This is a genomic window from Citrobacter sp. BIDMC107, from assembly GCF_001037575.1.
GTDB classification, from domain to species: domain Bacteria; phylum Pseudomonadota; class Gammaproteobacteria; order Enterobacterales; family Enterobacteriaceae; genus Citrobacter; species Citrobacter freundii.
In genome coordinates this window covers 2519785-2577455 of the sequence record NZ_KQ089848.1, presented here as the reverse complement: position 1 = coordinate 2577455, position 57671 = coordinate 2519785, and the positions used below count along the sequence as shown (strand labels likewise).

Annotated in this window: 57 protein-coding genes and 1 other annotated feature (2 of these 58 only partly in view); of the genes, 22 read left to right on the top strand and 35 right to left on the bottom strand. The window is 52.3% G+C overall.

What is annotated here, in order from left to right; translation table 11 throughout:
- The 6 genes from SK39_RS11955 to SK39_RS11930 form a co-directional block, all read right to left on the bottom strand.
- Positions 1-790, bottom strand: partial view of a PTS system mannose/fructose/sorbose family transporter subunit IID gene (locus SK39_RS11955; RefSeq protein WP_005121522.1) — the 5' portion only. Its footprint begins 71 nt before the window's first position; the window shows 790 of its 861 coding nt (coding positions 1-790); its start codon is at positions 788-790; the stop codon falls past the left edge of the window.
- Complete coding sequence (locus tag SK39_RS11950; RefSeq protein WP_003023960.1) at positions 787-1536, bottom strand: PTS mannose/fructose/sorbose/N-acetylgalactosamine transporter subunit IIC; 750 nt, start codon at positions 1534-1536, stop codon at positions 787-789. Before SK39_RS11950 ends, SK39_RS11955 begins: the two co-directional genes overlap by 4 nt.
- A gap of 25 nt (positions 1537-1561) precedes the next feature.
- A complete protein-coding gene (locus SK39_RS11945) occupies positions 1562-2047 on the bottom strand; it encodes a PTS sugar transporter subunit IIB (protein ID WP_003023959.1) in 486 nt (161 codons plus the stop codon).
- 12 nt (positions 2048-2059) lie between these two features.
- The gene (locus tag SK39_RS11940; RefSeq protein ID WP_003840671.1) at positions 2060-2485 is read right to left on the bottom strand and encodes a PTS sugar transporter subunit IIA; all 426 of its coding nucleotides are present in this window, start codon (positions 2483-2485) and stop codon (positions 2060-2062) included.
- A 120-nt stretch (positions 2486-2605) separates the two neighbouring features.
- Positions 2606-5404 (bottom strand): transcriptional regulator DagR, encoded by a 2799-nt coding sequence (dagR, locus tag SK39_RS11935; RefSeq protein WP_048217040.1) that lies wholly within the window; start codon positions 5402-5404, stop codon positions 2606-2608.
- Positions 5405-5494: 90 nt separating this feature from the next.
- Positions 5495-5911, bottom strand: a complete 417-nt coding sequence (locus SK39_RS11930) for a GNAT family N-acetyltransferase (protein WP_003023951.1) — start codon at positions 5909-5911, stop codon at positions 5495-5497.
- Between the two features lie 130 nt (positions 5912-6041).
- Between SK39_RS11930 and SK39_RS11925 the strand changes: the two genes are divergently transcribed.
- Positions 6042-6335, top strand: a complete 294-nt coding sequence (locus SK39_RS11925) for a YicS family protein (RefSeq protein ID WP_003840665.1) — start codon at positions 6042-6044, stop codon at positions 6333-6335.
- Positions 6336-6429: 94 nt separating this feature from the next.
- Positions 6430-7812 carry a glycoside hydrolase family 1 protein gene (locus SK39_RS11920; RefSeq protein ID WP_032937139.1) on the top strand — a complete coding sequence of 461 codons (1383 nt, stop codon included), beginning with the start codon at positions 6430-6432 and terminating at the stop codon, positions 7810-7812.
- 49 nt (positions 7813-7861) lie between these two features.
- On the opposite strand, the gene nepI is transcribed toward SK39_RS11920, so the two are convergent.
- On the bottom strand, positions 7862-9052 hold the full coding sequence (nepI, locus tag SK39_RS11915) for a purine ribonucleoside efflux pump NepI (RefSeq protein WP_032937137.1): 1191 nt from the start codon (positions 9050-9052) through the stop codon (positions 7862-7864).
- A 214-nt stretch (positions 9053-9266) separates the two neighbouring features.
- Between nepI and SK39_RS11910 the strand changes: the two genes are divergently transcribed.
- Positions 9267-9626, top strand: coding sequence for a type II toxin-antitoxin system RelE/ParE family toxin (locus SK39_RS11910; protein ID WP_032937135.1), 360 nt, complete (start codon positions 9267-9269; stop codon positions 9624-9626).
- Positions 9610-9933, top strand: coding sequence for a helix-turn-helix domain-containing protein (locus SK39_RS11905; protein ID WP_003023937.1), 324 nt, complete (start codon positions 9610-9612; stop codon positions 9931-9933). The genes SK39_RS11910 and SK39_RS11905 overlap by 17 nt, the downstream gene beginning before the upstream one ends.
- 66 nt (positions 9934-9999) lie before the next feature.
- Here the strand turns inward: SK39_RS11905 and SK39_RS11900 are convergent, their stop codons facing one another.
- From SK39_RS11900 to rbsK, 8 genes are all read right to left on the bottom strand, one after another.
- Positions 10000-10452, bottom strand: coding sequence for a DUF1198 family protein (locus SK39_RS11900; protein ID WP_003023933.1), 453 nt, complete (start codon positions 10450-10452; stop codon positions 10000-10002).
- Positions 10453-10577: 125 nt separating this feature from the next.
- Positions 10578-11969: a hexose-6-phosphate:phosphate antiporter gene (gene uhpT / locus SK39_RS11895; RefSeq protein WP_003023929.1), complete on the bottom strand. Its 1392-nt coding sequence runs from the start codon at positions 11967-11969 to the stop codon at positions 10578-10580.
- A gap of 142 nt (positions 11970-12111) precedes the next feature.
- Entirely contained in the window at positions 12112-13440 is a 1329-nt protein-coding gene (gene uhpC, locus SK39_RS11890) for an MFS transporter (protein WP_003023927.1), read from the bottom strand.
- A 9-nt stretch (positions 13441-13449) separates the two neighbouring features.
- Positions 13450-14952, bottom strand: a complete 1503-nt coding sequence (gene uhpB, locus SK39_RS11885) for a signal transduction histidine-protein kinase/phosphatase UhpB (RefSeq protein WP_048217039.1) — start codon at positions 14950-14952, stop codon at positions 13450-13452.
- Positions 14949-15542, bottom strand: a complete 594-nt coding sequence (gene uhpA / locus SK39_RS11880) for a response regulator transcription factor UhpA (RefSeq protein ID WP_003023923.1) — start codon at positions 15540-15542, stop codon at positions 14949-14951. The genes uhpB and uhpA overlap by 4 nt, the downstream gene beginning before the upstream one ends.
- Before the next feature lie 153 nt (positions 15543-15695).
- The gene (locus tag SK39_RS11875) at positions 15696-16709 is read right to left on the bottom strand and encodes an aldose 1-epimerase family protein (protein ID WP_048217038.1); all 1014 of its coding nucleotides are present in this window, start codon (positions 16707-16709) and stop codon (positions 15696-15698) included.
- 11 nt (positions 16710-16720) lie between these two features.
- Positions 16721-18037, bottom strand: a complete 1317-nt coding sequence (gene fucP, locus SK39_RS11870) for an L-fucose:H+ symporter permease (RefSeq protein WP_003023919.1) — start codon at positions 18035-18037, stop codon at positions 16721-16723.
- 27 nt (positions 18038-18064) lie between these two features.
- The gene (gene rbsK / locus SK39_RS11865; protein WP_003844463.1) at positions 18065-18985 is read right to left on the bottom strand and encodes a ribokinase; all 921 of its coding nucleotides are present in this window, start codon (positions 18983-18985) and stop codon (positions 18065-18067) included.
- Positions 18986-19309: 324 nt separating this feature from the next.
- Here rbsK and SK39_RS11860 point away from each other — a divergent pair, with 324 nt between their 5' ends.
- Positions 19310-20095 carry a DeoR family transcriptional regulator gene (locus SK39_RS11860; RefSeq protein WP_003023916.1) on the top strand — a complete coding sequence of 262 codons (786 nt, stop codon included), beginning with the start codon at positions 19310-19312 and terminating at the stop codon, positions 20093-20095.
- Between the two features lies 1 nt (position 20096).
- On the opposite strand, the gene ilvN is transcribed toward SK39_RS11860, so the two are convergent.
- From ilvN to ivbL, 3 genes are all read right to left on the bottom strand, one after another.
- Positions 20097-20387, bottom strand: coding sequence for an acetolactate synthase small subunit (gene ilvN / locus SK39_RS11855; RefSeq protein ID WP_003023914.1), 291 nt, complete (start codon positions 20385-20387; stop codon positions 20097-20099).
- Positions 20388-20390: 3 nt separating this feature from the next.
- Entirely contained in the window at positions 20391-22079 is a 1689-nt protein-coding gene (ilvB, locus tag SK39_RS11850; protein ID WP_032937132.1) for an acetolactate synthase large subunit, read from the bottom strand.
- Positions 22080-22186: 107 nt separating this feature from the next.
- Positions 22187-22285 carry an ilvB operon leader peptide IvbL gene (gene ivbL, locus SK39_RS25835; protein ID WP_003827118.1) on the bottom strand — a complete coding sequence of 33 codons (99 nt, stop codon included), beginning with the start codon at positions 22283-22285 and terminating at the stop codon, positions 22187-22189.
- Positions 22286-22807: 522 nt separating this feature from the next.
- Here ivbL and tisB point away from each other — a divergent pair.
- From tisB to emrD, 3 genes are all read left to right on the top strand, one after another.
- Positions 22808-22897 carry a type I toxin-antitoxin system toxin TisB gene (gene tisB, locus SK39_RS11845; protein WP_003840643.1) on the top strand — a complete coding sequence of 30 codons (90 nt, stop codon included), beginning with the start codon at positions 22808-22810 and terminating at the stop codon, positions 22895-22897.
- A gap of 123 nt (positions 22898-23020) precedes the next feature.
- Positions 23021-23854 (top strand): DMT family transporter, encoded by an 834-nt coding sequence (locus tag SK39_RS11840; protein WP_003840641.1) that lies wholly within the window; start codon positions 23021-23023, stop codon positions 23852-23854.
- 193 nt (positions 23855-24047) lie between these two features.
- Entirely contained in the window at positions 24048-25232 is a 1185-nt protein-coding gene (emrD, locus tag SK39_RS11835; RefSeq protein ID WP_044714253.1) for a multidrug efflux MFS transporter EmrD, read from the top strand.
- Here emrD and SK39_RS11830 read toward each other — a convergent pair.
- Complete coding sequence (locus SK39_RS11830; RefSeq protein WP_048217413.1) at positions 25159-26241, bottom strand: cellulase family glycosylhydrolase; 1083 nt, start codon at positions 26239-26241, stop codon at positions 25159-25161. The genes emrD and SK39_RS11830 overlap by 74 nt on opposite strands.
- Before the next feature lie 78 nt (positions 26242-26319).
- Complete coding sequence (gene dsdC, locus SK39_RS11825) at positions 26320-27246, bottom strand: DNA-binding transcriptional regulator DsdC (protein ID WP_003840637.1); 927 nt, start codon at positions 27244-27246, stop codon at positions 26320-26322.
- Between the two features lie 229 nt (positions 27247-27475).
- Between dsdC and dsdX the strand changes: the two genes are divergently transcribed.
- Together dsdX and dsdA are read left to right on the top strand one after the other, a co-directional pair.
- Positions 27476-28813: a D-serine transporter DsdX gene (gene dsdX, locus SK39_RS11820; RefSeq protein WP_048217037.1), complete on the top strand. Its 1338-nt coding sequence runs from the start codon at positions 27476-27478 to the stop codon at positions 28811-28813.
- A gap of 17 nt (positions 28814-28830) precedes the next feature.
- Positions 28831-30153, top strand: a complete 1323-nt coding sequence (gene dsdA / locus SK39_RS11815; protein ID WP_048217036.1) for a D-serine ammonia-lyase — start codon at positions 28831-28833, stop codon at positions 30151-30153.
- A 2-nt stretch (positions 30154-30155) separates the two neighbouring features.
- On the opposite strand, the gene SK39_RS11810 is transcribed toward dsdA, so the two are convergent.
- The 5 genes from SK39_RS11810 to SK39_RS11790 form a co-directional block, all read right to left on the bottom strand.
- Positions 30156-31268, bottom strand: coding sequence for an anaerobic sulfatase maturase (locus SK39_RS11810; RefSeq protein ID WP_165351549.1), 1113 nt, complete (start codon positions 31266-31268; stop codon positions 30156-30158).
- Complete coding sequence (locus SK39_RS11805) at positions 31265-31627, bottom strand: DUF202 domain-containing protein (RefSeq protein WP_003840628.1); 363 nt, start codon at positions 31625-31627, stop codon at positions 31265-31267. The genes SK39_RS11810 and SK39_RS11805 overlap by 4 nt, the downstream gene beginning before the upstream one ends.
- The gene (locus SK39_RS11800) at positions 31617-31964 is read right to left on the bottom strand and encodes a YidH family protein (RefSeq protein WP_003840625.1); all 348 of its coding nucleotides are present in this window, start codon (positions 31962-31964) and stop codon (positions 31617-31619) included. The genes SK39_RS11805 and SK39_RS11800 overlap by 11 nt, the downstream gene beginning before the upstream one ends.
- Before the next feature lie 98 nt (positions 31965-32062).
- The gene (locus SK39_RS11795; RefSeq protein WP_048217034.1) at positions 32063-33556 is read right to left on the bottom strand and encodes a sulfatase-like hydrolase/transferase; all 1494 of its coding nucleotides are present in this window, start codon (positions 33554-33556) and stop codon (positions 32063-32065) included.
- Positions 33553-35268, bottom strand: coding sequence for a solute:sodium symporter family transporter (locus SK39_RS11790; RefSeq protein ID WP_032937290.1), 1716 nt, complete (start codon positions 35266-35268; stop codon positions 33553-33555). The genes SK39_RS11795 and SK39_RS11790 overlap by 4 nt, the downstream gene beginning before the upstream one ends.
- Positions 35269-35436: 168 nt before the next feature.
- Here SK39_RS11790 and SK39_RS11785 point away from each other — a divergent pair, with 168 nt between their 5' ends.
- On the top strand, positions 35437-36300 hold the full coding sequence (locus SK39_RS11785) for an AraC family transcriptional regulator (RefSeq protein ID WP_048217033.1): 864 nt from the start codon (positions 35437-35439) through the stop codon (positions 36298-36300).
- Positions 36301-36388: 88 nt separating this feature from the next.
- Here the strand turns inward: SK39_RS11785 and SK39_RS11780 are convergent, their stop codons facing one another.
- Positions 36389-37804 (bottom strand): aryl-sulfate sulfotransferase, encoded by a 1416-nt coding sequence (locus SK39_RS11780; protein ID WP_003844444.1) that lies wholly within the window; start codon positions 37802-37804, stop codon positions 36389-36391.
- A gap of 460 nt (positions 37805-38264) precedes the next feature.
- Between SK39_RS11780 and SK39_RS11775 the strand changes: the two genes are divergently transcribed.
- The 3 genes from SK39_RS11775 to SK39_RS11765 are packed head-to-tail and all read left to right on the top strand — an operon-like array spanning position 38265 to position 41441.
- A complete protein-coding gene (locus SK39_RS11775; RefSeq protein WP_003844442.1) occupies positions 38265-39590 on the top strand; it encodes a PTS sugar transporter subunit IIC in 1326 nt (441 codons plus the stop codon).
- A gap of 27 nt (positions 39591-39617) precedes the next feature.
- A complete protein-coding gene (locus SK39_RS11770) occupies positions 39618-39947 on the top strand; it encodes a PTS sugar transporter subunit IIB (protein ID WP_003844441.1) in 330 nt (109 codons plus the stop codon).
- A 9-nt stretch (positions 39948-39956) separates the two neighbouring features.
- On the top strand, positions 39957-41441 hold the full coding sequence (locus SK39_RS11765) for a sulfatase (RefSeq protein WP_003844439.1): 1485 nt from the start codon (positions 39957-39959) through the stop codon (positions 41439-41441).
- On the opposite strand, the gene SK39_RS11760 is transcribed toward SK39_RS11765, so the two are convergent.
- The 3 genes from SK39_RS11760 to ibpA form a co-directional block, all read right to left on the bottom strand.
- Positions 41438-43099: a putative transporter gene (locus SK39_RS11760; protein WP_003840611.1), complete on the bottom strand. Its 1662-nt coding sequence runs from the start codon at positions 43097-43099 to the stop codon at positions 41438-41440. The two genes, SK39_RS11765 and SK39_RS11760, sit on opposite strands and share 4 nt — an antisense overlap.
- A 124-nt stretch (positions 43100-43223) precedes the next feature.
- Positions 43224-43652 (bottom strand): small heat shock chaperone IbpB, encoded by a 429-nt coding sequence (gene ibpB, locus SK39_RS11755; RefSeq protein ID WP_048217032.1) that lies wholly within the window; start codon positions 43650-43652, stop codon positions 43224-43226.
- Between the two features lie 92 nt (positions 43653-43744).
- The gene (gene ibpA, locus SK39_RS11750; RefSeq protein ID WP_003023882.1) at positions 43745-44158 is read right to left on the bottom strand and encodes a small heat shock chaperone IbpA; all 414 of its coding nucleotides are present in this window, start codon (positions 44156-44158) and stop codon (positions 43745-43747) included.
- Positions 44152-44224 (bottom strand) — a sequence feature (ROSE (Repression Of Heat Shock gene Expression) occurs in the 5'-region of heat shock genes and acts as an RNA thermometer to modulate expression.). It overlaps the preceding gene by 7 nt.
- Before the next feature lie 238 nt (positions 44225-44462).
- On the opposite strand from ibpA, the gene SK39_RS11745 reads away from it, so the two are divergent.
- Positions 44463-44795, top strand: a complete 333-nt coding sequence (locus SK39_RS11745; RefSeq protein WP_003840607.1) for a YceK/YidQ family lipoprotein — start codon at positions 44463-44465, stop codon at positions 44793-44795.
- Position 44796: 1 nt separating this feature from the next.
- Here SK39_RS11745 and SK39_RS11740 read toward each other — a convergent pair whose 3' ends face one another.
- Entirely contained in the window at positions 44797-46023 is a 1227-nt protein-coding gene (locus SK39_RS11740) for a YidR family protein (protein WP_048217031.1), read from the bottom strand.
- A gap of 99 nt (positions 46024-46122) precedes the next feature.
- Between SK39_RS11740 and cbrA the strand changes: the two genes are divergently transcribed.
- Positions 46123-47175: a colicin M resistance lipid reductase CbrA gene (gene cbrA / locus SK39_RS11735; protein ID WP_048217030.1), complete on the top strand. Its 1053-nt coding sequence runs from the start codon at positions 46123-46125 to the stop codon at positions 47173-47175.
- 70 nt (positions 47176-47245) lie between these two features.
- On the opposite strand, the gene yidA is transcribed toward cbrA, so the two are convergent.
- The 5 genes from yidA to dnaA form a co-directional block, all read right to left on the bottom strand.
- Positions 47246-48058, bottom strand: coding sequence for a sugar-phosphatase (gene yidA / locus SK39_RS11730; RefSeq protein WP_003840602.1), 813 nt, complete (start codon positions 48056-48058; stop codon positions 47246-47248).
- 206 nt (positions 48059-48264) lie between these two features.
- Entirely contained in the window at positions 48265-50679 is a 2415-nt protein-coding gene (gene gyrB / locus SK39_RS11725) for a DNA topoisomerase (ATP-hydrolyzing) subunit B (RefSeq protein WP_003844435.1), read from the bottom strand.
- A 28-nt stretch (positions 50680-50707) separates the two neighbouring features.
- On the bottom strand, positions 50708-51781 hold the full coding sequence (gene recF / locus SK39_RS11720; protein WP_048217029.1) for a DNA replication/repair protein RecF: 1074 nt from the start codon (positions 51779-51781) through the stop codon (positions 50708-50710).
- Positions 51782-51919: 138 nt separating this feature from the next.
- The gene (dnaN, locus tag SK39_RS11715; protein ID WP_003023863.1) at positions 51920-53020 is read right to left on the bottom strand and encodes a DNA polymerase III subunit beta; all 1101 of its coding nucleotides are present in this window, start codon (positions 53018-53020) and stop codon (positions 51920-51922) included.
- Positions 53021-53024: 4 nt separating this feature from the next.
- Positions 53025-54428: a chromosomal replication initiator protein DnaA gene (gene dnaA, locus SK39_RS11710; RefSeq protein WP_003023861.1), complete on the bottom strand. Its 1404-nt coding sequence runs from the start codon at positions 54426-54428 to the stop codon at positions 53025-53027.
- A gap of 222 nt (positions 54429-54650) precedes the next feature.
- On the opposite strand from dnaA, the gene SK39_RS27850 reads away from it, so the two are divergent.
- From SK39_RS27850 to mnmE, 6 genes are all read left to right on the top strand, one after another.
- Positions 54651-54806 (top strand): hypothetical protein, encoded by a 156-nt coding sequence (locus SK39_RS27850; RefSeq protein ID WP_418219453.1) that lies wholly within the window; start codon positions 54651-54653, stop codon positions 54804-54806.
- A 228-nt stretch (positions 54807-55034) separates the two neighbouring features.
- Positions 55035-55175 (top strand): 50S ribosomal protein L34, encoded by a 141-nt coding sequence (gene rpmH, locus SK39_RS11705; RefSeq protein WP_003023858.1) that lies wholly within the window; start codon positions 55035-55037, stop codon positions 55173-55175.
- Positions 55176-55192: 17 nt separating this feature from the next.
- Complete coding sequence (gene rnpA / locus SK39_RS11700) at positions 55193-55552, top strand: ribonuclease P protein component (protein WP_003844432.1); 360 nt, start codon at positions 55193-55195, stop codon at positions 55550-55552.
- Positions 55516-55773, top strand: a complete 258-nt coding sequence (gene yidD / locus SK39_RS25820) for a membrane protein insertion efficiency factor YidD (RefSeq protein WP_003023846.1) — start codon at positions 55516-55518, stop codon at positions 55771-55773. The genes rnpA and yidD overlap by 37 nt, the downstream gene beginning before the upstream one ends.
- 2 nt (positions 55774-55775) lie before the next feature.
- Entirely contained in the window at positions 55776-57422 is a 1647-nt protein-coding gene (gene yidC, locus SK39_RS11695) for a membrane protein insertase YidC (protein WP_003023844.1), read from the top strand.
- Between the two features lie 105 nt (positions 57423-57527).
- Positions 57528-57671, top strand: partial view of a tRNA uridine-5-carboxymethylaminomethyl(34) synthesis GTPase MnmE gene (gene mnmE / locus SK39_RS11690; RefSeq protein WP_003844431.1) — the 5' portion only. It continues 1221 nt past the right edge of the window; 144 of the gene's 1365 nt are visible here — the first part of the coding sequence; its start codon is at positions 57528-57530; its stop codon lies beyond the right edge, outside the window.

Sequence of the window (57671 nt, the reverse complement as noted above, 5' to 3'; positions counted from 1 at the left end):
GCCCTTTCTTCACCAGATAGAAATAAATGGCGAACACCGCCGCCAGCGGCAACAGACCGGGGGCAATAGAGTCGAGGATTTGCTGAACCACCACTTCAGAGCCTTTCAGGGCGCTGAGTTTTAACGGCGTGGTGATCTTGACGTAGCTCGCAGAAAGCGCGCCCATCATGATCAGGCCCAGCACGTTCGCGCCGTAGATCAGTTCCTTAATTCGCCCTCCCTGCAGCAGACCGATAATCGAGTCACGTCCCAGCGTATAGCCTTTGTGCACCATACCGTAGCTGATTGCCAACGTAATGGCCGGGTAGAGGATTAACGGTACAATTCCGCCCATCGCGCTGCCATTTGCCGCGAATGGGATAAAAATAGCAATTAACAGCGGCATAACGGCGGCCCAGATGATCGAGTCCCCCATCCCGGCCAGCGGTCCCATTAGCCCGGTTTTAATCCCGGTAATTGAAGCATCGCTGATCGGCTCGCCGCGGGTTTTCTGTTCCTCCATCGCAATGGAGATCCCCTGAATCACCGCCCCGAACGTCTGCTCTGAGTTGAAGAAGTTCAGATGGCGTTTCAGCGCTTCTACCTGTTCCTCTTTTTGCGGGTAGAGCTTTTTGATGATCGGCGTCATCGAGGCGCAGAAAATCAGGCTCTGCAAACGCTCATAGGAGCTGGAAACTTCTGCACCCAGCCAGTAGATAAACCAGGCTTTGGTGATATCGGCTTTGGTCAGCGTGCCGCTTTCACGCGCCCGCTCCACCAGTTCATGTTGCATTACGTCGCTGCTCATCATGCTGCTCCTTCATTTTTCGCCAGACCTTTAATCAGGAAAGCCACGCAGGTACCAAAGATTGCCATCGCCATGATGTCTACCTTCAGGTACAGCACCGCAAAGAAACCGCCGATAAACCACGGCAGAAGGCTCTTTTTACCGATCACCATAATGGTAATGGCGAAGCCCAACGCTGGCAGAATGCCGCCCATAATTTCAAAGGAGTGCGTCAGCCAGTGCGGCATCAGCTTGAGGAAGCTTTCCACCACGTCCTGACCAAAATAGTTGGCGGCGAAAACCACCGGGAAACGCAGTACAAGGCCAAGCAACGCCGGGTAGAGGAATGCACAGCGCATAATGCCCGCCATATTGGCCGTTTCCGCATGCTTGTCGGCCATATGCACCCACGCTGCGTTTAACGTGCGGCGCAACTGGTCGAGGAACACGCCGATGACGCCAAACGGGATCGCCAGCGCGATAGCCAGGTTCGGGTCCATTCCGGCCTTCACAGCGATAGGAATTGAAATACAGGCGGCCAGCGCAGGATCCGACGGGACGTTACCGCCTGGCGTAGAGGTCACGCCGAGATAAACCAGCTGCATACCGGCACCGATGATCATCGCCGTTTCCATGTTGCCTAACAGCAAGCCAACGAATACGGCAATCACTACCGGTTGCAGCAGCATAGCGGAGAAGGTGTAGCCAAGGCGTAATCGGGCAAACCAGTAATACAACCCCATCAGGCTTGCAAAGACTAAAGTATCCATAGTTAAGTACCCTGTTATCAAAGAATTAGAATTTTTTCAGGATATCGTCCAGCGACTGAGGCTTATCTTCCGGGATAGTCTGGAAGAACACCTGAATCCCACGATTTTTCAGGTCGCTCAGAATGCCGACGTCTTTTTCATCCAGCGTAATGTTCTGGAATACCGCTTTGCGGTTTGGCCCACCGCCCAGCCCACCGACCTGAATGGTAGTGACGTCAAACCCCAACTGGACCGCTTCCTGAACCGCCGCCAGAGAAGGGAACAGCACCAGCACTTTGCCGTCACCAAGCTGGTTTTCTTTCCAGGCGGCCGCAAAACTTTGGTTACCGAAACAATCCACTTTGATGTTTGGCGGCGCGGCCATCAGGTAGATGTTTTTCATAAACGGATCGGCATCCAGCTCATCGCTAACCACCGCAATCCGGTTTGCCTGAGATTGCCCAACCCATTTGGTCACCACTTGTCCATGAATCAGACGGCTATCGATACGACATAAGACGATGTTTGCCATGATGTTTATTCCTTATTGTGATTGTTGTAATTGACGCACGTGGGCGACAACGTCCAGGCAACTGCTACGCCCGGCGTCGACCAGTTCAGCCACGCAGGTGGTCAACCGGCCATGCTCGCGTTTGTCGAGCGCCTCCAGCAGCAAAGAGGCGTTGAGCCCGGAAATAACAGCCACCGGGTAATCGGCGCTCAGCCGCGCCGCCACGTTGGAGGTGGTGCCGCCAATAAAATCAGTCAGGATCAGTGAGCCTTCCGGCATGGTTTTCACTACGGCTTCGACGCGCTGATAAAACTCGCCGAGCGTATCAACGGGCATCAGCGCAATTTCCGTCACGCCTTTGATTTCACCCATCACCATGCGCAGGCTATTGCAAAGCTGTTGCCCCCAGCCGCCATGGGTCAGCAGCAGGATCTGGGGCAAGGATTCAGTGGTAGTCAAAATGGCCTCCTGGCTCGATTACATAGACATAGGTAAACAGAGCAAAGGCTGTGCCAGAATTTGTGTCACGCGGGGAAGAGAGGAGCGCTGGCGAGGCAGAAAGCCGCGCCAGTAAAGGGATTAGCTATACAGCAGTTCGTAGATATAAAAATATTCCGCGTCCGATAAGCGAATGGCATAGGCCTCTTCGATCGGCAGGAAAGCGGATTTAATGACACTAAACGCGCGATTATCCAGATCCGGCTTGTTCTCCAGCGCCATCTGTAACGGTTTGCGGTTAATCACGATACGCTCGACCATACAGCAGCAGTGGATCAGGAAGCGCAGTGTCACCTGACGGCTCGGTTTGAGCGAAAGCGCGGTGGTCAGATGATTCAGCACGCCTTCCATCTCTTTGAGAATACGCTGCGGGTTGAGCACCGAAATATGGTTAATGATGCTCTCCATAGTCAACGCGCTGATAAAGCGCATCGCGCTGCGCTCCATCTCCAGACGGCGTTCGCTGCTGGAGAGATCTGGCGTCAGCAGGCTGAGTACCAGCTCGGGGCCTTGCTCAGAGAACAGCTCCTCGAGCGAGATAAACGGAATATCCGGCAGTCCTGGCTGGAAAGTGCCCACTATTCCCGCCAGGCGTTCACTGGCGTTAATCGCCTGCTGAACACGCTCCAGGCTGCGAACTTCGTTGTAATCGAGGATAACCATCCGCGTATCCTGCGACATCAACTCACCGAAGCTCTCCTCCAGCACCTTTTTGATTTTCTCTGCCGTTCCCATCCCGGTGATGCAGGAGATAACCAGCACTTTACCGCTGTTTTCCTGCTGCGGAGTACAGAGCTGACAGGGAATATTTTTGCTCTGCATCAACGCCGCCAGCTGCGGCAAGTCGCTGGTTTCGTAGCTTAAATCCAGCCCAATCTCCAGCAGGCTGGTGAGCGTGATATTGGGCATTAACAGTACGTCTATCTGGAATAACTTACTGATCGTGCTGCCAAAATGGACCAGTGAACCAATATCCACCATCAGGATCAATCGGCGATATTGCTGGGTCTGGATCATCTGCGTCAGGGCTTCCAGAGTGTCATGCACCGACTGCTCGAAAGGCATATCGATAGCGCTGAACACCTCGCGCTCCAGCACGCGATTCACGTACTGCGCCTGACTTGTGGCGGTCGTCGCACCGTGGGCAATCAAAATCACCCCGCAGTCAGGACTGGCGTCAATCCGTTGGCGGTAATGGCGACACTCTTTGAGGAACAGGCACAGCCAGACCACCTCCGTCGCCGGACACTGAATATGCAGCAGTTCATTGATTTTTCGGCATAACAGCGTCGCGTTTTCGTATTCATCTTTGCAGCGATCGAGGATCAGGCTGGAAGAATAAAGTTGCGGAATAAGGCCGCGCTGCACATAGCCAATCAGCGCCAGGAAGTGTTTGCGCAGCGGGTTAACCAGATTTTCCGGCAGCGTAAAACCAAGCACCTGCTCAACACAGCCGATCAGCAGCGTTACTCGCTCTTCAATCTGATCGCCATAGCGCGGAGGATGCGCCACGCTGTCGCGGCTGTAGAGACCATATTCAAATATCGAACTGAGCTTGTTTTTGAGGATTGCCAGCGTTTCGGCTGGCGGCACGTTGCTGTTACGCAGGTTGATATATTCGCGGGTCAGGAAGCTGTAGAAAAGATCGCTCTCTTCAATTTCGGCTCCGGTGGCCAGCGAATTTTTCAGCGCGGGCAGCGTGCGGGCATCGATGCTCAGGTGTTCTTTGCCTTCGAACAGCGCTCCAACCAACAGACGTTGTTCCGGCGTGGCGTTAAAGGGGATCTCGGTCAGACGTTTATCCAGTTGTAGCGTGTCGCTGTGCTCGGTCATCCCCGAGGCCCAGGCCTGGGCGCAGAGAAACTGAATGTCGCTCTTAAGCTGACCAATGTTGCCTTCCAGCGGCTTGTTCAGCAGCCAGAGCAGCAAGGTACGGTCGATGCTTATCGTACGCTCGATTTTGCGGCTCTCACGCTGTAAGAAGCCAACGATCAGTTCAACCTGCTCTTCCACTGAACGCTGGCGGATGCCGGGCAAATCGATACACACCTGAATACGTCGCTGGAAGGTACGCAGCAATGCTGAACTCACCGGTTCGGTGGTCGCACATATCAGGCGAACCGAGATTGACCGCGCCACGGCGCTGGAACCCAGCGGCCGGTATTCGCCCTTATCAAGAATTGAGAACAGCTTTTCCTGCCCTTCATACGGCAGGCGATGCACTTCATCGAGCAGCAGATAGCCGCCGTCGGCCTGCTCGACCAGACCCGGTTTATTTTCGTTTGCACCGGTAAACGCTCCCTGTCGATGACCAAACAGGTGCGAAGAAAGCAACTCCGGGTTATGGGCGTATTCCGCGCAGTTGAAATAGACCAGCGGCGGGGGCGTTCCCGCTGCACGTTCGCAGGCGAAACGGTGCATAAGTTCGGCAAAAAAGGTTTTGCCGACGCCGGAGGGACCAGTCAGCAGAACGTGCAGCCCGTGGGGATACAGCACCGCCGCGCGGCCTTTTTCCACCGCGTCGCGCAGGCTGCGATCGTAACCAATCAGGCCAGAAAAGGGATCGTCTGTCGCCTGGTTTTCCTGAACAGGCAACAGGTCGGCAACGGTTTGCACTTCACGCTCGGACTCATCCAGTTTGCGCCCCAGCAGCGTTTCAATCGCCTGACGATGCAGAAAGAATACCGGGCGTCCGCGGCTTTTAATCGCCAGGCCGTCGTTCCAGAGCTGATTGAGATCTTTACTGACCGAGTTGCGCGCCAGTCCGAGGTTAAAGCCGATAGCTTCTGCTGTGAACGCCGTTTCCTGAGCCAGATGGGCAAGATTCAGTCCTCGCGTCAGCCGTTCCAGCTCCCCCAGTATTATCTCAATCCGTCTCATCTCTTTACCGCTTAAGAAATAAATGATTGTTCAGAACATACACTATTCTGCTACGCAAGAAAGTGAGGCGGCGTCCAGAGCTTCCGGTCATCAAAACGTTTTCGACAAATAATGCCGCGCGGAGCCGGTTTCCGGAAAGTTATCGAGGGTCATTTGCAACTGATAGCCGTTTTTCTGATAAAACGGCAGCGCCTGGAAACTCATGGTATCCACCAGCGCATGCAGGCATCCTCTCTCACGCGCTGTCTGCTCGGCAGCCTGCATCAATTTTGTGCCGTAACCGCCTTTGCGCAGCGAATCATGCATCCACAGGAAATCAATGCACAGCCATTCGCCTTTGATTTTGCCAATCAGCCCGCCCAGAATTTCATTGCTTTCATCGCGCCAGTACACCGCCAGGTCGCCAAAATTGGTGGTTCTCAGGAACTGGCGGTTGTAGGCGCGCAATCCGGCAAGCAGGGCATTTTGATCGTCTTCGGTAATGGTATCTGTAATCTGTATTTGCATCTTATCCTCCTGAAAAACTACAACTTCTGGCTGATTATTTGTTTAGAAATTAACACAGGCTGATGAGTGAGACGCATGCCGTCTACACTTACTCTTGAGATGATGCGCATCGACAACAAGGATTATTATCATGAAACGAGCCGCTTTACCGCTTATTGCCATTCTTTTCACGCTGCCGGGTTTAGCGCAGGCCGATTCGGCTTACGGCTCTCTACAGTCCGTTCATGAAAAAAATACTGTATTGAAGGACTTACGCAAGATTTGCACCCCACAGGGGTCGCCATCCGATGACGTGTGGGAAAAAACGATTATGTCTGATACACGTAATCAGCAGCATATCCGCGAAGCTATTCTGGCAATACAAAGAAATAACCAGAACAACTACTGGGAAGCACTTGGCAAAGTTGAATGCCCGGATTTATAAGCATCTTGTTGTAAAATGAGCACTGTAACCGGTTTCTGTGTCGCAAAAACACGTATTGTTGCCAGAACGTATAAATAGCAATGGAGCAATAACAATGCGATACCGTTTTCCAGAAAACTTCTGGTGGGGCAGCGCCTGCTCGGCACTGCAAACCGAAGGGGATAGTCTGAACGGCGGCAAAAGCCAGACCACGTGGGACGTGTGGTTCGACCGTCAGCCAGGTCGTTTCCACCAGGGGGTTGGTCCGGCAAACACCTCAACCTTTTATCAGCACTGGAAACAGGACATCGCACTGCTCAAGCAGCTGAAGCACAACAGCTTCCGTACGTCTCTGAGCTGGTCACGCCTGATCCCGGACGGTAGCGGCGATGTTAATCCGGAAGCCGTCGAGTTCTATAACAACGTCATCGACGAGCTGCTGGCGCAAGGCATTACGCCATTTATCACCCTGTTCCACTTTGACATGCCAATGGTGATGCAGGAGAAAGGCGGCTGGGAAAACCGTGAGGTGGTTGAGGCGTTTGGCCGCTACGCGCAGACGTGTTTTACATTGTTCGGCAACCGGGTGAAGCACTGGTTCACCTTTAACGAGCCTATTGTCCCGGTGGAAGGCGGCTATCTGTATGACTTCCATTACCCAAACGTGGTGGATTTCAAACGCGCGGCCACCGTGGCGTATCACACTGTACTGGCGCATTCCACGGCGGTGCGGGCGTATCGCGCCGGAAACTACGGCGGTGAGATCGGTGTGATCCTAAATCTGACGCCCTCTTATCCACGCTCTCAGCACCCGGCGGATGTGAAAGCCGCGCACCATGCGGATCTGCTGTTTAACCGCAGCTTCCTTGACCCGGTACTAAAAGGGGAATATCCGGCGGATCTGGTCGAATTGCTGAAAGAGTACGATCAGCTACCAACCTGTCAGCCAGGCGACAATCAGCTCATCGCCGAGGGGAAAATCGACCTGCTCGGTATCAATTATTATCAGCCGCGTCGCGTGAAATGTCGTGATACTGCGGTCAATCCAAATGCGCCGTTTATGCCGGAATGGCTGTTTGATTATTACGAAATGCCGGGGCGTAAAATGAACCCTTACCGTGGCTGGGAAATTTATGAGCCTGGTATTTACGATATTATTACTAATCTTCGTGATAATTACGGCAACCCGCGCTGCTTTATTTCTGAAAACGGTATGGGTGTGGAAAATGAGCAGCGTTTCGTTGAGCATGACCAGATCAACGACAGCTACCGCATTGAATTTGTTTCTGAGCATCTTAAATGGCTACATAAAGGCATCAGCGAAGGTTGTAATTGTCTTGGCTACCATATGTGGACTTTTATTGATAACTGGTCCTGGCTCAACGGATATAAAAACCGCTACGGTTTTGTTCAGTTAGATTTAGAAACGCAAAAACGTACGGTGAAAAAGAGCGGCGAATGGTTTGCCCATACTGCCGAAAACAATGGTTTTAATTAAAAATAACCAGGATGCCGGATAGCGATCCGGCATACCGAGCTTTAGTTTATTACATACCCTTTATGCGAACTTTTGCTGCCACCAGAAGCGCCGTCAGCAGCATCAGACTGCCGGAAAGCATCAGGGGTGACAGCAATCCGAGAGTATCGAGCGCATAGCCTCCCACCGCAGCCCCACAGGTATTGGCAAGCTGGATCACGGCGACCTGCACCGATCCGGCTTTTTCTGCCTGATCGGCAAGCGAGCGCGTGATCCACGTCGACCAGCCGACCGGTACCAGCGCAAACAACAGTCCCCAGATAATCGCAATACCCGCCGCCACCACTTTGTCACTGCCCCACAGAATCAGGACCAGTGCACTGAGCGCCAGCACCAGTGGCGCACCGGCTAACGCCAGTTTGACCGAACGCTTCAAAATCATCGACGAAAGCGACGTACCAACAAAACTGGCAATACCGAAGCTCAGCAGCACCAGCGTCAGGCCATCAACGTCAAAGCCCGCCAGATTCATATAGATCGGGCGAATATAGGTAAAGAAGGCGAACTGCCCGGCAAAGGACATGAAGATGGCAATCATCCCGGCCATCACCCCCGGTCTCTGCAACAGGCTGAACATGTTTTGTTTCTGATGCGAAGGCTCGCCAGGCAGCGAAGGCAACGCTCTCACCACCCAAATTGTGCACAGCACGCCCATCACCGCCGCCGCATTAAATACATTACGCCAGCCGATAATGCCGCCTAAAAAGCTCCCCAGCGGCGCGGCAATCACCAGCGCGATGGAGACTGCGCCAAAAATAACCGACAGCGCCTTCGGCACCGTACGTGCAGGAACCAGACGCATGGTCAGCGACGCCGACATCGCCCAGAAGCCACCAAGCGCCAGACCGAGACAGGCGCGGCCAACGAGCAGCAGCGAAAAAGAATTGGCAAAGGAAACCAGCAGACAGGAAAGCGTCAGCAGCACCGAAAACAGGATCACCACATAGCGACGATCGGTCGCCTGAATAATTTGCGTCACAAACAGGCTGGCGAACATGGCGACAAATGCCGTCACGGTCACCGATTGCCCCGCCACACCTTCAGAAATCCCCAGATCCTGCGCCATCGGCGTTAACAGGCTAACGGGCAGAAACTCAACGGTTATCAGGCAGGCAACACAGAACGCCACGGCAAATACCGCCGACCAGTTAGGTCGGGAATTTGCCTCAGCGCGGGATTTTTGTTCAACAGCTTCACTCATTTTGTTACCTGCGTGGGGTTATTGTAGAAAAGTTACGCAGTGTAACATTAAATTTGTGACGTATTTAACGTTTCAGCAACTCTACCGTTTTGCATTGTCACTTGCGTAGAGGCTCGCACATTCCGAACGTGGCTGATTTTTCCCCTTTTTACAGCTAACTAAATGCATAGTATATCACCAGGTGCTATATTTATGGTTACAGGATGTCAACCCGATGCGAGTGTTCAAAACCAAATGGTTTACCAGGGAAGCGAAATCTCATGCGATTAATGACAATGAATTATGTGAAGCAATAGCCGCCACTCTTCAGGGAAGAGCAGACAATCTCGGCGGAGGAGTTTATAAAAAGCGGCTTAATCAAAATCGCGATCGCGCCATCATCCTTGCGAAAGGCGGAGAGCATTGGTTTTATACGTTCTTGTACGCCAAGCAGAACATAGCAAATATTAACAGTAGCGAGTTAAGCGGCTTTCGTGAACTGGCGAAGCATTATGCAAGCCTCGGTGATATGAAAATAGCAGCACTGATTCAGAGTAAAGAACTGGTAGAGGTCTGTCATGACAGCAAAGAATAAATTCAAAAGCCCTGCCTTTGAAGCCATCCATAGCGCAGCTTCTGGATTATTTAGCGTTGGTGCAATTCCACAGGAAACGATGCGCGATTTTGACAAAGCCAGTCTTAGTCACGTGGAAGATCTTCAACCGACTGAGATTAAAGCATTGCGTGAAAAGCTAAATGTAAGCCAACCCGTTTTTGCCCGTTATCTGAACACCAGCGTATCGACAGTGCAAAAATGGGAGAGCGGAGCTAAACGACCTGGTGGGATGTCATTAAAACTACTCAGCATCGTGCAAAAACATGGCCTGGACGTTCTGATGTAATTAGCCACTGCCAGATAGCGACACGTTTTGTCGACCTGAGAACCGTAACGCCATCAGGCATGACTATCAATGCAACCAATGCACGCCATCTTCGGGCTGGAAAAAGGCGTTATAGCGCATTTGAAACGCATTAAGCTCCTGCATGTCCGGCTCCATTTCGCGCAAAAAACCGAGCGCCAGACGCACCTGCGCGTCGGTAATCGGCGCGGCCAGCCGAGCTTTTTGCAGCCAACGGTGCCACTGCAGCAGATTCGGCTCACTGCCGTCGACAATCACGATTTGCCAGATCAACAGCACCTGGGCCGCATTTTGCAGATGTGATTCATCAGGGCGGTGGAGGTACTGTAAAAAAGCCTCACCCTGTACTTTTCCCATCTGATCGATCATCGATTCTACTGGCACGACATCAATGTTCAGTCGCTCGCTCAGACGGCGAATTGCGCGTCGTGAACCGGACGTCAGCACCCGAAATCCCACCACAAAAACAACCACCAGGGTGGCCAACATTATCCAAATCATGCGCACATCCATTACCAGACAGGATGCCCATCATAGCGGCAAATTTATCGCTGTCGATGGATGAACGCCACGGCATAAAAAAGCCCGCCATTAAGGCGGGCAAAAGTTACCAATGCACACTTAACTTAAGCGACTTTCAATTGTTGAATCTTTTTCTCGCGGCGAATTTTACGTTCTTCAAACACGGCCACGATGGCCATCAGACAGATACAACCGATGGCGGCGGTGTCCAGCGCGGCGAAGGTTCCTGCCCAGCCGGTGAGGCCGAAAATCGGCGTGCCGTCGGCAATCATCCCCAGACCAAGCTTGGCGAAGCTGTCACCAATCAGATAAGCAAAGGTGCCTTTAATCCCATCGGCTGCGCCGATCGCTTTTTTCGGTACAAATCCGACTGCCGCAACGCCGATTAACAGCTGCGGACCAAACACCAGGAAGCCCAGCGCAAACAGCGAAGCCAGATAAACGTACTGGTTGCTGGCGTGCTGATAAACGCCCAGGGTGGCGATAATCAACGCCAGCGCCACGCAGGCCACCAGCGCACGGCGGCCATTCGCCAGGTCAGAGAGCCAGCCCCACAGCAGCGTGCCGACCAGCGCGCCCACTTCAAACAGGGTAAAGCCCTGAATCGCCACTTCTTTGGAGAGCTTTAGCTCCTGGAAAGCGTAGACGGTGGACCACTGGTCAATACCGATACGCACTACGTACAGGAAGATGTTCGAGAAACATAACAACCAGATCACTTTGTTTTTCAGCACGTACTCAACAAAGATCTGCCATTTCGTCATCTCGTTTTCTTCGGTCTCTTTGTCTTCTTCGCTGATCTCCTCGCCGAACAACTCTTCAGCTTTACCAAGACCATAAGATTCCGGGGAGTCACTGCCGTAGCGCAGGCCGATAAAACCAACAATCAGCGCGATAATCGACGGGAAGATAAACATCCCGATGACGTGACCGTCGAACAGATAGTTAGCGCCAAACAGCGCCACGCCTGCCGCACCCGCACCGCCGAGGTTGTGGGAGATGTTCCACATACCGAGGTAAGAACCCCGCTTGCGACGCGGCGTCCATTTGGTGATGGTGGAATAGCTACACGAGCCGCCGGTACTCTGGAAGAAACCACTCAGCGCATAGAAGGCAATCATCAGGAACAGGCTGGTTGAACCCGCACCCATGCTGGCGCTGAAGCCGAGCATACAGATGGCAGAGAGGATCAGCATAAACGGCAGGAACTGCTTGGTGTTTTTGCCGTCCGCGTAGTAGGAAACCAGCGTTTTTCCCACGCCGTAGGTGATGGAGAAGCCCAGGCCAATCATCCCCAGTTGCGTCATGCTCAGCCCGTAGGTGGAGATCATGTCGTTCTGCGCGATGTTGAAGTTTTTGCGGATCAGGTACATGGTCAGGTAGCCGATAAAGACCACCAGATAGGACTGCATGAACGGTTTGAACCACATTTTGCGCCGCACATCGAGCGGCAGATCCAGGGTCGGCTTGCGCACCTGGTTGAGAAAGGCCAGCATTTGACACTCCCGAGCTAATTTTTATACCTGCGAATAGCAGGCATTGTAAAAATCAGCCGGGAGACGTGCCTGAGACAGCGTCCAGGTGAAACCGGGAAAATTTCTTAGTTTTGCCCCACTCAGGGCAAAAAGGTGAGGTGCATCACGCTTCGTTGAGATCGCGCGGAGCCTGGGCGTTTAAAAACGGCAGCAGCAGCAGCGCGGAAATCCCCGCCGCAATGGCGATCACCACAAAAAACCCGGTCCAGTGCCAGACCTCCATCACCTTCGCCAGGGGCCAGCCGGAGAGCGATGCCCCCAGATAGGCAAACAGCCCAACAAAACCGGTTGCTGCACCTGCTGCCTCTTTGTGCGAACACTCCGCTGCCGCCATGCCGATCAGCATCTGCGGGCCGAAGACGAAGAATCCGGTGGTGAAAAAGCACGCTGCCTGCATCACGTAGCTGGCGAACGGCATCAGCCACAGCGAACCAACGGAGAGCAAAATTCCGGCGGCAAAAATCAGGTTCATTGGACCGCGGTTGCCGTTAAACAGCTTGTCCGAGCCCCACCCCGCCACCAGCGCACCGACAAATCCACCCAGTTCGAACATGGTCACGGCGGTATTGGCAGTCACCAGATCCACACCGAGCGTCTCAGACATGTACAGATTGCCCCAGTCATTAATCGCTGCACGGACCACGTATACCAGCACATAACACAGTGACAGCAGCCAGATATAAGGATTCAGCAGCACATAGCGGGTGAGGATCTCTTTGCGGCTCAGCCCTGCACCTTCCTGCTGCTGAGCAATTTCTAGCTCATCATGCCGCCAGTCGCCAATCGGCGGCAGGCCAATCGCCTGCGGTCTGTCGCGCAGCCGCCAGCAGAGGAAAACCCCCACCACAATCGCCAGCAACCCGGCAATCATCATCCCGGCGCGCCAACCGTAGTGCAGCGCTGTCGCCGCCATCACGATAGGGATCAGCGCTCCGCCGACGTTGTGCGCGGTATTCCACAGCGCCCACCAGCCGCCGCGCTCGGTACGCGAATACCACGCGGTCAATAAACGCGCGCAGACCGGCGACCCCCAGCCCTGGAAAAAGGCGTTCAGCGCCCACAGCACCGCAAAGGCCCACAGTGAGGTAGAGAATCCAAACAGAATGTTCACCACGCCGGTGGCGATCAGCCCGATGCCCATAAAATAGCGTGCGTTGGAGCGGTCGCTGACGATACCGGAAACAAACTTCGACAGGCCGTAGGTGATGTAAAACAGCGTCGCCAATAGCCCAATATCGCTGCGAGTCAGCACACCGCTGGTGAGAATATCCGGTACGGCGGCATTGAAGCTTTTGCGTGTGAAATAGAACAGTGCATAGCCGAGCCAGATAGTGGTCAGAATATGCCGCCGCCAATAGCGATAGCGGGCATCCACTTCCTGCTTGTCAGTGATGAGCGGCGCATTGGCCGGGGCTTTTAAAAACGCAAACATGGCCGCTCCTTACACATAACGTTGAGGCAGTGACACGCTGACCCGCGTGCCGTGCGTACAGGAAATCGACAGCGATCCTCCGAGGGCGCTAATCCGTTCACGCATCCCGGTGAGGCCAAATCCATGCTGATTCGACCCTGGCGGCAGGCCGCTGCCGTCGTCCTCAATCACCAGCATCAGCCGTTCATCCTGTTGCCAGCCCTGAAGCGTCACCGCGCTGGCGTCGGCGTGCTTAACGATGTTGTTCAGTCCTTCCTGACAGACGCGGAACAGCGTCACCCGCTGGCTTTCGCTGAGTGCAGATTCGTCAATTCGCCAGTCGAGATGGCTGACGATGCCGCGGCTTTCCAGCTCCATTTCGCGCATCAATGAGCGGATGGCCTGCTCCAGCGTGAGATCGTCCAACTGGCGTGGTCGTAGGCGGCCTAACAGGCGACGCACCGAATCGTACACGCCGAGAGAAAGTTGTTCGATGTGTGCCCCGCTACGCTTCACCCCTGCGTTTTCCGGCGCCAGGCGCTGGACAATACCCGCCTGGGTACGAATGGCGGTGATGGTTTGGCCGATATCATCATGCAGTTCGCGCGCCACGTCCCGGCGCACGCTCTCTTCGGTCTCCAGCAGGCGTTCAGCCAGACGATGGTTGCGCGCTAATTCGTTTTGCAGCGACTGGTTAAGCTCACGCAGACGCTGAATACCCGCGCCGAGCAGCAGCCCGGTCAGGCTTTGCACCAGCAGCGAGAGCAACAGGTCGACGGGATGATCGTGCCAGGTCTGGCTGGCAATCAGCGCGATGGCGTTCATCAGCGTCGCAATCAGCGCCCCCTGCCAGCCGTAGTGCCAGGCCAGCGCAATGATCGGCAACGCGAGGCAAAACGGCGTGAAGCGCGAAAGCTCGGCGGGTAAACCGAGCTGTAGCCACAGGCTGACGCTAAACAGCAGCAGGTACCAGACCAGATGCCGCCCGCGCCAGTTCACCGGCTGCGACACCACCGCAGGGCCCAGCGGCAGCCAGGTGGTGCTGGTCAGATAGTGCCAGAACACCAGGCAGATCGGCGCCAGCGTTAATCCGCCGGTGAGCGTCAGCAGCAGCGCGTTCCATGCCTCTTCACCCTGCCCAAGCCAGGGCAGCGATTGCAGCAATGCCGCCGCCGTAAGCGCCGCGCCCTGCAACAGCAGCGTACGCCAGTCACGCTGGTGGCGGTATCGCGATATCAGCATCACCGGGAGTAACGTGAGGAAGCTGCCGATCATCAAAAGTGGCAAATGGGCCAGCACCACTTCCTGTGCCAACCAGAAAAGAAGCAGCCATTCCGCGCCCAACAGCACCGGCCAGTAGTCACGTGGACATTGCAGCATCAGCCCCAGACGCAGGCCAAACGGAAACAACAGTACCGCCAGCTCCGGGCGCTCAACCAGATGCAGGCTGATGCTCCACAGGCAAAACCACGCGGCAGAGAAGATAAAGAAGCAGGCAACAACGGTGATTAACCGGGAACAGAGCGTGTTCATTGCCAGCCGTCAAACATCCGGCGGGCCAGTTCGACGTCGTTACTGACGCCCAGCTTTTCCATCAGGTTGGCGCGATGCACGTGCACCGTTTTCGGCGACAGACCCAGTTCAGCAGCAATCTCTTTGACCGCCATACCTTGTGCCAGTTTTTCCGCTACCTGACGTTCGCGTTTGGTGAGCGGATCCTGACGACCAGCCGCCAGTTTGACGGCGATGTCCGGCGTCAGGTAACAGCCGCCGGTCGCAACGGTATGCACCGCTGCGATCAGCTCATCCGGGCTACAGCGTTTAGAAAGGAAACCACGCGCGCCCGCGTTGAGCGCCTGCTCCACCAGCGCCGGGCTGTCGTGGACGGAGAGCATGATAATCGCCATTCCTTTTGGTAACTGGCTTAACAGTTCAAGACCGGAGATATCTGGCATCGAGATATCACAGATACAGACCTGCACGCCGCGTCCCGGTAATCCCGCCAGCGCCTCACTGCCTGAGCCAAACTCAGCCACCACCTGCAAATCAGGTTCCAGCCCCAGCAGTTGGGCAAAGCCGGAGCGGACTATAAGGTGGTCGTCAATAAGGGCAACGGTAATCATGGGTTCATCCTGGCGCTAAGACATGCCTGATGGCGCTGCGCTTATCAGGCCTACGGGCAGGTGCCGTTGTAGGCCGGATAAGGCATTAATACCGACATCCGGCAAAAGCGCTTACCTTAACGATAAGTGCTTTGCTGTTCAAGCCTTGAGCGATCAGGCTATGCCCGTTGTGACGGTAAATGTGCGGGTGTGTTTCGGTTCTATCTGAATCAACGTCCCGTTTCGTTCCGCCGCCAGGAAGCCTTCAGGTCGACAAGTCGCGGGTAGGGCGAAGGCTGCCACCTGCTGATCGCCGTTATAGAGGATCCAACGGGTGACATAATTCAGCTCCGCGCTGGAGAAACGCGTCACGAACGTGGTGCCATCAGGTGCGATCATGCTAAATTCAGGCTTATCTGTGTATCTATCCAGTTGGTCAGCAAAGAAAACGATTTCCGGATCGTAAAAATCGGGTTCATTAAGGCGCGCCAGCGAAGCCTCACCCTGAATAATCCGCTGATTAAACGCCAGCCACTGCTCGGTAGGCTTAACATGTACGGGTACCGATTCACGCAGCGTTATGGCTTCATCCGGGATATTCTGGCTGAAGGTCGCTTCCGGGACGTAGGCATAGTTCATATGGCACATGTACTGCAAAGGCATTGCCACTGAGGCGAGGTTAGTGACCGCCATCTGAATATCAAACAGCGCGCTCGCCTTACGCATAACCACCGCAGGATACGCCTGATAATGATGACCGAACCCCATCACATACTCGTAGCATCCGCTCACGCGTAAATTCTCGCCTTCCAACTCCAGCCAGGCCTCATCCATCGCAGCACAGGCCATTTCACCATGCAGCGGGTGAGAATCCTCCGGCGACGGGCAGCCATTAGCCAATAGCCCCGAGTGGAAAGCAAAGCAGCCGTAGGTCGCGACCACTTCTGCAGCCGGTTTTGGCTGACTGAACATGTTGCGCATGGTCAGATCATGCCCGTCAAACTGCGCATCCCAGATCATCTGCCCCATCCAGGGCAGAATAACCAGATGTCCACGACTGTTTTCTATCTTCAGCCCTTCCACTCCGCTGGCGTAACGAAACGCGGTAACCGTGAAATCGCTATTTTTCAGTAAGATTCGCGGATGCTCTGCAAAGAGTTCCCGCCACAGCGTGATACGTGTTGTCATGATCGTTCTCCTCAGGAAACCGTCGCTTCAGCCAGATTGTTGCGTACTTTGCTCTCACGCCAGAAGTAGATTCCGACGTACACGAAGCACAACATAGAAACCAGGAACGAAAGTTGCAGCGAGTGGAACATATCAGCCACATAGCCCTGAATTGCCGGAACCACCGCCGCACCGACAATCGCCATGACAATGACAGCTCCCGCCATTTCAGTATGCTCGTTATCCACGGTATCCAGCGTACCGGCGTAGATTGTCGCCCAGCAGGGTCCAAACAGGACGCTCACCAGCACGGCGACGTACACGGCGCTGAAGCTTGGCGCCAGCGCAACATAGACGAGGAACAGCGCGCCAATGATGGAGTATAGGATCAGCACTTTTTCCGGATTGAAGCGCGTCATCAATATGTTGGCGATAAACTTCCCGATAAAGAAGCAGGCAAAGCTATAGACCATGAAGGTTGAGGCATCACGCTCGTTGATATCACCCAATTCCAGTGCCAGACGGATAGTGAATGACCACACCGCAACCTGCATCCCCACATACAGGAACTGCGCAACAATCCCACGGCGGAAACGGGCATTGCTGGCCAGATAACGCAGCGTATCCATCGCTGACGGACGCTTATGACTCGCCGTTTGCGCGACTTTGCAGGTCGGGAAGCGGGTCAGCAGGAACAACACCATCACCACAACCAGTACCATAATCATGTACTTGTAAGGCTCAAGGGTATTTTCCAGCATCAACACTTTAAAGTTGTGGATCTGTTCCGCGTTCATCCCAGCCATCTGTTTTTCCAGACTCTCACCTTCAGAGAAAACCAGATATTTGCCCAGCAGAATACCGGCGGCGGCGCCAATGGGGTAAAAGGTCTGGCTGATGTTCAGGCGTAAAGTGGCATACGCTTTTGGGCCGATCATGGAGCTGTAGGTATTAGCTGCCGTTTCCAGGAAGCTCAGGCCAATCGCAATCGCAAAAATTGCCGCGAGGAACATGGTGTAGGTGGCCATGTGCGATGCCGGGAAAAAGAGCGTACAGCCAACAATATATAGCGTCAGCCCCATTAAGATGGCAATTTTATAGCTGGTCTTTTTAATCACCAAAGATGCAGGAATCGCAATTAAAAAATATCCGCCATAAAAGGCACTCTGCACTAATGCCGAGGCAAAGTTGCTGAGTGAAAATACGCTTTTGAATTGCGTAATCAGAATATCATTTAATGCGGCTGCGCATCCCCATAATGGGAATAAACAGGATAACAAAATAAACTGGAACAGAGGCGTCTTATTCAGATAGCCGTCGGGCATCTGAATGATGTTTTTATCGTTCATAGTGCTACCTTTTACAATGCAGGAGTATTATTCGTTTAAGGTAAGAAACTCATTAAATTGTTCGATGCTTGGATAAGATGATTGAGTGCCTTTCCCGGTAACGCTAAATGCAGCGAAGAGAACGGCTTTTTTCATGGCGGCTTCGACATCACCGCTTTGAACGTAATAATGGGCAAAACAACCGATGAAAGCGTCGCCTGCACCACTGGTATCGACAGCGTTCACTTTAAACGCCGGAACATGGACTTCCTGGTCACGCGTCATCCACAACGCACCTTTCTCACCCATGGTGACGATAATATTGTTCAAACCTTTATCAACCAGAGAACGTGCCGCTGCGCGAATATGGTCATAAGTATCCACTGGCATACCGGTTAATATTTCCAGCTCGGTTTCATTCGGCACAAAAAAATCACATTTACAGGCATAAGACATATCTAATTCCCGTAATGCAGGAGCGGGATTTAGTAACACTTCAATACCGTGTTTTTTGCCAAATTCAATCGCGTGATAAACAGTTTCCAGCTGCACTTCCAGTTGCAGGACAATAAGCTGACATTTTTTCAGATCTTCCGCCGCACGATCGATATCTTCCGGGGAGAGAAATTTGTTCGCTCCTTTAATAATCAGAATACTGTTGCTGGAGTTCGCATTAACAAAGATCGGTGCGACACCGCTGCTGGTGCAGGGTACCTTTTCGACATAGGTGGTATTAATCCCCCAGGATTCGAGATTGCGAATAGTGTTATCCGCAAAAATATCATCACCGACTTTTGTCAGCATCAGTACTTTGGAATTGAGCTTAGCAGCCGCAACGGCCTGATTTGCGCCTTTGCCCCCGCAGCCAATTTTGAACGCCGGCGCTTCCAGCGTTTCCCCTTCTTTGGGCATCTGGTTGATGTAGGTGATGAGATCCACCATGTTGGAGCCAATAACCGCGATATCCATTTTACTACCTCTCAGAAACAATCACACTATAATGATATTAAAATAACATTATCATGTTACTTTCGTATCATTTGTGACTAGGATCGCGATTGGAAGATCATTTTATTGTTTATTTATTACGCTAAATGTTGCGACCCCATCACACTACAAATAACGAAGTTGCTTACAATTGACTGAAAGTTAACTGGACATAATCAATAAAACGTGAAAAAACACGCTTTTATTTCCGAATAGTCAGACGTATAGTAATGCGGCAATGCCATGTTCTCAGAAACACAAAAATGTTACTGAAGGAACATGGGAACATGATTCGTGGAGAAGCACATGGAAACTAAGCAAAAAGAACGTATTCGACGTCTGATGGAATTGTTGAAGAAGACCGACCGAATCCATCTGAAAGAGGCGGCACGAATGCTGGAAGTTTCCGTGATGACTATTCGTCGGGATCTCAGTCAGGATGACGAGCCGTTACCGCTTACGCTGCTCGGTGGTTACATTGTGATGGTGAACAAGCCCGCCGCCATCGTTAATGCCCCAGTGCCTGCGCAAAAACAGTATCACCGCGACGATTTACCGGTTGCCATTCTGGCCGCGGGACTGGTAAGTGAAAATGATCTGGTCTTTTTTGATAATGGTGCGGAAATGCCGTTGGTGGTCAGCATGATCCCGGATGATATTTCCTTTACCGGAATTTGCTACTCGCACCGGGTATTCGTGGCGCTAAATGAAAAACCCAACGCCACGGTGATTCTTTGCGGAGGCACCTATCGGGCGAAAAGTGACGCCTTTTACGATACCAGCACCCCCTCTCCGCTGGATGCGCTCAACCCACGAAAAGTATTCATCTCCGCCAGCGGCGTCCATGAGCATTTCGGCGTTAGCTGGTTCAATCCGGACGATCTAGCCACAAAACGCAAAGCAATGGAACGCGGATTACGCAAAATTCTGCTGACGCGCCACGCCCTGTTCGATGAGGTCGCCCCCGCCAGCATTGGTCCACTCTCCACCTTTGACGTACTGATAAGCGACCGTCCGTTACCGGCAGATTACGCAACCCACTGCCGGAACGGCTCTGTCAAAGTGATCACCCCGGATTCAGACGGCGACTAACTCACTCAAAGAACACGGTGATTTTGTTAAACATCGACGGATCGGACTGATTGCGGGCCACTTTCACCACATCTTCAAGCTTGTCGATCTGGCTTATCATCTGCTCAAGACGTTGATCGTCGTTGACCAGTAGCCAGATGCGGCTCTTATCGCTGTCCTGAATCGGTAGACAGAGGATGCCTTCTACGTTGAACGCACGACGGGCGAACAGGCCGCAAACGTGAGTCATTACGCCCGGATGGTTGCGTACGGTGAGTTCCAGGATTACGTTGTCATGAGTCTGCTGTTGCATGGCTTATTCCCCCACCATTTCTGTGTTTGCCGCACCCGGCGGCACCATCGGGTACACTTTTTCTTCGGCATCGATGCGCACGTGGATCAGCGCAGGTCCAGGGCGATTAATAATCTCCTGCAACGCTGCCTGTGGGTCCGCTTCGTTATTCAGATCGCAGGTTTCGAGACCAAACCCGGCAGCTATCTGCATAAAGTTAATCATCCCCGGATAGGTCGCGGCAAAAACACCCTGCTTATAGAACAGACTCTGCTGTTGATATACAAGACCTAACGCTTCGTTATTCATCAGAATGATTTTAATATCCAGCTGATTTTCGCTGGCGGTCGCCATTTCCTGAATATTCATCATCAGGCTGCCATCGCCGGAGAAGCACAGCACTTTTTTGTCTGGGTTGGCCAGGGCCGCACCAATCGCCGCAGGCAGGCCAAAGCCCATGGTTCCCAGACCGCCAGAGGTCAGCCACTGGCGCGGACGGTTCAGCGGGTAAGCCTGTGCCGCCCACATCTGATGCTGGCCTACGTCGGTGGTGATAATGGCGCTGTCGTCTACGCAGGCAGCCACGGCGTTGATCAATCCATAGTGGCTGAGCGGATTTTTTTCCTGGGGGATCGTGCACGGAAATTCTTGCTGCAGGTCAGACACCAGTTGATGCCACTCTTCACGCGGCTGCGCTTCAATCTGCGGGAGCAATTGTGCCAGAACCTCATCGACATCTGCCTGGATCGCCACATGCGGCTGTTTGATTTTACCCAGCTCCGCGCGGTCAATATCCACGTGGATGATTTTGGCATTCGGGCAGAACTGTTCGGTTTTACCAATCGCCCGGTCATCAAAACGTGCGCCCAGAACAATCAGTAAATCCGCTTCTTGCAGAATAAAGTTGGTGCTGCGCGCGCCGTGCATGCCCAGCATGCCTAACGACAGCGGATGCGCTTTTGGCAGCATGCCGAGCGCCATCAAGGTCATAGTGGTCGGCAGTTTTGCTTTTTCGGCCAGCTCACGAACACGTTCCGGCGCGTTAATTACGCCGCCGCCGAGGTACAGCACAGGGCGTTTGGCGGCGTTAATCATAGCTGCAGCATCGCGAATGCTGTCCTGGCTGAACGCTGGTGCCGCCATTTTCTGCGCGGGTTCCGGCATCTCTTCAATGTCAAAAACAGCGGTTTGAATATCCTTAGGAATATCTATCCACACCGGGCCTGGACGTCCGGACTGCGCAATGCGGAACGCATCGCTCATGACCTGCGGTAATTCACTGATATGGCGGACCAGATAGTTATGCTTAGTGATGGGGATAGAGATGCCGTAGGTGTCGACTTCCTGGAAAGCGTCGGTGCCGATCATTGAGGCCGGAACCTGCCCGGTGATACACACCAGCGGGATGGAATCCAGACGCGCATCGGCAATGGCGGTTACCAGGTTGGTTGCGCCCGGTCCGCTACAGGCCATACAGACAGCGGGTTTGCCATCGGTTCTCGCCATTCCCTGCGCGATAAACCCCGCGCCCTGCTCGTGGCGCGCCAGGATATGACGGATTTGTGTGCTTTGGCTTAAAGCGTCATAGACGGGAAGAATCGAGCCGCCTGGAATACCGGTGACGACCTGAATCCCCTGACGTTCCAGGAAATGAACGATGAATTCTGCGCCCGTAAAACGCGTACGCTTGGATGTTATGCCCGAACTTGCCATGCTCCAGTCCTTTTATTCTGGGCCTTTGCTCCGGGCAGGTCTCTGAAACGAAAAACCCCGCCCGGTTTGCGCCGGCGGGGTTTTGGAATCGTGTGTTGATTCGGACCCTACGGCGCATTGCCGACGACCACCACCACACGCACGACGACCGCTGCGCGAGATGGCGCAGTTTTTAGTAGGGTCGCAGTCAGCATGGAAGGGTTCATTAGGGACCTGTCTGTTTGTTGATTAACTGGATTTATACAAACACAGGTTTTTCAGCGTGACAATGGAAAAATTTTCATCTGCACAAAAATGCCTCAACGATCACATTTAATTGTATGTCGTGCAAAAACAAAAAACCCCGCCGGAGCGAGGTTTTTTCAGCGTTGTGCGGTTGGTAGCCGCCGAACACACTGTGTTATGTCAACGAAAAAAAGTATACGCGTTCTACGAAGAACACGCAATTTCGGCACGAATTTTGATGTTTTTGAGTATGGAACATGAATAGCGTAACGTCCATAAAATACTGTTAATTTATACAGTATTTATCTATAATGTCTCGGTACGCAATGTGTTATGCGGGGGCCGCATCGTAAACCGGCGCATCAAAGTCCTGGCTGAAACGGGTGGTGCCGTCAGCGCCTTAACCCCCGTGTGAGCACACTGTGTTATGTCAACAAAGGTGCTGGCAACAGGCAGCGGCGAGGTACGTCAGCACCGTGCTCCTTGTACCAAAAGGAGAGCGTATGAGCCTCGTGGATATCGCTATTCTTATCCTCAAACTCATTGTTGCAGCACTGCAACTCCTTGATGCCGTTCTGAAATACATTAAGTAATTCAGATTCAAGTCGCACCTAAGGGGGGCGGATAACACTCCGCTCCCCTTTCACCTTCTCCCTGGTGCTTGTATCGCGTCAATATGTTACGTTTTTATGACATCCTCAGGGAAGAATTCCGCCATGACGCTTTCTGTTTTCTGCATTTTGCTGTTCGCCGCACTGCTGCATGCCAGCTGGAATGCCATCGTAAAAGCGGGAAACGACAAGCTGTACTCGGCGATCAGCGTCAGCGGAACCGCTGCGATTATGGCGCTGATTTGTTTACCCTTTGCGCCGCAACCCTCTGCCGCCAGCCTGCCGTTTTTAGCTGTCTCAACCGCATTACAGGTGGTCTATACCGTCCTGGTCGCTAAAACCTATCAGGTTTCGGATATGAGCCAGACCTATCCTCTGATGCGCGGCACAGCGCCACTGCTGGTCGCGATTATCAGCGTCCTGTTTCTTGGCGATAGCCTTTCGCTACTCGCCTGGGTGGGGATTGCCACCATCTGTCTGGCTATTCTCGGGATGGCATTTAACGGACGCAGCGGTTCGCAACGCGGGATTATCCTGGCGCTCATTAACGCCTGCTTTATCGCCGGTTATACGCTGGTTGATGGCACTGGCGTACGTTTATCAGAAACCGCGCTGGGCTACACGCTGTGGACCTTCTTTCTGAACGGCTCCTGCCTGCTGGGCTGGGCGATGATCGCCAGACGCCGGGAAGCGTCACGTTATCTGGTACAGCAGTGGAAGAAAGGTATTCTTGGCGGCATTGGCACAATGGGTTCTTACGGCCTGGCGCTGTGGGCCATGACCCAGGCTCCGTTGGCGGTAGTCGCGGCGCTGCGTGAAACCTCTATCCTGTTTGGCGCGCTGCTCGCGTGGCTGCTACTAAAAGAGAAGGTTGCCGGAATACGTCTTGTCGCGGCTGCAGGTATTGCCGTAGGCGCAGTTTTACTACGCTTATCATGATCGCGTTGTAAACCCGATGCAATCCGGCAACATTTGTTGCCGCTTTTTGTTTACATTTCCTGCCGTCCATCACATAAACATTCCAGCCCACTATCTGGCCTTCTTTTTCTGTTGTGGTAGATTCCACGCGCATTTACGGGAAAGTGCAGCACCTTATTCTTCTTTTTTCTCTTTTTTAAAAGTAATCAGCGAAATGAAAAGGCATAGAAGCGTCAATTTGTTGTTGATGTTGGTATTACTGGTGGCGGTAGGTCAGATGGCGCAAACCATTTATATCCCCGCGATTGCTGATATGGCGCGTGAACTGAACGTTCGCGAAGGGGCGGTGCAAAGCGTAATGGCCGCCTATCTGTTGACCTATGGTCTATCACAACTGGTTTACGGTCCCCTTTCAGACCGCGTTGGCCGCCGCCCGGTTATCCTCGCCGGGATGTCTATTTTTATGCTGGCCACGCTGGTCGCGATTACCACGCATAGCCTGACGGTACTGATTATCGCCAGTGCCATCCAGGGGATGGGAACGGGCGTCGGCGGTGTGATGGCGCGAACGTTACCGCGCGATCTGTACGAAGGCACGCAACTGCGCCACGCCAATAGTCTGTTAAACATGGGGATTCTGGTCAGTCCGCTGTTAGCTCCGCTGATTGGCGGTGTGCTGGATACAGTGTGGAACTGGCGCGCCTGCTATATTTTTCTGTTGATTCTGTGTGCGGGCGTGACGTTTAGCATGGCACGCTGGATGCCGGAAACGCGCCCTGCAGGTGCGCCGCGTCCACAGCTGATCGCCAGCTACAAAACCCTGTTTGGTAATAGCGCTTTCACCTGTTACGTGCTGATGTTGATCGGTGGTCTGGCGGGTGTTGCGGTCTTTGAGGCCTGCTCCGGAGTATTATTGGGCGCACGTCTCGGTCTAAGCAGCATGGTGGTCAGTATCCTGTTTATCCTGCCCATCCCGGCGGCGTTTTTCGGCGCATGGTTCGCTGGTCGCCCGAATAAACGTTTCTCGACGCTAATGTGGCAGTCGGTGACCTGCTGTCTGGTAGCGGGTTTAATGATGTGGATCCCAGGGCTGTTTGACGTGATGAACGTCTGGACGCTGCTGGTTCCTGCCGCACTATTTTTCTTCGGCGCCGGAATGTTGTTTCCGCTGGCAACCAGCGGTGCTATGGAGCCTTTCCCATTCCTGGCTGGCACTGCCGGCGCGCTGGTTGGGGGATTACAGAACATTGGTTCCGGCGTGCTGGCGTGGTTCTCTGCCATGCTGCCGCAGACCGGACAAGCCAGTCTGGGCCTGCTGATGACCCTTATGGGGCTGTTGATTTTTGTTTGCTGGCTTCCGCTGGCATCACGCGTGTCGCATCAGGGACAGGCGGTTTAAGCGTATGATGGCCCGGCTTATCGCCGGGCTTTTCGCATTCTGGCGCGATAATCGTCGTCAGTAACGGCTCCAGCGCCGGACGCCAGGCCCCCTCCTCACCATCATAGAACTGCGTATCCGCATTGATAGCATAGGGAATTTTCGCTTTTTTCAGCTCGCACGCCATAAAGCGGGCAAACGCCATTTGCGAGGCAGAAGGCGCGTTTTTGACGGTTTCTCCCGGCGACCAGCCCCCTACCCAACTGACATGCCCGGTTTTCTGCTGCCAATGAATGGCGGTATTGATACGGGCGCGAATGGCGGCCTTTTCTGCCGCAGTCCCTGAGGTCCACGGATATTTGCCGTTATTTTTCAGCGGTCCCCACGGAAAAATATGCCATTGGGCCAGCACCGTATTCTGACTTTGTGGCGGCAGCTTTAGGTTGGCCAAATCTTCCGGAGCGGCATGCAGTTTCGGCGCGATAAAAATCATTCGCTGTGGATCGATGGCATGGATGGTTCGAATGGTTTTGTCATACACGCGATTGAGCGACGCCTGATTATGGTTGAGCTTATCAGAGGGGTCGTAGATCAGGTCGAACCCCAGCAACGGCGAGCGTTGACCAAAGTAATGCGCCACCGCCACCCACCAGTTAACCACCTCTTTTTCGTTCCCGGCGCTGGGGTCTTTTTTATATTCGTCTGCCTGATAGGCAATGATCGGGATCACGCCAAACTGCTCGCAGGCTTCCACCAGCTTGCGCAGATGAATCAGCCGCGCCTCCGTAGGCTCTCCCGCTACGCGAATGCGTACGTGGGCCAACCCTTTCGCCTTGTAGTCCCGCACTACCAGCGGATCGAATTCACGGATACCCCGATCGGTGCGCGCCCAATCTACGTCCATCCCAACGCCAAGCTGCTGCGCGTACTGCGCCGCCGTCAGCGCAGGTTGCGCGGCACATACGGTGGCGCTGGCCAACAGTAAAAGGGAAACAATCGGCTTTAACACGGTCGTCCTTACGCAAATCATCAGGAGTGATATCACGTATTTAGCACGCTTTTTCACTTTCCGTGTAGAGAGAAAGCGTAAAAAATATTCGCGGTCCGCTTATTTTACCTGTTCCTGAAGCCAGCTAATAAACGCCTCGATTTTCGGCCACTGCCTGCCGGGCAGCGTGGTGATGTAGTAATGCTGATGGCATTTCAGCGCCATATCGCCAAAAGGCGCGACCAGTTCTCCGCTGTCGAGACGTTTTTGCACCAGCCGCTTTCGGCCCATCGCCACGCCGATATGGTTCATGGCGGCAATTACCGCTAAATCAGAACGATCGAAACCAATCCCCGATGATGTCGGCAAATTCGCCGTAAAATGCTGCGCCCAGCTGTGCCATTCATCGGTTCCTGAGTCGTTACTCCATGCCTGTCTGTCGTGCAGCAAGGTGCAGTGCGGCAAATTCACTAACGAACCGGTAAGGTCATGGCGGCGAGCGTAGTCCGGGCTGCATACCGGCAGGATCTCTTCATCCATCAGGAAGTGGTGCGTAAGCTGCGCGGAGGGCGCATCATCAAAATAGATAGCCAGATCGACCCCGGCACGCTGCAGATTGACGTTGTCGTTGCCGGTCAGGATGGTCAGTGAAATTGACGGGTAGCGACGGGTAAAGTCACCGAGCGCCGGAACCAGCCAGCACTGGGCGATAGAAGGTCGAGAGTAGACGGTGAGCGTCCCGGACAACTCCTGATTTTTAATATCGAGGATTTCCTGATTCAGCGTATCCAGCGACGATTTCAGCGCCCAGAACACCCGCTTACCCTCGTGGGTAAGTTCCACTTTACGGTGCGAACGGACAAACAGCTGAATGCCCAGTTCATCTTCCAGTTGATTAATGCGATGGCTGACGGCGCTGGGGCTTAACGACAGCTCATCTGCCGCCAGCGCAAACGACTGATGCCGGGCCGCCACTTCAAAAGTATACAGCTTTGACAGCTGCCAGCCATTGAGCAGCCGGTTTCTGACCTCGCGTAGGGGATCCAAACTCACCTCCTGTCCTCCTGATTCATTCGCCGGAGTGTAAAAAACTTCGCTGCAAAAATCAGCATAAAGATGAATCAAGGTGAACCATATCGCATAAACATAGCGTAATTAGACGTAAATCACTCACTTGATGCAATCTGGCTCATGTGAAAGGAGATTTATATCGTTTGTCAGACGGTGCCTTATTTTTGTCCAATAACCTTATATTAATCACAGGGCAAGGTGAGCTATGCACTCTCAAATCTGGGTTGTGAGCACGCTGCTGATAAGCATCGTGTTAATCGTTTTGACCATCGTGAAGTTCAAATTCCACCCGTTTCTGGCGCTGCTGTTAGCCAGTTTCTTCGTGGGTACGATGATGGGGATGGGGCCGCTGGATATGGTCAATGCCATTGAGAGCGGCATCGGCGGTACGCTGGGCTTCCTCGCGGCGGTTATCGGCCTTGGGACCATTCTGGGCAAAATGATGGAAGTGTCCGGCGCGGCCGAACGCATCGGTCTGACGCTGCAGCGCTGCCGCTGGCTTTCAGCGGATGTCATTATGGTGCTGGTCGGGCTGATTTGCGGGATCACGCTGTTCGTTGAGGTCGGCGTGGTGCTGTTGATTCCACTGGCCTTTTCGATTGCTAAAAAAACCAATACCTCATTACTGAAGCTGGCGATTCCGCTGTGTACGGCGCTGATGGCGGTACACTGCGTCGTACCTCCGCATCCGGCCGCCCTGTTCGTGGCGAATAAGCTGGGCGCGGACATTGGCACCGTGATTGTCTACGGCTTACTGGTGGGTTTAATGGCCTCGCTTGTCGGTGGGCCGCTGTACCTGAAATTCCTCGGTAACCGTCTGCCATTTAAACCAGTACCGGCTGAGTTTTCCGACCTGAAAGTGCGTGATGAAAGCACGCTGCCATCGCTGGGCGCGACGCTGTTTACCGTACTGCTGCCGATTGGCCTGATGCTGGTCAAAACCGTCGCTGAGCTGAACATGGCGAAAGGCAGTACGCTGTATACGCTGTTGGAGTTTATTGGTAACCCGATCACCGCGATGTTTATCGCCGTTTTCGTAGCCTATTACATTCTCGGCCTGCGTCAGCACATCGGTATGAGTGCGCTGCTGACCCACACCGAAAACGGTTTTGGCTCGATTGCTAACATTTTGCTGATTATCGGCGCAGGCGGCGCATTCAACGCTATTCTCAAGAGCAGCGGGCTGGCGGATACTCTGGCGCTGATCCTCTCAAACATGCATATGCACCCGATTCTGCTGGCGTGGCTGGTCGCTCTGATTCTGCATGCGGCGGTAGGCTCTGCCACGGTGGCTATGATGGGCGCGACGGCAATCGTTGCCCCGATGCTACCGCTGTACCCCAACGTTAGCCCGGAAATTATCGCCATTGCCATCGGTTCCGGCGCTATTGGCTGCACGATCGTCACCGATTCCCTGTTCTGGCTGGTGAAGCAGTATTGCGGCGCCACCCTGAATGAAACGTTCAAATACTATACGACCGCGACATTTATCGCGTCCGTTATTGCACTGGCTTGCACATTCCTGCTTTCCTTTATTATCTAAGCGCGAAGAGACTGACTATGGAAAACATTCAAACACTTATCGCCCAGCATCCTTTAGTGGAAGATCTGGTGGCTCTGAAAGAGACAACCTGGTTTAACCCTGGCACCACCTCTCTTGCGGAAGGTTTACCGTATGTTGGCCTGACAGCACACGACGTTGAGGACGCCCACGCGCGTCTGACGCGCTTCGCACCGTATCTGGCGCAGGCCTTCCCGGAAACTGCCGCCACTGGGGGCATTATCGAATCTGAGCTGGCCGCAATCCCTGCCATGCAAAAACGGTTGGAAAAAGAGTTCGGGCAGCACATTAACGGCGAACTCCTGCTGAAGAAAGACAGTCACTTGCCGATTTCAGGCTCGATTAAAGCCCGCGGTGGCATTTATGAAGTACTGACCCATGCGGAAAAACTGGCGCTGGAAGCCGGTCTGCTGACCACCAAAGACGATTACCGCGTGCTGCTTTCGCCGGAGTTTAAACAGTTCTTCAGCCAGTACAGCATCGCGGTTGGCTCCACCGGCAACCTGGGGATGTCGATTGGTATCATGAGTGCCCGCATCGGCTTTAACGTCACGGTGCATATGTCTGCCGACGCCCGCGCGTGGAAAAAAGCCAAGCTACGCAGCCACGGCGTGACGGTGGTGGAGTACGAAGAAGATTACGGCGTGGCGGTTGAACAAGGTCGTAAGGCGGCGCAGTCCGATCCGAACTGCTTCTTTATCGATGATGAAAATTCCCGCACGCTATTTTTAGGCTATGCGGTCGCCGGTCAGCGTCTGAAAGCGCAGTTTGCCCAGCAGGGACGCACGGTGGATTCAGACCATCCACTGTTTGTTTACCTGCCTTGCGGCGTCGGTGGCGGCCCTGGCGGCGTGGCATTTGGCCTGAAGCTGGCATTCGGCGATAACGTGCACTGCTTCTTCGCTGAACCGACTCATTCACCGTGCATGCTGCTGGGGATTTACACCGGGCTGCACGATACCATTTCCGTACAGGATATCGGCATCGATAACCTGACGGCGGCGGATGGGCTGGCGGTGGGTCGCGCATCGGGCTTTGTTGGCCGGGCGATGGAGCGTCTGCTCGACGGTCTGTACACCCTGGACGATCAGACAATGTACGATATGCTGGGCTGGCTGGCACAGGAAGAAGGCATTCGTCTTGAGCCGTCGGCGCTGGCAGGCATGGCTGGCCCTCAGCACGTTTGCGCCTCCACGGATTACCAGCAGATGCATGGCTTCAACGCGGATCAGCTCAATAACGCCACCCATCTGGTGTGGGCAACCGGCGGCGGCATGGTGCCGGAAACCGAGATGGCGCAATACCTGGCGAAAGGGCGCTAATCTCAGCGCAGCATCGCCATCAGCTCCGCGGGTGAGCGATGCTGCTTAAGCAGGTCACGCATCACGCGCATATGCGGTGCGGTATGGTTGAAGAAAGCGCTGTATCCACCGCAAATCGCACTCTTTCCATTTCTGCCACGGTGCTTAGGACAGTCGCCGTGGCAAAAACGCAGCAGTGAACACGCCTGACATTCCGCGCTCAGCGTGGTTCTCTTGGACTGACCAAATTCCCCTGCCCGAGGGCTGGCATTGAGCTCACCCAGCGATGTGTGATGAATATTACCCAAGCGATAATCAGGGTAAACATAGTGATCGCACTGATACAAATCGCCATTCGCTTCCAGGGCAAAAGCATGCCCACAGGTAGAGCTTAGCGAACACATCTGCGCCGGATGCCCGCACCATACCCCGAGGGTTGAATCGAATAACTGGACGAATACACGGCCAATATCTTCTCTGACCCAGATATCAAAGACGGAATTCAGAAAGGTTCCCCATGCCTGCGGCGGGACCGAGTCGGCGGTAAGCTCGCCTTTTTCATCATATTCAACCAGCGGAATGAACTGCAAAAACGGCGTGCCGCACTGGCGAAGGTAACGATACATTTGTCCGGGCTGCTGGCTGTTCAGGCGGTTAATCACCACCAACAGATTGAACTCCACCTGATACTGACGAAGTCTGGCAATGGCCTCCACCACCTTATGGTGCGTCGGTTTTCCGCTGCGGTTAACGCGATAAGCATCATGCAACTCGGCCGGGCCATCCAGGGAAATCCCAACCAGCCAGCCGTTATCGCGTAAAAACTGACACCATTCGTCATTGAGCAAAATTCCGTTGGTCTGGAAAGCGTTATGGATTTGTTTCCCTTCCCCGTACTGTTTTTGCAACGCCACTACGCGGTGAAAAAAGTCGATCCCGCAAAGAGTCGGCTCGCCGCCCTGCCAGGCGAACATCACTTCGGACCCCGGCTGCGCGGCGATATGCTGACGAATAAACGTCTCTAAGGTAGCGTCATCCATTGTGGGTTGAGTGGGTTTCTCAATGTAAAAACAGTAGCGACAATCGAGGTTACAACGAGAGCTGGCCGGCTTGGCCATGACCTGACATCCTGTCATGCTAAATTCCCGATAAATGCCATAAGTTGGCGGACATGCGCTACAGCAAACAGTATTGCGAGGGATAACACCGCGAGGGAGATCATAAATTTGTCACGCACCGCATGAGATTCAGAAAAATCGCTATGACTGACATCCATCAGGTTGCGGCTACGGGTATAACGCCAGAGAACGATTGCCACCAGCGCCAGCACTACAATTGAAACCCAAAACAGGAACCCCGTCTGATGCCAGTTGTGCTTTAGCGCCAGCGCCATTAACGCGCCATAGCCCAACAACGTGCGAAACCAGGCCAGCGAGGTACGTTCCGGTTGTAACCCTGGATCGGCGATCCGTCGCGATTTACGGCTATCCGGCATACAGTACCAGTCCCATGACAATCACCGCGACGATCATCAAAATCAGGCTGATGATTAACAGGCTATGGGTGTACGGCAAGTCCTCTTTCAGACGCATTGCCTTTTCATTGCGCAGCCAGCGCAGGTAACCATAAATCGCCAGGCCACCGGCAAACAGGCACAACAACAGCGCCAGCAGTTCACGAATTACCGGCGTGGCAAAATCCGGGGCCAGTTGGTCAAGACCCACACCCGCCGCCAGAAACCCCAGCGAGGTGCGGATCCACGCCAGAAAAGTACGTTCATTTGCCAACGAGAAGCGGTAATCCGGCGCTTCACCAAGGCGGGAAATCTTCATCCAAACTCCTCTGGTTGTCATTGCCGGATGGTGGCTCGCGCCTTATCCGGCCTACAAGTAAGTGCAAATAAGGATATTTGCGCCAACTGGCATTGTAGTCAGAACTTCTGCTTTTTCTCTTCCACTTTTACGCCCCGGGTCGGTAAACCGGTGTCGTAATCGCGTACTACCGGAGAATAGCCGTCTTCAGGGCGCGGGCGAAAAGCGCCCATCCAGCGCGGTGCGGCATCAGGTCGCCACGGACGCAAACTCCATTGATAAGTGCGGAACGGATCGCGGATTTTATCCATGTAGTCCAGCAGCGCGTCGTGCATCTGGCAACGAACGTCGGCCAATTGTGGCGAATCAATCAGATTGTGTAGCTCATCAGGATCGTTACGCCTGTCGTAAAGCTCATCGCTGGTAAACAGATTTAATACCAGTTTCCAGTCGTCCGTCACCCAGCAGCGTACCGGAATAAATCCGCCAAAACTGTCATGTTCAATCTCATAACGGTTGAACTCCACCATCACACCGCGCGGCTTTTCAACGGCAAGAATGTTTTCACCCGGCAGGATTTGCGGCTTCTCAATACCCGCCAGCGCCATCATCGTCGGCAGCAGATCGATATGGCTGACCGGCGTGTCTACCTGCATAGACTCTCCCTGCGGCGGGCGCATAATCAGTGGAATTCGTGTGATATCGTCATACATCGCGGCCCCTTTACTGATGAGCTTATGCGCCCCCATCATCTCACCATGATCGGAGGTATAAATGACCCAGGTATTCTCTCGCTGTTGCGGCGTTAAGGCATTGATCACCCTACCTATCTGATCATCAACAAAGTCGTTGCAGGCAAAATAGAGCGGATGGTGATAGCGCCCGTCATCGCCAACCGGGGATGGCATGGCTTGCGACCATAGACGATGGTGCTCGGGCTTATCATGCAAAGCATCGTGGGCTTTCGCACCGAGATCGTAATAAAAATCCTGATATTTCTGCAAATACTCGACCGGACAGGTAAACGGATGGTGCGGCTCATCATAGGAAACAACCATCAGGAACGGTTCCTCGGCACGCGCAGGCTGATGGAGGAAATCGACCGCCCGGTTACTGATGCGGTGCGCCCAGGTAAAGGTTTCATCGATATTGTTGGCTAACAGATCCTCCACGCTATTGAGCCCGTTACGCCACAAACTGATCTCTGCGTCAGTCAGTTCCGCGAGGTAATTGGCTCCGTCATACCAGTAATCAACATCCCACTCGGGCGGACATTCGCCGGTCCCAAAGTAGTCATGTCCGTCGAGATGCCACTTGCCGATGTAGCACGTGTGATAGCCCGCATCTTTAAAATAGCGCCCCATGGTGGAGATATTTTTCCCCGGCGCGACATTATTGGTCCACGGCCCGGACTGGTTGGCATAAATCCCGGTAAACAGCCCCGCGCGGGCCGGCGTACACACCGGTGAACAGGTATAGGCCGAGTTAAAGCGAATACCTTCCGCTGCCAGACTATCAATATTATTGGTGTTCAGCGGCTTACCGCTGTAGCAGCCAACCATATTGGTCGCCTGGGTATCGGTCATAATGAACAGAAAATTGGGCCGGGTCATGCTTCATCCTTAGCGTCATGGACACATTGTGCAGTCGCGTTACGCCGCGTCTGCCAACTGCTGTAAATCAAATAAATTGCGACTGCCACCGTAATGGCGTAGCTGAGGATCGTCAGCCAGCGAGAGTTGTAGCCACCAAACTGCGCCAGACCGGAATAAACGCCAATCATCGCAAACAGGACGCCAACAGAGGCGATTTTCACGTTTTTCCACGGTTTCATGTCTACCGCGAAGGCGTCATGGAATTTAAACGGCGTGGCACGCGGCTTGATGGCACCGATAACCAGCATGACCGCCACATTGATGCAGAAAGTGCAGGCCAGTACGTAGAGGAAGTGAAAGTCGAATTTCACCAGATAGTTGATGGTGATATAGCTGACGATACCCAGCCCCATCGCCACCTTCGCAGCCAGCGCGGGGATGCGCGGAAAGAAAAATCCCATGATCACGATGGTTACCAGCGGAACGTTGTAGATCCCGTTGAGCTGCTTCATCCAGCTGTAAAGCCCCTGCGGCGCATAAGCAATCCACGGCGCGACCAGCACAGAGATCACCGCGACGATAAACCCAAAGCGGCGGCCAATGCTGACCAACTTGTCGGGACTGGCCTGCTCGTTAATCAACCGACGATAAATGCCGAGACTGAACAGCGTCGAAGCGCTGTTGAGGAAACCGCAAAATGCGCTGATGATCGCACCGAACAGCACCGCGCTGAAAAAACCGATCAGCGGCAACGGCATCACTTTGTTTACCAGCGCTGGGTAAGCCATATCTGCTTTTGGCAGATCCTGGAAAAGGTGAAAGGCGATAACGCCCGGCAATACCAGAATCAACGGATCCAGCATCTTCAGCACTGCCGTTAATAATGCTCCTTTTTGTCCTTCCGACAGACTTTTTGACGCCAAAGTACGTTGAACAATCCCCTGATTGGTACACCAGTAGAAAGTATTCACCAGAATAAGCCCGGTCAGCGCCGCGCCGATAGGTACCGGGTCGTGACTTCCGCCAATCGAGTTCAGCATCTGGCTGTGATCCTGGGTTAAACGCGTAATGCCTTCGCTCAGACTGCCTTTACCCATTGCCATTAAACCGAACAGCGGTACCATCAGACCGCCAATCACCAAACCAATACCGTTGATGACATCCGCAATGGCAATCGCCCGCATTCCGCCGACCACGGCGTACAAAATGCCACTTATCCCCAGAACCACCGCCATCAGCCAAATTGCCGTATGCTGGGAAATACCAAAAGTTTCAGTGACATGAAACATACTGTTAAAGGCGAGTGCGCCGGAGTACAAAATGATCGGCAGGAAACAAATCCCTGTGGCGATCAAAAAACAGCAGTCGATGATGATGCGGGTGGTTTTGTCATAGCGCTCTTCAATAAAATCCGGGATGGTAGCGATGCCGCGTTGCAGATAACGCGGTAAAAAAATCAGCGCCAGAAAAATAAGTGGGATCGCTGAAATCACTTCCCAGGCCATTACCGACATTCCGCTGCGGTAAGCCTGGCCGGTAAGTCCTACCAGTTGTTCCGTGGAGAGATTGGTTAGCATCAGCGATGCGGCAATCACCGGCGCTTTTAACGAACGTCCCGCCAGAAAATATCCCTGCTGCGAACCGGTATCCGCTTTGCGTAACTTCCACCAGGTGATTACCGCCACCAGCAGCGTAAAGCCCACAAAGCTTAAAATTTGTAGCGTATTCATCTCATAGCCCTTTTTTTTCATTATGTCCCGGTAGCTGTAGGGTGTAACAGGAGGTATTGCGCACCGGGTCAGGCAGTCAGATTTCTTAAAATAAAAACGTCATATCCCTGAACGGATTTTTTCTGTTAAGTTCAGGTTGTGGGCATAATTCTCCGGCGGGAAATTAAAATGAATGGAAAGATGCAAAGTTCGCATGTAAAAAACGAAACTACGTACAATATTCCCCTGTTGATTAACGAAAATGTGATCTCAAGCGGAATTTCATTGATCTCGCTGTGGCATACCTATGCCGACGAACATTACCGGGTTATTTGGCCGCGCGATAAGAAAAAGCCACTGATAGCTAATTCATGGGTTGCTGTCTATACCGTCCAGGGTTGTGGAAAAATCCTGCTAAAAGGTGGCGAACACATTACTCTCACCGGAAACTGTATAATCTTTTTAAAACCAACCGATATACAGTCTTATCATTGCGAAGGGTTGGTATGGGAACAATACTGGATGGAGTTCACGCCAACCAGCGTAATGGATATTCCGCTACGCCAACAAAGCATTATTTATAATGGTGATATTTATAATCAGGAGCTGGCTGAAGTTTCACGATTAATTACTTCCTCAGACTCAATGATAAATAATTTGGCCGTCGCCTTTCTCACAAAAATAATTTATCAATGGATTTGTCTTATTTACGCTGAAGGTAAAAAAGACCCACAACGGATGCAAATTGAAAAACTGATTGCCACTCTGCATGCCAGCCTGCAAAAACGCTGGAGCGTAGCGGATATGGCAGCCACCATTCCCTGTAGCGAAGCCTGGCTACGCCGTCTGTTTTTACGTTATACCGGAAAAACGCCAAAAGAATACTATCTCGATGCCCGGCTGGAACTGGCGCTGTCACTGCTAAAACAGGAGGGAAATACGGTCGGACAGGTGGCAGATATGCTTAACTTTTTTGACTCGTTTCATTTCAGCAAAGCTTTTAAACACAAATTTGGCTATGCGCCGTCGGCTGTGCTGAAACATGCAAAGTGAAATGGCAACCCCATAGATGTAAGGTGGACAACCTTTTTTGGTACATCCACCTGAAAGGTGCAGAATAATGTAGTAAAAGATGAAATCGTTAGATCAGTGAGCGTAATTCCTCATACGAAAAGATGCGGCCGCGATAGCCTAATCCCGTATCAATATTGTAAATAGAGAGGCCAATATTGTTATTTGTATCAAAGACAAAGAAGGATTGTTCTGCGCCAAAATAGACATTGTAATAGTCATTACCTACATCAAAGACCGACGATGTAAGCTCACTACGTTGCCCTGGAAAACTAAACTGATCCAATTGCTCTACCGTTGCAGCGGTTAAATCGACAGCAAGAATGGTAGGTAGGGAATCAAGCGCGGCTGAAGTATAAGAGACGGGATCAGATTCAATGATGCGAACCAACTCATTCCCACTCTCATCCGCACAGGAATTATTGTTAAAGAGAGAAAGGACAAACTTATTTTCACCCCGCCAGGCTTGATACTTGCTGTTTTGAGTAATAAAAACCGCATGCTCTCCGTTGGGATAGTTAAAATCGTCGATATTCACCACACTCAAATTGAGTGGGCTATTCAACACCGGAAAATCCGGATTATCAATAATCCACTCAGGATCGCCTGAGTCAATGTTCAGGCCAATAATAGTGCAGCTTGAACGTGAGTTGACGATTAACTGATTGGTTTCTTTTACATATTCGAGGCTATTGAAATGTACATCGTTGGTATCAGTATTATCCAGTACCGTGGCTCCCAAAAACTCCTGAGAGTAATCGCGCTGCCAGAGTAACCCCCCACTGGCGATGTCATATTTATAAATTACACACTCCAGTTTTTGCTCATCATTCCAGTTATCCAGCAACGAACCCAACAACCAAAGATTACCTTTCTCATCCGTAGTGATGTCGTGATGAAAACCATAGCCAGTAGGTGCGGTATAGGTTTGCGAGACGTTACCCGCCAGGTTAAAACGATACAAAGTGGGGGCAAATGCATGCTTATCAGGATCATACGTTTCACTGGCCAACGCTGACCACAACGCATTGTCTATAATCTTCAGGTTACCGTACATCCAGGGGAAGAGACCGGTAATGCGCAGATCGCCATTAATGTCATAACCATTCCAGGCACTGGTGACAAACCAGCCCTGTCCCAAGGTGCTTTCCGCCATCTCGCTGTCGTCAATATTGATTGTCAGCGCCAGAGGCACATCACCGTAGTCCTGACCCTCTGTTGAAATTGTTACCGTGAAGGTGGTGGTTTCATTGTCCGCCGTGTAAGTATTGATCTCGACAGTATTCAAATAGTCAGCATACAAGCCAACAACGATGACCTGTGTGTGAGAAGTATATTCGTCAGTACTGTAATAGAAGTCTGTATTTGATGTTTTACCATGAACAGTATAATCAAACCTTACCGCTTCTATATTTTCCAATGAAATTAATGCACAAAGTTTGTTTTGATTGTAAGGATTTATTTTCACTGTATACGTTGCTCTCATTTTCTATTCCTTTTTATAAAAAAACAGAATGTAATGACTTTCGCAAAAACAAACCTACATCTCATGTTGGTTTTTTTATGTGGATAAGTGCACAAAATGAAACAACCAATATAAAACCACACTATTAATTCAATAAAAATAAATACCACAAATAATTAAAGCATAAATATTCAATTATGAAATATAAATAAAATACATAACTACGCAAGTTTTATTTAAAAGTAAAACATAAATACAAATTAAATATATTTAAAACAATTAAATAAATGATGGTTATGATCATGGTATTTTTGCAAATTAAATCACAAAAAATCACAAACAATCTTTTAATGAGCAATTTTGATTATTAGAGTGATTTTAGATTCATAAAAATATGTCACAGAAACAAATAGTCGTCCGTTACTGAATGAGTATCACCAACTTTGATCTGGAAGCGAATATCATGGAGGTTGACTGAACTATGTTTTCTGAATTTATCGATGTAATACAATCTTTTCTAACAGAACCCGCCATTCTAATAGGATTGTTAGTCGGTTTGGGGTATGCCCTTGATAAAAAACCGCTAATTAAAATTATTACTGGTATGGTCAGCGCGATGGTTGGGTTGATGATGGTGTTATTTGGCGGCTTCCAATTTTCAGCCACCTTTAAGCCTGTCGCTGATGCAGTCAGTAAATCTTACGGTATTCATGGTTATTTAATGGATTCGTATGCCATGAAAGCCGCCACCCAAATTGCTCTCGGGGATAACTTTGGTTATGTGGGCTACGTTTTCGTGTTGGCCTTTTTCACAAACCTTTTGCTGGTATTATTTGGCCGCTATACACGTGTAAAAGGGATCTTCTTAACCGGTAACACCGGAGTTTCCCACTCGCAGGCCGTACTCTGGTTGATCGTATTCTGGTTAGGTTTTGGTTGGGTACAGTCAATCATCATTGCTGGTGTTTTAACGGGTATTTTCTGGGCCTTTGCCACAACGTTAATCGCTAAACCCGTTGCGAAAATCACCAATAATGCCGGTTTTACTATCGCCCATAATCAGATGCTCGGGATCTGGTTTTTTTCAAAATTTGCCCACCTGTTTGGCGATGCCGAAAAACAGGATGCAGAAAACATGAAGCTGCCCGGCTGGCTGGCTATTTTTAACCATAATGTAACCGCTATTGCCATTGTGATGACGCTGTTCGTCGGCGGATTTCTGCTGTCGACCGGTATTGAAAATGTTCAATTGATGGCAAAAGGTAAACCCTGGTATATCTATATTATCAACCTCGGACTGCAGTTTTCCATGTATATGGTCATTCTCCTGCAGGGTGTAAGAATGATGGTTGGGGAAATAAATGCCTCCTTTAAAGGCTGGCAAGATCGTTTAATTCCCGATGCAATTCCGGCAGTAGATGTTGCCGCTTTATTACCTTTTTCACCAAATGCAGCCACGCTTGGATTCATCTTCTGCACCTTCGGCACCATATTTTCGATGGGCATCCTGCTGATTACCAAAAGCCCTATTATGGTATTACCTGGTTTTGTGCCCCTTTTCTTCTCTGGCGGTCCTATTGGTGTTTTAGCCAACCGGATGGGAGGTTATCGCTCCGTTATCATTTGTACATTCCTGCTGGGGATAATTCAAACCTTCGGCACAGTATGGGCAATTCCCTTAACAGGTCTGGCAGCAGAAGGGGTTGGCTGGACCGGAATATTTGACTGGGCGACATTATGGCCTGCCATTTGCGAATTACTAAAACTGATCGCCACTGTATTCAATCTGGGCCCTTACGCGGGCTAACTAACTTTGCATAAAAAGGATATCGTCATGAAAGACAAAATTAACCTTCTGTTTGTTTGCGGCTATGGTGTCGGGAGTAGCGTAATGTTACAGACGGTCGTCAAAAAAGCGTTGGCTAAATATGATTTCCAGTTCGAATTTGCGATGGAACATACAGCAGCAGGCGAAGTAGGTGGATTTACTGAATGGGCTGATATCTATGCCATTTCAAAAAAACTGATTGATGTCGTCAGTCTGGATCCGCGCCATGGTCAATACCTTATACCCATCGAAAATATTATGGACGGAGAAACCATTGGTAAGCAGATTTACGCGGTGATTGAGGCGCATTTCCCACACTTGTTATCTGCCCGGTAAGGAGCAGTGATGAAAGCGATTATCCTGCTATTCGACAGCCTGAATAAACATTATCTGCCACCTTATGGCGATATGATCACCCAGGCTCCCAACTTCCAACGCCTGGCCGCACACTGTACGACGTTCAACAACAGTTATGTTGGCAGCATGCCCTGTATGCCAGCCCGTCGAGAATTGCACACAGGTCGACATAACTTTTTGCACCGGGAATGGGGACCACTGGAGCCATTTGACGACTCAATGCCAGAGTTATTGAAAAAAGCGGGGGTCTACACACATCTAATCAGTGACCATCTGCATTATTGGGAAGACGGTGGTGGTAACTATCATAACCGCTACAGCTCTTGGGAAATCATTCGTGGTCAGGAGGGCGATCACTGGAAAGCCAGTGTTGCAGATCCCGCTATTCCTGAGGTGTTACGCGTGCCCCAGAAACAGACCGGTGGAGGTGTTTCTGGATTATGGCGACATGACTGGGTAAACCGAAATTACATACAGCAGGAAGCAGACTTCCCGCAAACCTGCGTCTTTACCGCGGGATGTGAATTCCTCGAAAAAAACGCTAAACAGGACAACTGGTTGTTGCAGGTCGAAACCTTCGATCCGCATGAACCTTTTTATACAACCGAAGAGTATCTCTCCTTGTATCAGGATCCCTGGGATGGCCCACATTACGACTGGCCCAGGGGCAAGGTTGAAGAAAGCGCAGAGGCGGTAGAGCATATTCGCTGCCGATATCGGGCCCTTGTGTCAATGTGCGATCGCAATCTGGGACGTATTCTCGACCTGATGGACCGTTTTGACATGTGGAACGACACGATGCTCATTGTCGGTACCGACCATGGTTTCCTACTTGGAGAGCATGGGTGGTGGGCAAAAAATCAGATGCCGTACTACAACGAAGTGGCAAACAATCCTTTATTTATCTGGGACCCACGTGGTGGTCAGCGGGGTGTTCAACGTAACGCTCTGGTTCAGATGATTGACTGGGCGCCGACACTATTGGAGTTCTTTAACCAACCAATCCCTGCTGATGTGCAGGGTCATCCACTGGCGAAAATCCTTGCGGATGACACTCCAGTCCGTGATGCGGCCCTGTTTGGCGTTTTCAGTGGGCATGTCAATGTCACCGATGGCCGCTATGTCTATATGCGCGCGGCGCTACCCGGACGTGAGAATGACATTGCGAACTACACCCTGATGCCAATCAAGATGAATACTCGCTTTGATGTGGCGGAATTACAGTCGTTAACACTGTCCCCTCCATTTAGCTTTACCAAAGGGGTTAAAACGTTGCGTATTCCGTCCCGAGAGAAATACCCAGGAATCAATCGCACGGGCCATTTGTTGTTCGATTTGCACACCGACCCGCAACAGCTTACGCCAATCGATGATAAAGAGGTGGAGGAGCGGATGATTGCCCTGTTGGTACGTCTACTAAAAGAGAGCGACGCTCCAGCAGAGCAATTTATTAGACTGGGTTTAACGCTTTAACCCATTCCCCAGAAGATCACCGCCAACAGTTGCGGGGTGATAATCCTCAGGAACATGACCAGCGGATAAACGGTGGCGTAGGAGAGCGCTGCCGCCCCGCTGGTGGCATGCAGGTTGTTAGCAAACGCCAGCGCAGGAGGATCGGTCATTGAGCCGGCCAGCATGCCGCACAGCGTCAGATAGTTCATTTTGGCGAATATCCGCGCCAGCAAGCCCACGGTAATGAGCGGAATCGCGGTAATGAAAATACCGTAGCCCACCCAGCTCAGACCATCGCCCTGCGTCAGTGTATGAACAAAATCACCGCCTGACTTCAGACCAACCACCGCGAGAAACAGTACGATACCCAACTCTCGCAGCGCCAGGTTAGCGCTGGGAGGCATAAACCAGTACAGCTTACCGATGCTGCCAATACGTCCAAGAATCAAAGCCATAATCAGCGGCCCACCGGCCAGCCCCAGCTTCAACGCCACCGGGAAACCCGGGATAAACAGCGGGATTGACCCCAGCAGAACACCCAGTCCGATACCGATAAATACCGGCAGCATCTGCACCTGCTGCAGTTTTTGCTGCGCGTTACCGACAACATTAGCAACGGCGTCAATCGACGAAGGGCGCCCAACCAGATTGAGGATGTCCCCGAATTGCAGGCTGGCGTCGCTGCTGGCTACCAGTTCAACCCCCGCACGGTTCAGGCGGGAGATCACCACGTCGTAACGTTCTTTAAAGTGCAGATCGCGGATACGTTTACCCAGCACTTGTTCGTTGGTCACCACCACGCGCTCAACGCGTAAATCAGTCCCGCGCGTCGACAACGATGTGTCCACCTCCTGACCAATCACCACCTGCGCGTTGTGCAGATCGGCTGGCTGCCCGACCAGGTGTAGCAGGTCGCCCATCTGGATAACTGTCCCTGGCGACGGCACCATCAATGTCTCGTCACGTTTCAGACGCGAGCAGATGATTTTGTCGCTGTTCAGAATCGGGACATCCTGAATTGCCATATTGTTGATGTTTGGATTTTCCACACGGATGTTCATCGTCTGAATCAGTGCGTGCCCGTTGGTTAGCGTGGATTCATGCTGCTGGGCTTCAGCATCGACGTTAACGCGGAAAATAAGGCGCATCAGCCACATGGTGAGTAAAATTCCGCAAATGCCGAAAGGATAAGCCATGGCATAGCTCATCCCCATCTGGTCTACCACATCGCCAGGGGTACCCAGATCGCGCAGAATTTGCTGCCCGGCACCCAACGCCGGGGTATTGGTGACCGCCCCGGAGAATATACCCAGTACCACGGGAAGAGGAATGGCAAAAAGCTTATGCAGAATCGCGGTGACCAGGCCACCCATGATGACAATCAGCACGGCAAACAGATTCAGCCGCAGGCCCGAAACGCGCAATGACGCAAAAAAGCCCGGTCCGACCTGGATACCGATGGTGTAGACGAACAGGATCAGGCCAAATTCCTGAATGAAATGCAGCATGTCGCCGCTCAGGGTCATCCCTGCCTGATCGACAAAATGCCCGACAATAATACCGCCGAACAGCACGCCTCCGATGCCAAAACCAACACCACGTATTTTTATGTTGCCGATCCATAATCCGACAACTGCCACTAATGCCAGAACGCTGACCGTCAATGCTATATCACTCATTATCTTGTTCCCTGTGAATAACATCATTAAGTAAATGGATTCTCGCAGAGTACAGTCGCAATGTATGGGTGGTAAAGCACAAAAAAGCCCCGTCATTTCTGGCGGGGCAAAGGCATGGAGCTATTTAACAATTTAATGCGGGACGTTCGCTGATAGCGATACGTTGTGGAGCAATGGCTTCAGGTTCATTCCGGGTCAAATCGATATGCAGCAAGCCGTTAGTGAAGCTTGCGCCGGAGACCTCCATATTTTCAGCCAGCGTAAAGCTCAGGCTGAACGGCTGAATGACCAGCCCCTGGTGCAACCATTTGGTCTCTTTTTCCGGCTGCTGCGGCGTACCTTTCACGGTCAGGCGCGTACCTTCCAGTTGAATATCCAAATCTTCCTGGCGGAAACCGGCTAACGCAAGGGTAATGCGGTAGTGGTTATCATCGCTCTTTTCGATGTTATAAGGCGGGAAGCTCTGGCTTTCACCGGTGTTTTGCAAAGCATTGGCCAGTTTGTCAAAACCGATCCATTGACGCAGCAGTGGGGATAAATCGTAGTTACGCATAATAATCTCCTTCTAAGAAGCGAGTAGGTACCTTTCGGCTCCCTGACGGCAAGCCGATGACTTAGCAAGGCCGCCTGAAGCGGCCTATAGAATTAGTTGATTTCGATGCGGCGCGGCTTATTCGCTTCAGGAATCACGCGCTCAAGATCGATATACAGCAGACCATTTACCAGGTTTGCGCCGCGAACATGAATGTTCTCCGCTAACTGGAACTTACGCTCGAAGTTGCGCTCGGCAATACCCTGATACAGGTAAGTACGTTCTTTTTGATCGTCCGCATGGGCGCCTTTCACCACCAGCAGATTATCCTGGGCAGTAATTTCCAGTTCGCTTTCGGCAAAACCGGCAACGGCAATTGCAATGCGGTAATGGTTTTCGTCTACCAGCTCAACGTTGTACGGAGGGTAGCCGCCATTGCTTTGGCCCTGATTGTTTTCCAGCAGGTTAAACAGACGGTCAAAACCAATAGCAGAACGGTACAGCGGGGATAAATCAAAGTTACGCATAATTAATAGCTCCTGAAATCAGCGAGAATAATTGACCTTCCATCATGGACAGGTCAGGTAGCCAGGACACCCATCAGGCATGCCCTTCATTTGTCTACACTCTAAAAATGGGTCTTAATACAAACTTTTCAAGCGTATTCATCTGACTTTTTTTGCAGTTTGTTGTCTATTGCATACACTGGGGGGAGCAGTTGTTCTCGTTAAATCGCGATGGCCGCCACAGTGCGACGAAATGGTGATGTTATTTTCGCAACGGATCGCTTTAACTCACCATGCAAACACGATAAATACAGATGAATAAATGATGATTAAAAAAATGTTGGTAACACTGACGATGTGTAGTGGGATAGCGTTTGTAAGCGGCTGTTCCAGCATCATGTCGCATACCGGTGGCAAAGAAGGGACATATCCTGGCACGCGAGCCAGTGCCACAATGATTAGCGAAAGTGATACGAACTGGGGAACCAAGTCACTGGCGATTCTGGATATGCCTTTCACCGCGGTGCTCGATACGGTATTGCTACCGTGGGATCTCTTTCGCAAAGACAACTCGGTGAGATCCCGCGTAGAAAAGAGCGAGGAGAGAACCCAGGCCACGAACGCCGTTATTCCCCCGGCAGAAATGTCCGCGCCATAAGTTAACGCCCGGTTTCAGTCACCCACAGCTGGCGGAAACCCTCGACGTCTTCCATCCACGCAACCTGTCGACCATCAGGGGAGAAGACGATCGCATCGGCCGAAGGCGGGTTACCATGACGTTCCGTTAAAAAAACAATCTCGCCCGTTTGAACATCACAACAAGCAATTCTGTTCTCCAGTACAAATCCCAGCCATTTCCCCGATGGGTGCCAGTTAAAGGCTGACTGAATATTCGTAGCGCATTGGGTAAGCTGACGCGGTGCTCCCCCCTGTGGGGAAATCAGCCATAGCTGCACAATACCGCTGTCATCACGCATTAAAAACGCAATCTCAGACGCCTTTGGATTACTGCGTACCCAATGGCGAGGTTGATTCACCAGCCCCGGGAAGACGCGCTCATGGGTAAACGTCAGGCGACGTTGGCAAATACCGGATGGCGGCGCAGGCATGGTCATGTCAGTCCCCTCCAGAGGCGCGTCCCCCGGCTGTTTCCAGCCACTTTCATCCAGTGGCAAATCGACAATAAACAATTCCGGTACTTTTTCGCCATTCACTGACAACGTATCGCCGATAAACGCCAGCCTGTTTTCTCCTACCCAGCCCTCTTCATAGGCACGGTTAATCTCATCGCTACCCGGTTTTGGCGTTGGTGTCGTCTGGCTCACCAGTACGCACCAATGGCTGCCACTGTATTCACGCGGATGCTGCGCGGAGACCTTCACCGGCCCATACGGTGCAGCTACGCCGACGTTGCGTAAATCCAGCGCCGCCGAGCGCTCATGCAAAACATGGTCGTTATAGGTGAAACTGACAAACTCACCGTTTGGGCTAAAGACATGCACATGACTCCCGCCACGCAGCGCGCCTGGCGTGTACGGCGCGGTAATATCCATCGCATCCAGATTCTCCACCCCAGCCTGCGTAACAATCACCCCACGACGATGATGGAAGTCGTAATGCCATGTTTCATCAGGATTTTCAGGCCCATGAATGAATACATATTTTTCCGACTTTGGATGAACGGTCACCACGCCAACGTGCGCTCCCTGAGTAGCCCGGTAAATCACCTCCAGTTCGCCAGTATGGATATTGACGCGCTCAATTGTTTCACCGGTAAAGGAGGCGCCAGAAGGACGCACATCAAAGACCAGCCACTGGCTGTCCGGTGTCCAGGTGTTAATATTGGTAAGCTGATGATTACGCGGCGTAAAGGTGATTTGCTTCATGGGATGCCCTGATACAAGACGATTAAAGCAATCATACTTCACAAGCACTTCACTTTCAGGCTTTAGCGTATCGCCATCTTCATTTTTGCGGACAGAAAGATGGAACATTTTGACGTGGCGATTATCGGATTAGGTCCGGCAGGCGCAGCGCTGGCGCGGCAGTTGAGCGGAAAAATGCGCGTGATTGCGTTGGATAAAAAACGCCAGTGCGGCAACGAAGGTTTCACTAAACCCTGCGGCGGTCTGCTGGCCCCGGACGCCCAGCGTTCGTTTATCCGCGATGGTATAACCTTACCCGTTGATGTCATCGCCAACCCGCAGATTTTTAGCGTTAAAACTATTGATGTTGCCGCTTCTTTGACGCGTAACTACCAGCGCAGCTACATTAATATCAACCGCCATGCTTTTGATTTATGGCTTAAATCTCTCATCCCTGATGATGTGCAGGTGTACCACGACAGCCTGTGTCGGAAAATCTGGCGCGAGGGCGATAAATGGCATGTTATCTTCCGCGCCGACGGTTGGGAGCAGCAGATCACCGCGCGTTATCTGGTGGGGGCAGACGGTGCGAATTCACTGGTGCGCCGTCATCTCTATCCCCAGCACCAAATCCGTAAATATGTCGCTATTCAACAATGGTTTGCGGAGAAACATCCTGTGCCGTTCTATTCCTGTATTTTTGATAACGATGCAACTGACTGTTATTCATGGAGTATCAGCAAAGATGGCTATTTTATCTTTGGTGGCGCCTACCCCATGAAGGACGGACAGGCACGCTTTGACGCGCTGAAGGAGAAGCTGAAAGCGTTCCATTTCCAGTTCGGCAAACCGGTGAAAAGTGAAAAATGTACGGTGCTGTTCCCCTCACGCTGGAAGGATTTCGTCTGCGGTGAAGACAATGCGTTTTTGATTGGCGAAGCGGCCGGTTTTATCAGCGCCAGCTCGCTGGAAGGGATTAGCTATGCGCTGGACAGCGCGGAGATCCTCAAATCAGTACTGCTGCGGGATACGCCAGATATGAATCACGCTTACCGTAAAGCCACCCACAGGTTACGTCTCAAACTGTATGGCAAAATCCTGAAAAGCCGAGCCCTGACGTCGGCATTTTCCCGTAAATGGATTATGCGCAGCGGCGTGGCGCATATTCCCTAGGGAGACCATTCAGCACCACAAATCATGGCTGAAACAGGGCAAATGAAACAAGGCACTTGCCCATAATTTCTTAATTCAGCGCAAATTTCTCAATGGCATACGCGACGCCATCTTCGAGGTTGGATTTGGTCACGAAGTTGGCTATTTCTTTGACTGATGGAATAGCGTTGTCCATGGCAACACCCACGCCTGCGTATTCAATCATCGCGATGTCGTTTTCCTGATCGCCTATCGCCATCACCTCTTCGGCTTTAATACCTAACGCATCGGCCAGCGATTTTACGCCAGTGCCTTTATTGACGCGTTTATCGAGGATTTCGAGGAAATACGGCGCACTTTTCAATACGGTGTACTTCTCTTTTACTTCTGCTGGGATGCGCGAGATGGCTTTATCGAGGATCTCCGGTTCATCAATCATCATCACTTTCAGGAACTGGGTTTCTGGATCCATTTTCTCGGCTTCACAGAACACCAGCGGGATGGTCGCGACAAACGATTCGTGCACCGTGTAGTAGCTGATATCACGGTTCGCGGTATACAACGTGTTGCGATCGAGGGCGTGGAAATGTGAGCCAACTTCCCGGGAAAGCTGCTCCAGATAGCGATAATCGTCATAGCTTAACGCAGTTTGCGCTACGGTACTGCCATCTCCAGCTTTCTGCACCAGCGCACCGTTGTAGGTAATGCAGTAGTCACCGGGCTGTTCCATATGTAGTTCTTTCAGATAGCTGTGAACGCCGGCATACGGGCGTCCCGTGGTCAGCACCACATTCACGCCACGCGCGCGCGCTGCGGCAATCGCCGTTTTGACCGCAGGTGAAATGGTGTGATCGGGCAGCAGAAGTGTGCCATCCATGTCGATAGCAATAAGTTTGATAGCCATGAGTTCCCCGGATTAAATGAGTCCGTCCTCATGCTAACGCGATTCCGCTCAAAAAACAGCTACGAAAAGGGGGATAGAAAGGGGAATCGAGATTCCCCTTTTGACAATCGATGGTAGGCCGGATAAGGCCTGAGCCGGCAAACGTAAACGAACTGCCTGATGACGCTTCGCTTATCAGGCCTACAGGAGCAGGCCTGAGATACATGTTAGATATCGATGTTCGCCGCTTTCAGGGCGTTCTCTTCGATAAACGCGCGACGCGGTTCAACGGCATCACCCATCAGCGTGGTGAACAGCTGGTCGGCAGCAATCGCATCCTTCACGGTAACGCGCAGCATACGACGGCTTTCCGGATCCATGGTGGTTTCCCACAGCTGTTCCGGGTTCATCTCGCCCAGACCTTTATAACGCTGGATAGCGAGGCCGCGACGTGACTCTTTCTGCAGCCATTCCAGCGCCTGCTCGAAGCTGGCAACCGGCTGGCGACGCTCGCCACGTTCGATAAACGCATCGTCTTCGATCAGTCCACGCAGCTTCTCGCCAAGCGTACAAATACGACGGTATTCGCCACCGGTCACAAATTCATGCTCCAGCGGATAATCGGTATCAACGCCGTGGGTACGCACGCGGATCACCGGCTCGAACAGATTCAGTTCAGCGTCTTTACGCACAAAGCTATTCCAGGTGCTGCCGTGAACTTCGTTTTCATTCAGCACGTTAACCAGCTGGGACACCCAGGCAGTGACTTTCGCTTCATCAGCCAGATCGGCTTCAGCCAGCGTCGGCTGATAAACCAGTTCTTTCAGCAGCGCTTTCGGGAAACGACGTTCCATACGGCCAATCATTTTCTGCGTCGCGTTGTATTCAGAAACCAGTTTTTCTAACGCTTCACCCGCCAGGGCTGGTGCGCTGGCGTTGGTGTGCAGCGTGGCGCCATCAAGGGCGATAGAGATCTGGTACTGATCCATCGCTTCATCGTCTTTGATGTACTGTTCCTGCTTGCCTTTCTTCACTTTGTACAGCGGCGGCTGTGCAATGTAAACGTGGCCGCGCTCAACGATTTCCGGCATCTGACGATAGAAGAAGGTCAACAGCAGCGTACGGATGTGCGAGCCGTCGACGTCCGCATCGGTCATGATGATGATGCTGTGATAACGCAGTTTGTCCGGGTTGTACTCGTCGCGACCGATGCCGCAGCCCAGCGCGGTGATCAGCGTCGCCACTTCCTGAGAAGAGAGCATCTTGTCGAAACGCGCCTTCTCAACGTTAAGAATTTTACCCTTCAGCGGCAGAATCGCCTGGTTCTTACGGTTACGTCCCTGCTTCGCAGAGCCACCCGCTGAGTCCCCTTCCACCAGGTACAGTTCAGAGTGAGCCGGGTCGCGTTCCTGACAGTCCGCCAGTTTGCCCGGCAGACCCGCTAAGTCCAGCGCGCCTTTACGACGGGTCATTTCACGCGCGCGACGTGCAGCTTCACGAGCACGCGCAGCATCAATGATTTTGCCGACGACGATTTTCGCGTCAGACGGGTTTTCCAGCAGGTATTCGCTCAGCAGTTCGTTCATCTGCTGTTCTACCGCCGATTTCACCTCAGAAGAGACCAGCTTGTCTTTGGTCTGTGAGGAGAACTTCGGATCCGGCACCTTCACGGAAACAACGGCAATCAGGCCTTCACGGGCATCGTCACCGGTGGCACTGACTTTGGCTTTTTTGCTGTAGCCTTCTTTGTCCATGTAGGCGTTCAGGGTACGGGTCATCGCCGCACGGAAGCCTGCAAGGTGAGTACCGCCGTCACGCTGCGGAATGTTGTTGGTGAAGCAGTAGATGTTTTCCTGGAAACCATCGTTCCACTGCAGCGCAACTTCAACGCCGATACCGTCTTTTTCGGTGGAGAAGTAGAAGATATTCGGGTGGATCGGCGTTTTGTTTTTGTTGAGGTATTCAACAAACGCCTTGATGCCACCTTCGTAGTGGAAATGGTCTTCTTTGCCGTCGCGCTTGTCGCGCAGACGAATAGAGACGCCGGAGTTCAGGAATGACAGCTCACGCAGACGCTTCGCCAGAATGTCGTATTCGAACTCAACGACGTTGGTAAAGGTTTCGTGGCTTGGCCAGAAACGGACCTGAGTCCCCGTCATTTCTGTTTCGCCAGTTACTGCCAGCGGCGCCTGCGGCACACCGTGCACGTAAGTTTGCTGATGCACTTTGCCTTCACGACGAATCACCAGTTCCAGCTTCTGTGACAGGGCGTTAACGACGGAAACACCCACACCGTGCAGACCGCCGGAAACTTTATAGGAGTTATCATCGAATTTACCGCCTGCGTGCAAAACGGTCATGATAACTTCTGCTGCCGAAACGCCCTCTTCCGGGTGAATACCGGTTGGGATACCACGGCCATCATCGGTAACGGACACGGAGTTGTCAGCGTGAATCGTTACCACGATATCTTTACAGTGACCCGCGAGCGCTTCGTCGATAGCGTTATCTACCACCTCGAATACCATGTGGTGCAGACCGGTGCCGTCATCCGTGTCGCCGATATACATACCCGGGCGCTTACGCACCGCATCCAGTCCTTTCAGGACTTTGATACTGGAGGAGTCATAAGAATTCGACATCAACGTTTCTCGCTCATTTTATCTTGGGTTAATCCGTTATTTTACCCTTTTCCACGGTAAACATCTTCGAATTTTCATCGGACATGTCTATAACGTGTTCAGCGCTGATTGCGCTGACAAAGACCTGAGATTGCGTGGCTTTTAAGCGGCTGGCCAGCAGTCCGCGACGCGCGTCATCCAGTTCAGAGGCAAAATCATCTATCAGGTACAGGCAGCGCCGCCCGCTTTCACGGGTAAGGAACTCCCCTTGCGCCAGACGTAAGGCGCACATCAGCAGCTTTAGCTGCCCACGCGACAACGTATCTTCCACCGGCGCACCGTCGGCGCGAATGCGGAAATCCGCCTTATGCGGACCGTGCGCGGTGTAGGTCAACATGCGATCGCGTTCAAAACTACGTTCCAGCACTTCGGCGTAATCTGTCTCTTTCTCCCAGCCGCGCTGGAAAGAGAAGGAGAGAGAAAACTCGGGAAGAAACTGCTGGCAGGTATCCGCCATATCCTGCGCGATACCAGCGCTGTACTCCGCGCGCCAGGCGCTGATTTGTTCCGCCAGTGGGATCAGTTCTTTATCCCACGGGCGCAGTTGCTCATAACGACTCACCTGACGCAGCGCTGCATTGCGCTGCTTGAGCAGTCGCTTCAGGTTGCTCCAGGCGGTGAAAAATCCGGCTTCATTGTGAAAGCATCCCCAGTCAAGGAATGCTCTTCTGTATTTGGGGCCGCCATTGAGTAAAGTAAACCCCTCAGGCGTGATCAACTGCATCGGCATCAGGTGCGCCAGTTCCGCGACCTTGTGCCCGTCAGTGCCGTCAATGCGCACTTTGCTGTCACCCAGTTTGTCTTTCGTCAGGCCAATCGACGTCTCACGTTCTTCACCCTGCAAACGCCCGTGTAAAACAAACGACTCCTGCTCGTGGCGAATCACGCGGCCAATCTGCAAACTGCGAAACGCCCGACCATGGCCGAGCGTATAGATGGCTTCCAGCACGCTGGTTTTGCCGCTGCCGTTAGCGCCAACCAGAAAGTTAAAGCCGGGAGATAAAGCGAGATCCGCATTTTCAATATTGCGGAAATCTTTAATCAGGAGTCGGGATAGCGACATATCAACTCATAACCAGGGCGTTATCGTCGCAGTTAGTCTGGTTACGGCCAGCGCACAGCAACCGGAGCGTACTGAAGTACGTGAGGATTGCGAGCACTGCCCGGAGCCAGAATAACAAGTAAGATAGCCCGATATTCTTTACAAGCGCATAGGCATGACGACATAGGCTGCAGATTGTGACGCTGCATCTTCAATCTGTACGCTCGATACGGAATCGGTCAGCAGAATACGTACGTTCTCGCACTTCAGCGCGTTAAGAACGTCAAGCACGTAGCTAACGTTAAAGCCGATTTCCAGTTCAGTACCAGGATAGGAAACATCCAGAATTTCTTCTGCTTCTTCCTGCTCCGGGTTGTTGGCAGTGATTTTGAGCTGGTTTTCGCTGACATACAGACGCACGCCACGGAATTTCTCGTTGGAGAGAATCGCCGCACGCGCAAACGCCTGTTTGAGGATATCGCAACCGGCTTCCAGATGTTTGTCCGGATTCTTCGGCAATACGCGGCGATAATCCGGGAAACGACCGTCAACCAGCTTGGAAGTAAAGATGAAGTCACCAACGTGCGCACGAATATTGTTGCTGCCAATCTGCACGCGCAGCGGGTTATCGCCGCCGTCGAGCATACGCATCAGTTCAATCACACCTTTACGCGGTACGATCACCGAATGGCTAGGCAACGGCTGACCGACAGGCATTGAACAGACCGCCAGGCGGTGACCGTCGGTCGCCACGGTACGCAACTCTTCCCCTTCGGTTTCAAACAGCATGCCGTTTAAGTAGTAACGCACGTCCTGATGCGCCATCGAAAACTGCGTGGCTTCAATCAGGCGCTTCATTGTCGCCTGTGGCAGGGTGAATTCGACTTCGCTCTGCCAGTCGTCCAGATTCGGGAAGTCGGCGGCAGGCAGCGTAGACAGCGAGAAACGGCTGCGGCCAGAACGCACCAGCATACGGTCGCCTTCCAGTTGAACGGCAATTTCCGCCCCTTCTGGTAATCCACGGCAAATATCGAAGAATTTACGCGCCGGAACGGTGGTCGCACCAGGTTCATGAGGCTGGATCAGCGCCACGCGCGCCACCATCTCCATTTCGAGATCGGTACCGGTAAGCGAAAGGGTGCCGTCAGCAACCTGCAGCAGCAGGTTTCCGAGGATCGGCAGTGTAGGACGTCCGCCCAGCGGGCCGCTGACCTGCTGAAGCGGTTTTAATAAATGTTCACGTTCAACGGTAAATTTCATAGCGTCACGAAGATAATGTTCTGATTAAATTGGAGAAATCTTCTTTAATATCATGGCTTTCTTCACGCAACTGCTCAATCTTGCGGCAGGCATGAAGCACGGTAGTATGGTCACGCCCACCAAACGCGTCGCCAATTTCCGGCAGACTGTGGTTAGTGAGCTCTTTTGCCAGCGCCATCGCCATCTGGCGCGGACGAGCTACCGAGCGAGATCGACGCTTAGAAAGCAGATCCGCAATTTTGATTTTGTAATACTCCGCCACCGTCTTCTGGATATTGTCGATGGTGACCAGCTTTTCCTGCAAAGCCAGCAGATCGCGCAGCGCTTCACGCACGAAATCGATAGTAATCGCCCGGCCGGTAAAATTGGCGTTGGCGATCACACGGTTCAGTGCGCCTTCCAGCTCACGTACGTTAGAGCGTAGACGCTTGGCAATAAAGAACGCTACTTCACCCGGCAGACGAATGTCGTTTTCGTCGGCTTTTTTCATCAGGATCGCAACACGCGTTTCCAGTTCAGGCGGTTCGATCGCGACAGTCAGTCCCCAGCCAAAACGGGATTTCAGACGATCTTCAACGCCGTTGATCTCCTTCGGATAGCGATCCGAGGTCAGGATGATCTGCTGATTGCCTTCCAGCAGGGCGTTAAAGGTGTGGAAAAACTCTTCCTGCGATCGCTCTTTATTCGCGAAGAATTGGATATCGTCAATCAGCAGCGCGTCAACGGAACGGTAGTAGCGTTTAAACTCTTCGATCGCATTGTTTTGCAGGGCTTTGACCATGTCCTGCACAAAACGCTCGGAGTGCATATACACCACTTTGGCGTTTGGCTTACGCGCCATAATACCGTTACCGACAGCGTGCAGCAGGTGGGTTTTACCCAGACCCGTACCGCCATAAAGGAATAACGGATTGTAGGCGCCGCCAGGATTGTCCGCCACCTGACGTGCCGCCGCGCGCGCCAGTTGGTTAGATTTACCTTCAACGAAGTTATCAAACGTGTGTTTGACGTTGACGTTAGAACGATAGGTAGGTTCTGCCGGAGCCGGGACGTTATCCCAGCCTGGACGCGCCGCCGGAGCAGCACGTTGTGGTTGCACTTGCTGAGTCACGTGGGCGGGCGCAACAACGTTGTTGACCGGCGTTTTCAGCGTTTGCGTGACGGGTTTAGTACCGACTTCAAAGCGCAGCTGTGGGGCATCCGCTCCACAGAAATTATTGAGTAATCCATTAATATTATTAAGGTATTTATCCCTTACCCAATCGAGCACGAAACGGTTTGGCGCGTACAAAGCCAGCGTGTTATCGCTCAGTTCCGCCTGCAATGGGCGTATCCACATACTGAACTCTGTGGCTGGTAACTCATCCTGCAATCGGGCAAGACACTGCTGCCAAAGCGAAAGTGACACGGCGGACTCCACTCGAACAAAAGTCGATAAATGACAAAGGCTGAAACATTCATGATTGTTGACGCACATCGACAAGACCCTATGCAAAGGGTGACGTGCGAATTGCTATCTGCAATTTTTACCCGATCAGGATCCATTGAAACGATCAGGACCGCGGATCATAGCGTAAACTGAGAAAGAGATCTTCTGTTTCTCACAGATTCTTCCCGATTTATCCACAGGATGATCCAGAATCGGCTAAGTGTAAACGATCCTGGAGAAGTGCTGCAGGTTTTAGCGCGCATATTGAAAAAATTAATGAGTAAAGATGCTTTACTGCTTAAACGATCTAATAAAGATCCCGAGCGATCCTTGCGCTTTATCCACCAGCCCGTATAATTCTTACCCCCAGCGAGTAACGGTCGCCTTACGGCGTCAACGCTGCCTGTTTTTTACGCGAAACCATGCGGAAAAAAGCGGGAAATAAGGAAAGAGAATTGACTCCGGAGTGTACAATTATTACAATCCGGCCTCTTTAATCACCCACACTGTGGCGTAGGTCGTTCGAAATTCGTTCGGGTATACGCAAAAGTCAGTGAATTTATTCAAGTTTAGGTAGAAATCGCCATGAAACGCACTTTTCAACCGTCTGTACTGAAGCGCAACCGTTCTCACGGCTTCCGTGCTCGTATGGCTAATAAAAATGGTCGTCAGGTTCTGGCACGTCGTCGTGCTAAAGGCCGTTCTCGTCTGACCGTTTCTAAGTAATAAAAGCTAGCCCCTGAGTGGTTAAGCTCGCATTTCCCAGGGAGTTACGTTTGTTAACTCCCACTCATTTCACATTCGTCTTCCAGCAGCCACAACGGGCTGGCACGCCGCAAATCACCATCCTCGGCCGCCTGAATTCGCTGGGGCATCCCCGTATCGGTCTTACAGTCGCCAAGAAAAATGTTAAACGTGCGCATGAACGCAATCGGATTAAACGTCTGACGCGTGAAAGCTTCCGTTTACGTCAGCACGAGCTTCCAGCAATGGATTTCGTGGTGGTGGCGAAAAAAGGGGTTGCTGACCTCGATAACCGTGCTCTCTCGGAAGCGTTGGAAAAATTATGGCGTCGCCATTGTCGCCTGGCTCGCGGGTCCTGATAGCCCTCATTCGGGTCTATCAACGCCTGATCAGTCCGCTGCTTGGGCCGCATTGCCGTTTCACTCCAACCTGTTCGAGCTACGGAATTGAGGCATTGCGCAGGTTTGGAGTGATAAAAGGCAGTTGGTTGACGGTGAAACGCGTATTAAAATGCCACCCTTTACACCCTGGTGGTGACGATCCCGTCCCGCCCGGACCATTTGATACCAGAGAACACTAACGATGGATTCGCAACGCAATCTTTTAGTCATCGCTTTGCTGTTCGTGTCTTTCATGATCTGGCAAGCCTGGGAGCAGGATAAAAACCCGCAACCTCAGGCCCAACAGACCACGCAGACAACGACCACCGCAGCGGGTAGCGCCGCAGACCAGGGCGTACCGGCCAGTGGCCAGGGGAAACTGATTACGGTTAAAACTGACGTGCTTGATCTGACCATCAACACCCGTGGTGGTGATGTGGAACAGGCTTCACTGCCAGCTTACCCGAAAGAACTCGGTTCTACCGAACCGTTCCAGTTACTGGAAACCACACCACAGTTCATCTACCAGGCACAGAGTGGCCTGACAGGTCGTGACGGCCCGGATAACCCGGCTAACGGCCCGCGTCCGCTGTACAACGTCGAAAAAGACGCGTTTGTACTGGCTGACGGTCAGAACGAACTGCAGATCCCGATGACCTATACTGACGCAGCGGGTAACACATTCACTAAAACGTTTGTACTCAAGCGTGGTGAATATGCTGTCAACGTTAACTACAGCGTGCAGAACGCCGGCGAAAAACCGCTGGAAGTCTCCACCTTTGGTCAGCTGAAGCAATCCATCAATCTGCCATCTCATCGCGATACCGGAAGCAGCAACTTTGCGCTGCACACCTTCCGCGGCGCGGCGTACTCCACGCCGGATGAGAAGTATGAGAAATACAAATTCGACACCATTGCTGAAAACGAAAACCTGAACGTCAATGCTAAAGACGGCTGGGTCGCAATGCTGCAACAGTATTTCGCAACGGCATGGGTTCCGCGTAACGACGGCACCAACAACTTCTATACCGCTAACCTGGGTAACGGCATTGCCGCTATCGGCTATAAGTCACAGCCGGTACTGGTACAGCCTGGCCAGACTGGCGCGATGACCAGTACCCTGTGGGTCGGCCCGGAAATTCAGGATAAAATGGCGGCCGTTGCACCGCACCTGGATCTGACCGTGGATTACGGCTGGTTGTGGTTCATTTCTCAGCCGCTGTTTAAACTGCTGAAGTGGATCCATAGCTTCCTGGGTAACTGGGGCTTCTCCATCATCGTTATCACCTTTATCGTTCGTGGCATCATGTACCCGCTGACCAAAGCGCAGTACACCTCCATGGCGAAGATGCGTATGCTGCAGCCGAAGATTCAGGCAATGCGTGAGCGTCTGGGCGATGACAAACAGCGTCAGAGCCAGGAAATGATGGCCCTGTACAAAGCTGAGAAGGTTAACCCGCTGGGCGGCTGCTTCCCGCTGATCATCCAGATGCCAATCTTCCTGGCGTTGTACTACATGCTGATGGGCTCCATTGAACTGCGTCATGCACCGTTCGCTCTGTGGATCCATGACCTGTCTGCACAGGACCCGTACTACATTCTGCCAATTCTGATGGGCGTGACGATGTTCTTCATTCAGAAGATGTCTCCGACCACCGTAACCGACCCGATGCAGCAGAAGATCATGACCTTTATGCCGGTCATCTTCACCGTGTTCTTCCTGTGGTTCCCGTCAGGTCTGGTGCTGTACTATATCGTCAGCAACCTGGTAACCATTATTCAGCAGCAGCTGATTTACCGTGGTCTGGAGAAGCGTGGCCTGCATAGCCGCGAGAAGAAAAACTCCTGATTCGGTGTAGGCCGGATTAGGCGAAGCCGCCATCCGGCAAACGGAACATAAAGTAAAGGGCGGTCATTAGACCGCCTTTTTTATTGCATTAAGAAGAGACAAACCATGAGCCATAACGACACCATCGTCGCTCAGGCCACCCCACCGGGACGTGGTGGCGTGGGTATCCTGCGTATCTCCGGCCTGAAGGCGCGTGAGGTCGCAGAAACCGTACTGGGGAAACTACCCAAACCGCGTTATGCCGATTAT

What these genes read in the sequence shown, in the direction of transcription:
- SK39_RS11950 (WP_003023960.1), bottom strand. Translation starts at nt 1,536, where the DNA reads ATGGATACTTTAGTCTTTGCAAGCCTGATGGGGTTGTATTACTGGTTT.
- SK39_RS11945 (WP_003023959.1), bottom strand. Translation starts at nt 2,047, where the DNA reads ATGGCAAACATCGTCTTATGTCGTATCGATAGCCGTCTGATTCATGGA.
- dagR (WP_048217040.1), bottom strand. Translation starts at nt 5,404, where the DNA reads ATGAGACGGATTGAGATAATACTGGGGGAGCTGGAACGGCTGACGCGA.
- SK39_RS11930 (WP_003023951.1), bottom strand. Translation starts at nt 5,911, where the DNA reads ATGCAAATACAGATTACAGATACCATTACCGAAGACGATCAAAATGCC.
- SK39_RS11925 (WP_003840665.1), top strand. Translation starts at nt 6,042, where the DNA reads ATGAAACGAGCCGCTTTACCGCTTATTGCCATTCTTTTCACGCTGCCG.
- SK39_RS11920 (WP_032937139.1), top strand. Translation starts at nt 6,430, where the DNA reads ATGCGATACCGTTTTCCAGAAAACTTCTGGTGGGGCAGCGCCTGCTCG.
- nepI (WP_032937137.1), bottom strand. Translation starts at nt 9,052, where the DNA reads ATGAGTGAAGCTGTTGAACAAAAATCCCGCGCTGAGGCAAATTCCCGA.
- SK39_RS11910 (WP_032937135.1), top strand. Translation starts at nt 9,267, where the DNA reads ATGCGAGTGTTCAAAACCAAATGGTTTACCAGGGAAGCGAAATCTCAT.
- SK39_RS11905 (WP_003023937.1), top strand. Translation starts at nt 9,610, where the DNA reads ATGACAGCAAAGAATAAATTCAAAAGCCCTGCCTTTGAAGCCATCCAT.
- SK39_RS11900 (WP_003023933.1), bottom strand. Translation starts at nt 10,452, where the DNA reads ATGATTTGGATAATGTTGGCCACCCTGGTGGTTGTTTTTGTGGTGGGA.
- uhpT (WP_003023929.1), bottom strand. Translation starts at nt 11,969, where the DNA reads ATGCTGGCCTTTCTCAACCAGGTGCGCAAGCCGACCCTGGATCTGCCG.
- uhpC (WP_003023927.1), bottom strand. Translation starts at nt 13,440, where the DNA reads ATGTTTGCGTTTTTAAAAGCCCCGGCCAATGCGCCGCTCATCACTGAC.
- uhpB (WP_048217039.1), bottom strand. Translation starts at nt 14,952, where the DNA reads ATGAACACGCTCTGTTCCCGGTTAATCACCGTTGTTGCCTGCTTCTTT.
- uhpA (WP_003023923.1), bottom strand. Translation starts at nt 15,542, where the DNA reads ATGATTACCGTTGCCCTTATTGACGACCACCTTATAGTCCGCTCCGGC.
- SK39_RS11875 (WP_048217038.1), bottom strand. Translation starts at nt 16,709, where the DNA reads ATGACAACACGTATCACGCTGTGGCGGGAACTCTTTGCAGAGCATCCG.
- fucP (WP_003023919.1), bottom strand. Translation starts at nt 18,037, where the DNA reads ATGAACGATAAAAACATCATTCAGATGCCCGACGGCTATCTGAATAAG.
- rbsK (WP_003844463.1), bottom strand. Translation starts at nt 18,985, where the DNA reads ATGGATATCGCGGTTATTGGCTCCAACATGGTGGATCTCATCACCTAC.
- SK39_RS11860 (WP_003023916.1), top strand. Translation starts at nt 19,310, where the DNA reads ATGGAAACTAAGCAAAAAGAACGTATTCGACGTCTGATGGAATTGTTG.
- ilvN (WP_003023914.1), bottom strand. Translation starts at nt 20,387, where the DNA reads ATGCAACAGCAGACTCATGACAACGTAATCCTGGAACTCACCGTACGC.
- ilvB (WP_032937132.1), bottom strand. Translation starts at nt 22,079, where the DNA reads ATGGCAAGTTCGGGCATAACATCCAAGCGTACGCGTTTTACGGGCGCA.
- ivbL (WP_003827118.1), bottom strand. Translation starts at nt 22,285, where the DNA reads ATGAACCCTTCCATGCTGACTGCGACCCTACTAAAAACTGCGCCATCT.
- tisB (WP_003840643.1), top strand. Translation starts at nt 22,808, where the DNA reads ATGAGCCTCGTGGATATCGCTATTCTTATCCTCAAACTCATTGTTGCA.
- SK39_RS11840 (WP_003840641.1), top strand. Translation starts at nt 23,021, where the DNA reads ATGACGCTTTCTGTTTTCTGCATTTTGCTGTTCGCCGCACTGCTGCAT.
- emrD (WP_044714253.1), top strand. Translation starts at nt 24,048, where the DNA reads ATGAAAAGGCATAGAAGCGTCAATTTGTTGTTGATGTTGGTATTACTG.
- SK39_RS11830 (WP_048217413.1), bottom strand. Translation starts at nt 26,241, where the DNA reads ATGATTTGCGTAAGGACGACCGTGTTAAAGCCGATTGTTTCCCTTTTA.
- dsdX (WP_048217037.1), top strand. Translation starts at nt 27,476, where the DNA reads ATGCACTCTCAAATCTGGGTTGTGAGCACGCTGCTGATAAGCATCGTG.
- dsdA (WP_048217036.1), top strand. Translation starts at nt 28,831, where the DNA reads ATGGAAAACATTCAAACACTTATCGCCCAGCATCCTTTAGTGGAAGAT.
- SK39_RS11810 (WP_165351549.1), bottom strand. Translation starts at nt 31,268, where the DNA reads ATGACAGGATGTCAGGTCATGGCCAAGCCGGCCAGCTCTCGTTGTAAC.
- SK39_RS11805 (WP_003840628.1), bottom strand. Translation starts at nt 31,627, where the DNA reads ATGCCGGATAGCCGTAAATCGCGACGGATCGCCGATCCAGGGTTACAA.
- SK39_RS11800 (WP_003840625.1), bottom strand. Translation starts at nt 31,964, where the DNA reads ATGAAGATTTCCCGCCTTGGTGAAGCGCCGGATTACCGCTTCTCGTTG.
- SK39_RS11795 (WP_048217034.1), bottom strand. Translation starts at nt 33,556, where the DNA reads ATGACCCGGCCCAATTTTCTGTTCATTATGACCGATACCCAGGCGACC.
- SK39_RS11790 (WP_032937290.1), bottom strand. Translation starts at nt 35,268, where the DNA reads ATGAATACGCTACAAATTTTAAGCTTTGTGGGCTTTACGCTGCTGGTG.
- SK39_RS11785 (WP_048217033.1), top strand. Translation starts at nt 35,437, where the DNA reads ATGAATGGAAAGATGCAAAGTTCGCATGTAAAAAACGAAACTACGTAC.
- SK39_RS11780 (WP_003844444.1), bottom strand. Translation starts at nt 37,804, where the DNA reads ATGAGAGCAACGTATACAGTGAAAATAAATCCTTACAATCAAAACAAA.
- SK39_RS11775 (WP_003844442.1), top strand. Translation starts at nt 38,265, where the DNA reads ATGTTTTCTGAATTTATCGATGTAATACAATCTTTTCTAACAGAACCC.
- SK39_RS11770 (WP_003844441.1), top strand. Translation starts at nt 39,618, where the DNA reads ATGAAAGACAAAATTAACCTTCTGTTTGTTTGCGGCTATGGTGTCGGG.
- SK39_RS11765 (WP_003844439.1), top strand. Translation starts at nt 39,957, where the DNA reads ATGAAAGCGATTATCCTGCTATTCGACAGCCTGAATAAACATTATCTG.
- SK39_RS11760 (WP_003840611.1), bottom strand. Translation starts at nt 43,099, where the DNA reads ATGAGTGATATAGCATTGACGGTCAGCGTTCTGGCATTAGTGGCAGTT.
- ibpB (WP_048217032.1), bottom strand. Translation starts at nt 43,652, where the DNA reads ATGCGTAACTACGATTTATCCCCACTGCTGCGTCAATGGATCGGTTTT.
- ibpA (WP_003023882.1), bottom strand. Translation starts at nt 44,158, where the DNA reads ATGCGTAACTTTGATTTATCCCCGCTGTACCGTTCTGCTATTGGTTTT.
- SK39_RS11745 (WP_003840607.1), top strand. Translation starts at nt 44,463, where the DNA reads ATGATTAAAAAAATGTTGGTAACACTGACGATGTGTAGTGGGATAGCG.
- SK39_RS11740 (WP_048217031.1), bottom strand. Translation starts at nt 46,023, where the DNA reads ATGAAGCAAATCACCTTTACGCCGCGTAATCATCAGCTTACCAATATT.
- cbrA (WP_048217030.1), top strand. Translation starts at nt 46,123, where the DNA reads ATGGAACATTTTGACGTGGCGATTATCGGATTAGGTCCGGCAGGCGCA.
- yidA (WP_003840602.1), bottom strand. Translation starts at nt 48,058, where the DNA reads ATGGCTATCAAACTTATTGCTATCGACATGGATGGCACACTTCTGCTG.
- gyrB (WP_003844435.1), bottom strand. Translation starts at nt 50,679, where the DNA reads ATGTCGAATTCTTATGACTCCTCCAGTATCAAAGTCCTGAAAGGACTG.
- recF (WP_048217029.1), bottom strand. Translation starts at nt 51,781, where the DNA reads ATGTCGCTATCCCGACTCCTGATTAAAGATTTCCGCAATATTGAAAAT.
- dnaN (WP_003023863.1), bottom strand. Translation starts at nt 53,020, where the DNA reads ATGAAATTTACCGTTGAACGTGAACATTTATTAAAACCGCTTCAGCAG.
- SK39_RS27850 (WP_418219453.1), top strand. Translation starts at nt 54,651, where the DNA reads ATGATCCAGAATCGGCTAAGTGTAAACGATCCTGGAGAAGTGCTGCAG.
- rpmH (WP_003023858.1), top strand. Translation starts at nt 55,035, where the DNA reads ATGAAACGCACTTTTCAACCGTCTGTACTGAAGCGCAACCGTTCTCAC.
- yidD (WP_003023846.1), top strand. Translation starts at nt 55,516, where the DNA reads ATGGCGTCGCCATTGTCGCCTGGCTCGCGGGTCCTGATAGCCCTCATT.
- yidC (WP_003023844.1), top strand. Translation starts at nt 55,776, where the DNA reads ATGGATTCGCAACGCAATCTTTTAGTCATCGCTTTGCTGTTCGTGTCT.